The 57,671-nt window shown below is 44.3% G+C and carries 57 protein-coding genes; 39 read left to right on the forward strand and 18 right to left on the reverse strand.

The genetic code is table 11. The features are described from left to right. Positions 1-72: 72 nt before the first annotated feature. The 3 genes from MD588_RS26170 to MD588_RS23190 all read left to right on the forward strand — a co-directional run bounded on the left by MD588_RS26170 (position 73) and on the right by MD588_RS23190 (position 1,875). Entirely contained in the window at positions 73-165 is a 93-nt protein-coding gene (locus MD588_RS26170; RefSeq protein WP_407676608.1) for a hypothetical protein, read from the forward strand. A 371-nt stretch (positions 166-536) separates the two neighbouring features. Continuing rightward, the gene (locus tag MD588_RS23185; protein WP_265700198.1) at positions 537-1,376 is read left to right on the forward strand and encodes a 2OG-Fe(II) oxygenase family protein; all 840 of its coding nucleotides are present in this window, start codon (positions 537-539) and stop codon (positions 1,374-1,376) included. Positions 1,377-1,593: 217 nt separating this feature from the next. Then, on the forward strand, positions 1,594-1,875 hold the full coding sequence (locus MD588_RS23190) for a hypothetical protein (protein WP_265700199.1): 282 nt from the start codon (positions 1,594-1,596) through the stop codon (positions 1,873-1,875). A gap of 145 nt (positions 1,876-2,020) precedes the next feature. Here the strand turns inward: MD588_RS23190 and MD588_RS23195 are convergent, their stop codons facing one another. The 7 genes from MD588_RS23195 to msrP all read right to left on the reverse strand — a co-directional run bounded on the left by MD588_RS23195 (position 2,021) and on the right by msrP (position 10,029). Next, the gene (locus MD588_RS23195; RefSeq protein ID WP_265700200.1) at positions 2,021-2,581 is read right to left on the reverse strand and encodes an ankyrin repeat domain-containing protein; all 561 of its coding nucleotides are present in this window, start codon (positions 2,579-2,581) and stop codon (positions 2,021-2,023) included. A 74-nt stretch (positions 2,582-2,655) separates the two neighbouring features. Next, positions 2,656-4,170 carry a catalase gene (locus MD588_RS23200; RefSeq protein WP_265700201.1) on the reverse strand — a complete coding sequence of 505 codons (1,515 nt, stop codon included), beginning with the start codon at positions 4,168-4,170 and terminating at the stop codon, positions 2,656-2,658. 309 nt (positions 4,171-4,479) lie between these two features. Further along, on the reverse strand, positions 4,480-5,886 hold the full coding sequence (locus MD588_RS23205; RefSeq protein ID WP_265700202.1) for an amidohydrolase: 1,407 nt from the start codon (positions 5,884-5,886) through the stop codon (positions 4,480-4,482). Between the two features lie 206 nt (positions 5,887-6,092). Then, the gene (locus MD588_RS23210; RefSeq protein ID WP_265700204.1) at positions 6,093-7,424 is read right to left on the reverse strand and encodes an MATE family efflux transporter; all 1,332 of its coding nucleotides are present in this window, start codon (positions 7,422-7,424) and stop codon (positions 6,093-6,095) included. 103 nt (positions 7,425-7,527) lie between these two features. Then, on the reverse strand, positions 7,528-8,202 hold the full coding sequence (locus MD588_RS23215) for a hypothetical protein (RefSeq protein ID WP_265700205.1): 675 nt from the start codon (positions 8,200-8,202) through the stop codon (positions 7,528-7,530). 152 nt (positions 8,203-8,354) lie between these two features. Next, positions 8,355-8,990 carry a protein-methionine-sulfoxide reductase heme-binding subunit MsrQ gene (gene msrQ / locus MD588_RS23220; RefSeq protein WP_265700206.1) on the reverse strand — a complete coding sequence of 212 codons (636 nt, stop codon included), beginning with the start codon at positions 8,988-8,990 and terminating at the stop codon, positions 8,355-8,357. A gap of 22 nt (positions 8,991-9,012) precedes the next feature. Next, positions 9,013-10,029: a protein-methionine-sulfoxide reductase catalytic subunit MsrP gene (gene msrP, locus MD588_RS23225; RefSeq protein WP_265700207.1), complete on the reverse strand. Its 1,017-nt coding sequence runs from the start codon at positions 10,027-10,029 to the stop codon at positions 9,013-9,015. A 158-nt stretch (positions 10,030-10,187) separates the two neighbouring features. Here msrP and MD588_RS23230 point away from each other — a divergent pair, with 158 nt between their 5' ends. Next, positions 10,188-10,604, forward strand: coding sequence for a hypothetical protein (locus MD588_RS23230; protein WP_265700208.1), 417 nt, complete (start codon positions 10,188-10,190; stop codon positions 10,602-10,604). Between the two features lie 52 nt (positions 10,605-10,656). Continuing rightward, positions 10,657-11,139 (forward strand): hypothetical protein, encoded by a 483-nt coding sequence (locus tag MD588_RS23235; RefSeq protein WP_265700209.1) that lies wholly within the window; start codon positions 10,657-10,659, stop codon positions 11,137-11,139. 14 nt (positions 11,140-11,153) lie between these two features. Here MD588_RS23235 and MD588_RS23240 read toward each other — a convergent pair whose 3' ends face one another. Beyond that, positions 11,154-11,822: a cupin domain-containing protein gene (locus tag MD588_RS23240; RefSeq protein ID WP_265700210.1), complete on the reverse strand. Its 669-nt coding sequence runs from the start codon at positions 11,820-11,822 to the stop codon at positions 11,154-11,156. Positions 11,823-12,039: 217 nt separating this feature from the next. On the opposite strand from MD588_RS23240, the gene MD588_RS23245 reads away from it, so the two are divergent. Then, positions 12,040-13,164: an acyl-CoA desaturase gene (locus MD588_RS23245; RefSeq protein ID WP_265700212.1), complete on the forward strand. Its 1,125-nt coding sequence runs from the start codon at positions 12,040-12,042 to the stop codon at positions 13,162-13,164. 301 nt (positions 13,165-13,465) lie between these two features. Continuing rightward, a complete protein-coding gene (locus MD588_RS23250; protein ID WP_322784272.1) occupies positions 13,466-14,377 on the forward strand; it encodes a L,D-transpeptidase family protein in 912 nt (303 codons plus the stop codon). Positions 14,378-14,437: 60 nt separating this feature from the next. Here the strand turns inward: MD588_RS23250 and MD588_RS23255 are convergent, their stop codons facing one another. Next, positions 14,438-15,061 carry a hypothetical protein gene (locus MD588_RS23255; RefSeq protein WP_265700214.1) on the reverse strand — a complete coding sequence of 208 codons (624 nt, stop codon included), beginning with the start codon at positions 15,059-15,061 and terminating at the stop codon, positions 14,438-14,440. Positions 15,062-15,339: 278 nt separating this feature from the next. Here MD588_RS23255 and MD588_RS23260 point away from each other — a divergent pair, with 278 nt between their 5' ends. Then, entirely contained in the window at positions 15,340-16,719 is a 1,380-nt protein-coding gene (locus MD588_RS23260; RefSeq protein WP_265700215.1) for a histidine kinase sensor domain-containing protein, read from the forward strand. A gap of 107 nt (positions 16,720-16,826) precedes the next feature. On the opposite strand, the gene MD588_RS23265 is transcribed toward MD588_RS23260, so the two are convergent. Next, complete coding sequence (locus tag MD588_RS23265) at positions 16,827-17,267, reverse strand: hypothetical protein (RefSeq protein ID WP_265700216.1); 441 nt, start codon at positions 17,265-17,267, stop codon at positions 16,827-16,829. A 306-nt stretch (positions 17,268-17,573) separates the two neighbouring features. Between MD588_RS23265 and MD588_RS23270 the strand changes: the two genes are divergently transcribed. The 11 genes from MD588_RS23270 (at position 17,574) to MD588_RS23320 (ending at position 28,334) form a co-directional block, all read left to right on the forward strand. Next, complete coding sequence (locus tag MD588_RS23270; protein WP_265700217.1) at positions 17,574-19,667, forward strand: TonB-dependent siderophore receptor; 2,094 nt, start codon at positions 17,574-17,576, stop codon at positions 19,665-19,667. Positions 19,668-19,834: 167 nt separating this feature from the next. Beyond that, on the forward strand, positions 19,835-20,599 hold the full coding sequence (locus MD588_RS23275; RefSeq protein WP_265700218.1) for a DUF3450 domain-containing protein: 765 nt from the start codon (positions 19,835-19,837) through the stop codon (positions 20,597-20,599). A 1-nt stretch (position 20,600) separates the two neighbouring features. Beyond that, a complete protein-coding gene (locus MD588_RS23280; RefSeq protein ID WP_265700219.1) occupies positions 20,601-21,935 on the forward strand; it encodes a MotA/TolQ/ExbB proton channel family protein in 1,335 nt (444 codons plus the stop codon). Further along, positions 21,935-22,495, forward strand: coding sequence for a MotA/TolQ/ExbB proton channel family protein (locus MD588_RS23285; protein ID WP_407676605.1), 561 nt, complete (start codon positions 21,935-21,937; stop codon positions 22,493-22,495). The genes MD588_RS23280 and MD588_RS23285 overlap by 1 nt, the downstream gene beginning before the upstream one ends. Continuing rightward, positions 22,495-22,899: an ExbD/TolR family protein gene (locus tag MD588_RS23290; protein WP_265700220.1), complete on the forward strand. Its 405-nt coding sequence runs from the start codon at positions 22,495-22,497 to the stop codon at positions 22,897-22,899. Before MD588_RS23285 ends, MD588_RS23290 begins: the two co-directional genes overlap by 1 nt. Continuing rightward, on the forward strand, positions 22,899-23,516 hold the full coding sequence (locus tag MD588_RS23295; protein ID WP_265700221.1) for an energy transducer TonB: 618 nt from the start codon (positions 22,899-22,901) through the stop codon (positions 23,514-23,516). Before MD588_RS23290 ends, MD588_RS23295 begins: the two co-directional genes overlap by 1 nt. Beyond that, positions 23,513-24,676: a tetratricopeptide repeat protein gene (locus tag MD588_RS23300; protein ID WP_265700222.1), complete on the forward strand. Its 1,164-nt coding sequence runs from the start codon at positions 23,513-23,515 to the stop codon at positions 24,674-24,676. Before MD588_RS23295 ends, MD588_RS23300 begins: the two co-directional genes overlap by 4 nt. 263 nt (positions 24,677-24,939) lie before the next feature. Next, positions 24,940-26,964 carry an elongation factor G gene (fusA, locus tag MD588_RS23305; RefSeq protein WP_265700223.1) on the forward strand — a complete coding sequence of 675 codons (2,025 nt, stop codon included), beginning with the start codon at positions 24,940-24,942 and terminating at the stop codon, positions 26,962-26,964. Positions 26,965-27,040: 76 nt separating this feature from the next. Next, complete coding sequence (locus tag MD588_RS23310) at positions 27,041-27,751, forward strand: hypothetical protein (protein ID WP_265700224.1); 711 nt, start codon at positions 27,041-27,043, stop codon at positions 27,749-27,751. 2 nt (positions 27,752-27,753) lie between these two features. Continuing rightward, on the forward strand, positions 27,754-28,173 hold the full coding sequence (locus MD588_RS23315) for a hypothetical protein (protein WP_265700226.1): 420 nt from the start codon (positions 27,754-27,756) through the stop codon (positions 28,171-28,173). Continuing rightward, positions 28,170-28,334, forward strand: a complete 165-nt coding sequence (locus MD588_RS23320; protein WP_265700227.1) for a hypothetical protein — start codon at positions 28,170-28,172, stop codon at positions 28,332-28,334. The genes MD588_RS23315 and MD588_RS23320 overlap by 4 nt, the downstream gene beginning before the upstream one ends. A gap of 92 nt (positions 28,335-28,426) precedes the next feature. Here MD588_RS23320 and hflC read toward each other — a convergent pair whose 3' ends face one another. Together hflC and hflK are read right to left on the reverse strand one after the other, a co-directional pair. Then, a complete protein-coding gene (gene hflC, locus MD588_RS23325) occupies positions 28,427-29,392 on the reverse strand; it encodes a protease modulator HflC (RefSeq protein WP_265700228.1) in 966 nt (321 codons plus the stop codon). Continuing rightward, the gene (gene hflK, locus MD588_RS23330; RefSeq protein ID WP_265700230.1) at positions 29,389-30,453 is read right to left on the reverse strand and encodes an FtsH protease activity modulator HflK; all 1,065 of its coding nucleotides are present in this window, start codon (positions 30,451-30,453) and stop codon (positions 29,389-29,391) included. The genes hflC and hflK overlap by 4 nt, the downstream gene beginning before the upstream one ends. A gap of 201 nt (positions 30,454-30,654) precedes the next feature. Here hflK and MD588_RS23335 point away from each other — a divergent pair, with 201 nt between their 5' ends. Continuing rightward, entirely contained in the window at positions 30,655-31,125 is a 471-nt protein-coding gene (locus MD588_RS23335) for an aminoacyl-tRNA deacylase (protein WP_265700231.1), read from the forward strand. A gap of 367 nt (positions 31,126-31,492) precedes the next feature. Next, entirely contained in the window at positions 31,493-33,358 is a 1,866-nt protein-coding gene (locus MD588_RS23340; protein WP_265700232.1) for a diguanylate cyclase domain-containing protein, read from the forward strand. A gap of 103 nt (positions 33,359-33,461) precedes the next feature. Here the strand turns inward: MD588_RS23340 and MD588_RS23345 are convergent, their stop codons facing one another. Beyond that, positions 33,462-34,610, reverse strand: a complete 1,149-nt coding sequence (locus MD588_RS23345) for a M28 family metallopeptidase (protein ID WP_265700233.1) — start codon at positions 34,608-34,610, stop codon at positions 33,462-33,464. Between the two features lie 614 nt (positions 34,611-35,224). Between MD588_RS23345 and MD588_RS23350 the strand changes: the two genes are divergently transcribed. Beyond that, positions 35,225-36,562 carry a hypothetical protein gene (locus MD588_RS23350; protein WP_265700234.1) on the forward strand — a complete coding sequence of 446 codons (1,338 nt, stop codon included), beginning with the start codon at positions 35,225-35,227 and terminating at the stop codon, positions 36,560-36,562. 46 nt (positions 36,563-36,608) lie between these two features. On the opposite strand, the gene MD588_RS23355 is transcribed toward MD588_RS23350, so the two are convergent. From MD588_RS23355 to MD588_RS23370, 4 genes are read right to left on the reverse strand one after another with little or no spacing between them, the layout of a single operon-like run. Then, positions 36,609-37,319, reverse strand: coding sequence for a phosphate ABC transporter ATP-binding protein (locus MD588_RS23355; RefSeq protein WP_265700236.1), 711 nt, complete (start codon positions 37,317-37,319; stop codon positions 36,609-36,611). 1 nt (position 37,320) lies between these two features. Further along, complete coding sequence (locus MD588_RS23360; protein ID WP_265700237.1) at positions 37,321-38,181, reverse strand: PstA family ABC transporter permease; 861 nt, start codon at positions 38,179-38,181, stop codon at positions 37,321-37,323. Then, positions 38,178-39,044: a PstC family ABC transporter permease gene (locus tag MD588_RS23365; protein ID WP_265700238.1), complete on the reverse strand. Its 867-nt coding sequence runs from the start codon at positions 39,042-39,044 to the stop codon at positions 38,178-38,180. Before MD588_RS23365 ends, MD588_RS23360 begins: the two co-directional genes overlap by 4 nt. 3 nt (positions 39,045-39,047) lie before the next feature. Then, a complete protein-coding gene (locus MD588_RS23370) occupies positions 39,048-39,881 on the reverse strand; it encodes a phosphate ABC transporter substrate-binding protein (protein ID WP_265700240.1) in 834 nt (277 codons plus the stop codon). A 676-nt stretch (positions 39,882-40,557) separates the two neighbouring features. Between MD588_RS23370 and MD588_RS23375 the strand changes: the two genes are divergently transcribed. The 9 genes from MD588_RS23375 (at position 40,558) to MD588_RS23415 (ending at position 47,113) form a co-directional block, all read left to right on the forward strand. Continuing rightward, positions 40,558-41,187 (forward strand): PepSY-associated TM helix domain-containing protein, encoded by a 630-nt coding sequence (locus MD588_RS23375; RefSeq protein WP_265700241.1) that lies wholly within the window; start codon positions 40,558-40,560, stop codon positions 41,185-41,187. A gap of 34 nt (positions 41,188-41,221) precedes the next feature. Then, positions 41,222-41,743, forward strand: a complete 522-nt coding sequence (locus MD588_RS23380) for a DUF2271 domain-containing protein (protein ID WP_407676606.1) — start codon at positions 41,222-41,224, stop codon at positions 41,741-41,743. Between the two features lie 60 nt (positions 41,744-41,803). Continuing rightward, positions 41,804-42,640: a DUF4198 domain-containing protein gene (locus tag MD588_RS23385; RefSeq protein ID WP_265700242.1), complete on the forward strand. Its 837-nt coding sequence runs from the start codon at positions 41,804-41,806 to the stop codon at positions 42,638-42,640. Between the two features lie 61 nt (positions 42,641-42,701). Continuing rightward, complete coding sequence (locus MD588_RS23390; protein WP_265700243.1) at positions 42,702-43,019, forward strand: hypothetical protein; 318 nt, start codon at positions 42,702-42,704, stop codon at positions 43,017-43,019. Continuing rightward, positions 43,016-43,588 carry a DUF6162 family protein gene (locus tag MD588_RS23395; RefSeq protein WP_265700244.1) on the forward strand — a complete coding sequence of 191 codons (573 nt, stop codon included), beginning with the start codon at positions 43,016-43,018 and terminating at the stop codon, positions 43,586-43,588. The genes MD588_RS23390 and MD588_RS23395 overlap by 4 nt, the downstream gene beginning before the upstream one ends. 128 nt (positions 43,589-43,716) lie before the next feature. Continuing rightward, positions 43,717-44,586, forward strand: a complete 870-nt coding sequence (locus tag MD588_RS23400; RefSeq protein WP_407676609.1) for a metal ABC transporter solute-binding protein, Zn/Mn family — start codon at positions 43,717-43,719, stop codon at positions 44,584-44,586. Next, complete coding sequence (locus MD588_RS23405; protein ID WP_265700266.1) at positions 44,586-45,332, forward strand: metal ABC transporter ATP-binding protein; 747 nt, start codon at positions 44,586-44,588, stop codon at positions 45,330-45,332. The genes MD588_RS23400 and MD588_RS23405 overlap by 1 nt, the downstream gene beginning before the upstream one ends. Further along, positions 45,332-46,207, forward strand: coding sequence for a metal ABC transporter permease (locus MD588_RS23410; protein WP_265700267.1), 876 nt, complete (start codon positions 45,332-45,334; stop codon positions 46,205-46,207). The genes MD588_RS23405 and MD588_RS23410 overlap by 1 nt, the downstream gene beginning before the upstream one ends. Before the next feature lie 6 nt (positions 46,208-46,213). Further along, positions 46,214-47,113, forward strand: coding sequence for a metal ABC transporter solute-binding protein, Zn/Mn family (locus MD588_RS23415; protein WP_407676607.1), 900 nt, complete (start codon positions 46,214-46,216; stop codon positions 47,111-47,113). 177 nt (positions 47,114-47,290) lie between these two features. On the opposite strand, the gene MD588_RS23420 is transcribed toward MD588_RS23415, so the two are convergent. After that, positions 47,291-48,274: an integron integrase gene (locus MD588_RS23420; RefSeq protein ID WP_265700247.1), complete on the reverse strand. Its 984-nt coding sequence runs from the start codon at positions 48,272-48,274 to the stop codon at positions 47,291-47,293. A gap of 914 nt (positions 48,275-49,188) precedes the next feature. On the opposite strand from MD588_RS23420, the gene MD588_RS23425 reads away from it, so the two are divergent. From MD588_RS23425 to MD588_RS23455, 8 genes are all read left to right on the forward strand, one after another. Next, entirely contained in the window at positions 49,189-49,677 is a 489-nt protein-coding gene (locus MD588_RS23425; protein WP_265700249.1) for a GIY-YIG nuclease family protein, read from the forward strand. 1,160 nt (positions 49,678-50,837) lie between these two features. Next, positions 50,838-51,218 (forward strand): GFA family protein, encoded by a 381-nt coding sequence (locus tag MD588_RS23430; RefSeq protein ID WP_265700250.1) that lies wholly within the window; start codon positions 50,838-50,840, stop codon positions 51,216-51,218. Between the two features lie 136 nt (positions 51,219-51,354). Then, positions 51,355-51,777 (forward strand): hypothetical protein, encoded by a 423-nt coding sequence (locus tag MD588_RS23435; protein WP_265700252.1) that lies wholly within the window; start codon positions 51,355-51,357, stop codon positions 51,775-51,777. A gap of 136 nt (positions 51,778-51,913) precedes the next feature. Next, complete coding sequence (locus MD588_RS23440) at positions 51,914-52,501, forward strand: hypothetical protein (RefSeq protein WP_265700253.1); 588 nt, start codon at positions 51,914-51,916, stop codon at positions 52,499-52,501. 204 nt (positions 52,502-52,705) lie between these two features. Then, positions 52,706-52,864, forward strand: a complete 159-nt coding sequence (locus MD588_RS26175; protein WP_407676610.1) for a zinc ribbon-containing protein — start codon at positions 52,706-52,708, stop codon at positions 52,862-52,864. A gap of 8 nt (positions 52,865-52,872) precedes the next feature. Next, positions 52,873-53,097, forward strand: coding sequence for a DUF2188 domain-containing protein (locus MD588_RS23445; protein ID WP_265700254.1), 225 nt, complete (start codon positions 52,873-52,875; stop codon positions 53,095-53,097). 1,237 nt (positions 53,098-54,334) lie between these two features. Then, positions 54,335-55,108 carry a DUF2971 domain-containing protein gene (locus tag MD588_RS23450; protein WP_265700256.1) on the forward strand — a complete coding sequence of 258 codons (774 nt, stop codon included), beginning with the start codon at positions 54,335-54,337 and terminating at the stop codon, positions 55,106-55,108. 593 nt (positions 55,109-55,701) lie between these two features. Beyond that, the gene (locus MD588_RS23455) at positions 55,702-57,543 is read left to right on the forward strand and encodes an ATP-dependent nuclease (RefSeq protein WP_265700257.1); all 1,842 of its coding nucleotides are present in this window, start codon (positions 55,702-55,704) and stop codon (positions 57,541-57,543) included. The last annotated feature ends 128 nt before the right edge of the window (positions 57,544-57,671 follow it).

The raw sequence follows: 57,671 nt of genomic DNA on the forward strand, positions 1-57,671 counted from the left end.
GGGGGCAAGATGGCTATTGTTACTGTAAAAAAACTGGAAAACGATGATTTGTTTTTTGAAATTCCGCAGGAGATGCTCGATGAACTAGGTTGGTCTGATGGTACGGAGGTTGAGTGGGTGGAAAATCAGGATGGTTCGTGGACTCTAAAAAAGAGCGATAAGTAAAAAGACCTATGTTTATCCAATCCTGATCTTAAGAAGCTGTCGTTTTTAAGTTTGTGGTCAGTATTAGTACTGTATGAATTAGGTATTAATACTGGGTAAGTTCACTAAGTTTCAACCTACTGGAGAAAGTTTCAGTGAAACTCAAAACTACAAGTTTCTATTGAGGCGCGCAAACGGTTAGGCAAACGTTTGATTGTTTCTGTGTGTAAATAGACTGTTTCCATTCCGTGTGTGTTTCGAACTTGTTACAAACTGGTTTAATCAATAAAATCTCACCCATAATAACGATTTCATTGTTCGCAAAGTGTTCGTGAAATCCATTGCAAAAGAAAATTTGCTCAATAATAACAGTCAGTCAAAGAAGAAAACCTATGAAATTGGAAGCAGTTGATTATACCGCAGAGAACGCTGAACAATTATTTGTCGAGTCACTGCGCAATACCGGCTTTGGGGTACTGAAAAATCACCCCATACAACAGAAGTTGGTGAGCTCAATTTATGAACACTGGAACGAGTTTTTCAATAGCGCAGAGAAAAACGCATTTCGTTTTAATGTTGAAACTCAAGATGGCTTTTTCCCTTCAGAAGTCTCTGAAGTTGCTAAGGGCCACACCAAGAAAGATATTAAAGAGTACTTCCACTACTATCCTTGGGGACAGTGTCCGGAAGCGTTGAAAGCTGAGCTTCAGAATTACTATGATGAAGCGAACAAGCTGGCGGCTGAATTGCTTTCATGGGTCGAGAAACATTCTCCGGCAGATGTTTCTAAGCTATATTCCCAGCCACTATCAAGCATGATTGATGGTAGCTCACAAACTTTGCTACGTGTGCTGCACTATCCACCGCTGAAAGGTGATGAGGAGTTAGGGGCTATCCGCGCTGGTGCTCACGAAGACATTAACTTACTGACTGTTTTGCCTGCTGCAAACGAGCCGGGCCTTCAAGTGAAAACAAAAGAAGATGAGTGGTTGGATGTACCGTGTGACTTCGGGAATTTGATCATCAATATCGGCGATATGCTGCAAGAAGCATCGGATGGTTACTTTCCGTCAACGACTCACCGTGTTGTTAATCCTGAAGGGACAGATAAGTCCAAAGCACGAATCTCGCTACCGTTATTCTTGCATCCCAAGCCAGAAGTTGTCCTGTCAGAACGTCACACAGCAAACAGTTATCTGATGGAGCGTTTGCGTGAGCTGGGCGTTATCTAACTTCCATTTATTTTGAGTTTGAAGAAACACCAGTCCCACGTTTAGGTAAGTTGTGGGCTGGTGTTTTTGTTTGCGCTTCGTACATGAGGTGTACTTAACGAAAAAGAACCTAGGGGCGATCTATCTGTCGCTAATTTAGCCATATTACTCTTACAGAATTACTTCAACGTAAATTTGTCTTATAATTCTCACTTCGTATTTTTCAAAGCTTATTTTTATGACTCGAAAACCAGACAGAATTACGGCAATGCAGCAAATTATTGATGCTGTAAAACTTGAGTTTCCATTATATCAAGAAGATACATTCGTCTGCGGGCCTGACAATAGCTGTCTAGGCTGCCCGAAAAAGCTCATGGAGCTTGTAGATTCCGATCTTTCATATTGGCAGAATCAAATTGATCGAGGCATACCACCTACGTTCGATGAGCTTTATAGTTTTGGGAAGCTTTGTAAAAATGTGCGAAGAGGGCTTGTTCGTAACAATAGGATTCCGGCTTAATATCGAATGTATGCTTTACAATCAATTGTTGTGATTTTGATTGCATATTTCGGTGTGTTTTTAAATGCTGCTGATTTCTATCAATAGAGTGCCAGCTATTGTTGGCTGGCACTTGGTATTTTACTGTGAGGGTTGAGGCGGAGCATTAAAGTGTCGATTGTATACTTTGCGCTGAATTGCCGCTGTTGTCTTTAAGAGCAATGTCTGCACCCCGTGAAATGAGCAATTTTGTTAGTTCGGTACGCCCAAACAAGGTGGAATACATCAGTGCGGTTTGACCTGCTTTATTTTGCTGGTTGGCATCGCAATTGGTTTTGAGTAGTAAATGGGCAATTTTCAACTCTCCCTTAAAGATTGCTGCCATCAAGGCTGTATTTCCTTTACTGTCCTGCTCGCAAGCATTGGCACCATATTTAATTAATGTATTGGCGGCATTTAGTCGTCCGTTGTAGCTTGCGATCATTAGCGCTGTATAACCATTATGATCTTTCAAATCGATTGGTACACCGGCTTTCAAAAACTCTTCTAATACTTCTATATCACCGGTACGTGCTGCAGCATAAAAGTAAGCCACTAGCTCGTTTTCCAAACCTTGCTCTGCTGGAAGATCAATATCCATGCTGGCATTTGCTTTAGGTAGCAGTAAAGCCATTGCTAATAAGAAAAAGCTCAGTGAACCGATAATCTGCTTGAAGATTGATAACATAACGAAAACCTTCTCTAGAATTAATGCGATAGAAGCTTCTATCGCATTAGTTTCATCATAATTATTGGGTTAACTTAATAAGAAGCCGCAATACGTTTAACTTCAGTAAGATCACCGTTAACCGCTTTTGTTAGGCGAGTACCATATTCTTTATCCGCTTTGTAAGTGAAGCTAAGAATCTTATGCTTGGTTTCCTGGTCTTTCACTGCACCTAAATCACCGGCAAAGTTTGCAATCAAGTTATTTTGTTCATCCTTTGAAAAGCTACGATACAGCTCACCAGCCTGTGCAAAATTTAGCTGCTTGTTGATGCTAGCTTGCTGTACCATCCCGCTCAACGCTGCGTTACTATGGCGTGCACGGCGATCTTCTGATACATGCTCGCGACTTGGTTGGTAGTTGATATCTGAGCGAGTATTACCGATATTTGCCGCACCATCTTGATTGTAATTAACCACTGGAACTTTAGCTTGGTTAATCGGTAGCTGTTGATGGTTTGCACCTAAACGGTACATTTGGGTATCGGCATACGAAAAAACTCGTCCTTGCAACAGTCGGTCTTCTGATGGCTCAATGCCCGGAATTAAGTTGGCAGGTGCCATCGCGACTTGCTCTGTTGCCTGGAAAAAATTATCAGGAATACGATTTAGCGTCATTGTTCCGACTTTGGTTTCACTGACATCTGACCACACTTTGGTTGCATCAAGCGGGTAATAGTCGTGATTATTCAAGTTACTTGGCTTCATGACTTTGATGTATAGATCCCACTGAGGGAAGTCACCTTCGGCAATGCTGTCATATAAGTCTCTTGTCATGTGCTGGAAGTCTTTCGACTGAATCTCTGCGACTTGTTTGCTGTTAAGGTTTTCAATACCTTGACGGCTTTTCCAGTGGAACTTCACATAACTGACTTCACCTTCGTCGTTGATCATCTTATAGGAGTGAACGCCAAAACCATCCATTTTGCGATAACTAGCTGGTGTCCCATGGTCGCTATACAACCAAGTTAGCATATGAGTTGCGCCTGGCTCATATGAGAAGAAATCGAAGAAGCGATTTGGATCCTGGATATTTCTCACCGGCGAGGGCTTCAAAGAATGCACCATGTCAGGAAACTTAATTGCGTCACGGATAAAGAACACTGGCAAGTTATTACCGACTAGATCCCAGTTACCTTCATCGGTATAAAACTTAGTTGCAAAGCCTCGTGGGTCACGTAAAGTTTCAGGGCTGCCTTTGCCGTGGACAACGGATGAAAATCGGACAAAAACAGGTGTTTTTTTTCCTTCACGGGAAAAAGGGGCGGCGCTGGTGAAGTCGCTGAAATCCGTCGTCGCTACAAAGCTACCGTGAGCACCGGTCCCACGAGGGTGTACCACCCTCTCGGGAATACGCTCGCGAGCAAAGCGTTGTAACTTTTGAATAAGCTGCACATCTTCTAATAAAACGCTGCCTTGGCTACCTGCAGTAATGGAGTTTTGGTTATCGCCGACAGCTGCACCATTATCCTTGGTAAGGGTTGCTGCATTAATGTTGAAGACAGTAGCCATACCAAGTGCTACCACTAAGGCTTTTTGCTTAAATTTCATTTACTTTTCCAATTAGAGTTATTGTGTGTTGCTCAGCTTTCGGACGTAAATGTATGGGTTTGGTGCTTATTAATAAAATTGATAATACCTATTTACTTAATAGGATTACTCTATTGGAAGTTGTTGAAGGGATAGAATATTAAGCTGAAAAAGCGGTGCAGAGAAGTGCTATAGTTCAGTGTTGTAGTATGTATAAGTGAAAATATTAGATGGTGTTCTAATAAGAGTGAAGGTAGCTAATTGACGTTAATAACACCGCTCGCCATAAGCGAGCGATGTTAGCGTTAATAAAGAGTGGTCGAATAGGGGTTATTGGACAACTTCACCACTTTCTACAACCGTTTTGCGAACTTTGTCGGCAAACTTCAATGCTTCCTCGCGAATCGCATCCTCGTCGACAGTCAGCATGTTACGATCTTTCATCAATACCTTACCGTCAACAATGGTGTGCTTGACGTTGGTAGCGTATGCCGAATAAACCAATGCCGAATACGGGTTGTATACCGGTACCATGTTTGGTGCCGTGGTATCGACAACAATGATGTCGGCCAGCTTGCCGGTTTCCAGCGAGCCGATAGTGTCTTCCATATGCAGGGCACGAGCGGCTCCAATTGTGGCCATCTCAATGACTTTCATTGGCGGCATTGCGGCGCGGTCTTTGTTTACCAGCTTATGTATTTTGGCAACTTGGCCGAATTCATCGATAGTGCTGATGGTATTGCCTGACATTGGACCGTCAGTGCCTAGGCCGACACGTAAGCCGTCATCAAACATTTTCAGCGCCGGTGATACGCCCTTGGCTGATTTGATATTGGCACTCATGTTGTGAGCAATACCCACATCATGCTTTTTCAGTAGGGCAATGTCGTTATCGTCGACGTTGATCACGTGGGCTCCAACCAGGTTTGGTGTCAGGGCACCAATATCAGCCATGTAACCGACAGGAGTTTTGCCACCGCTGCGTTCGGCAATGACCTGGTTCTCTCGCTCGGATTCAGCAAGGTGGATCATCACAGGTACATCATGCTCTAACGATAGTTCAGTGATTTTTTGCAGGGTTTCCGTGGTGTTGGTGTAAGGGGCATGTGGAGCAAAAGCCGGGGTAATTCGAGGGTGATCTTTATATTCTTCAATAAAGTTAACTGCATATTTGATACCTTCGTCGGCATTAGCGGCATCGGCGACAGGGAATTTAATCACCGTTTCGCCAAGTACTGCACGCATGCCGATTTCGTCGACGGTCTTTGCAACTTCATCTTCAAAGTAATACATATCGGCATAGGTGGTTACACCGCCTTTGATCATCTCGACGTTACCGAGTTGGGCACCAATACGAACCATGTCGCGAGATACCAGTTTTTTTTCTAACGGGAAGATATAACGGTGCAGGCGGTCCGGTACATCATCTGCCATTGAGCGGAAAACCGTCATTGAGACGTGGGTATGGGTATTGATCAGGCCAGGCATTACGATATCGCCATTGGCATCGATAACTTTTGCAGCTAGGTAGTCTTTGACATCGGTACCATCAGTGACCGCAAAAATTTTGTTTTCTTTTACAGCAACTAATCCGTTTTCAAATACCGTTTTTTCCTGATCCATTGTCAGGACTGTTGCATTTTTAATTAAAAGATCGACTTTTTCCAGGGCAAAAGCAGAGGTACTTGCGATTGAAGTTGCTGCCAGAGAAACTGCGAGAAGGGTTTTTTTAAACATCGATAACTACCACGGTACGACAAAGATGGGCTGATAATACCGTCTGCTAATGCCTTGAAAATTAGTATTGTGTAATTAGCAATGTAAATGTGACTAACGTCAAATTTCGCTATTATTTGAATTTACCGTTGTATAATAAAACAGCGCCGAAAAGGCGCTGTTAATCGTTTGCGGTGTAGTTAAACACGCTAATTATGTTGTTCTCGTTACGAACGGCGCAATGTGACAATCATCCACGCAGTGAGGACAGAGCTGCAAAGTGGTAAGGCAATCCAGACACCATTTACACCCGCAATCTTTGCAAGGGTAAAGATAAAGAAGGTGATTAATATGAGCTTGCCGCCAGTCAGTATGGAAGCTTCTTTTGCTCGGTTGATTGACTGGAAATACGTTGCGCCAACCAGCAGCAAGCCTTCCATGGGTAATCCCCAGAAATAGCGTTGCATCCCGTTGATAGTCTCTGGTTGCAGGGTCGGGTTATCACCGGCAAAGAGATATACCACATACTCCGGGAAGCCATACAGGAAAGCAACACCCGCCAGGGCGAATAATAGAGTGACAGCAAATGCTAAATTGCGAGCCTTGACTACCCGCTCGATTTGTCCGGCACCGGTGTTATAGCTGGTGATCGGTTGGATACCTAAGGCGATCCCTTCAAAGATTAGGTAGAAGAAAGCTTCGGTATAGCTAACAATTCCGTATGCGGCGACATGCAGCGCATCCCCGACCCACAGAAAGGCTTTGTTGTGGAGTGTCAGTACAACTGAGAGGTATAGATACATCAAGAGGCTGGAAAAGCCCAGGCGGAAGATTTGTTCGACACTGTCCCATTGCAGTTTAAGTGTATCCCAATGGATGCGGAGATTGGTTTTACGGCCAAAGAAGTGCTGTAGGCAGAGTAGGGTCGTGGCGGCCTGGGATAACATGGTTGCGATAGCTGCACCTGTTAGCTCGTAGGGGAATACCACAATAAACAACCAGTCGAGCACGACATTCAGTATCCCGCCGAAAATCATGATCAGCGTTACCCGATTTGGTTGGCCGTCATTACGCAGTAACGAAGAAAATGCCATCGAGATCACCGGGAAGGCTCCCAATGCGAAATACCAAAACAGATAGTCTGATGCCATCTGCAGGATTTCCCCTTCGGCTCCCAACCATATTAGGATGGCTTCGCTATAGGCTATACCGAGTACGCATATGATCAACGAAGTGACAAGGCTAAGGGAGAGCGCATTACCGACAATCATTCGCGCCTGTTCGGTTCGGCCTTCACCTAACCGAATTGAAACAAGAGCCGATGCCCCCATACCGATTAAGGCGCCGACAGCATATAAGATTGAGCCGATAGGGTAGCCAAGCATTATACCCGCTAACCCTTTTTCACCGATAAAGTGACCTACGAACATGCCATCAATAGCAACGTAGATCCCGGTGACTAACATGGCAGCGATGGTCGGCATGGTATAGCGGAAGAACAAGCGGAAGATAGAATCATTCCGCAATGATAGGTGTGAAGCCGTACTGGTAGCTGACATGTGAATTCTTAATAAATAACGAGCGAATGAGCGTGCCGCTATAGTAAAGGATGACGCATCGAAATGGGTATCGACGCGATCACTTTATTGCCTTTCTTGCTCGCTATTGCATTCGGTAGTAGGCGGTCAGCAGAATATATTTATGCACGATTTTGTCGCTTCCGTGCCGTTTCAGAGGGTGGTGTACTTGATGGATCCCTTCAGGTAAACGATATGTTTGCTGCAGGCATTCTGGCAACACCTGAGTAGGTTCCTGCAAACGGATGCCATCAGCCAAATAATCATCGATATTTTCAGGCACCTGGCCAAGCCACCAAGCCGGAACTTCTTTGCTGGCTCGGCTACGGTCAAACCAGTGATCGGAAACGATAAGCAAGTGGTGTTGTTTATCCTGACAGGTCTGCCGGTAGGCAGTATTGACGGACTGGATCAACGCATCACGACATGCCAGGTTGGCACTCACAAGTCGGTGGGCAATAACCCAGATGATAAAACCTGTGGTTTCGATTTTGAAGATTGGCTGTGCAAGATTGTCATCGTCATGGTATTGCTGTAACGCTGCCTCAAAGTCAGCTTGTTGGAGTGTAGACAAAACCCTGCGGCATAGGGCTTTGCCCAAATGGTTTTCACGCATTCCCCGGTTGTGTACCGTTGGATAATGTTGCTCACACAACTGCAAGCAGTCAGCCTGAAACTGATGAATACTGACTGAAAGAAGATCACTGACCAAAAACGACAAGCCCCATAACACAATACAACCAATTTGGCCTGAACTCACAGTATCTGTTGAGTTCAGGCTAATAGCATCTTATTACTATTGATAGGTAATCGTATCAGAAAATGGCGTTATGTCTTACGAATATTCAGTGATTTAGTGATCACTGAAAGTAGTTTATCGCGATTTATCCGAATAAGTTTATGTAATTCATACTAAGATCGCACTGAGTTTGAGCGTCGGGAAAGAGGCAATGCCGGTAACCAACGTCTAAATGTCTTGTGGCGGCATGCCAATAATGCTACCGCCGCTAAGAGATACAGTGCGGGTTCGGTCACCCCGGATTTTACTGACCAGTAGTAGTGGATAGGGATTAATAGCAGTGCTAAGTACACCCAATTATGGAGTTTCTGCCATTTAGCTCCCATCCGCCGCTGTATACCCTGAGCCGAGGTGATGGCTAGAGCCAATAGAATTAGCCAGCTGATTGCCCCTAGCGTTAAATATGGACGAGAGGTGATCTCGCTTGCCAGTAATGTCCAGTCGAAGTTGAGATCCAGGGCTAGATATCCAAGTAGGTGGATTGCAGCCCAGAAAAAACTATAAAGGCCAACGAGGCGACGTACCTTAACGAGTGATCCTTGCTTTAAGTAGCGGGCAATAGGTGAGATCATTAAGGTGATCATCAACGTATTGAGCGCCGCTTTGCCTGTAAAATGGCTGAGGCCTTGAACTGGGTCGGCACCCAGCCCGCCGGTAAGCGTCTGGTAAACTAACAGTGTCAGAAAACTCAGAGAAGTCAGATGGATGATGACTTTAAGCCCTGTGATATGCCGTGGTAGTAGTTTCATCAAATCATTTCCTCAGTCTGGCTTAATAGTTTTTGCTTAGGTTCATGCCTTTGTACAGGCCGGCGACTTCGGTGGCATACCCATTGAACATTTTGGTTGGCTGGCGTCGACTGCTGAACAGGTTGCCCTCACCGATGAAGCGTTCACTTGCCTGGCTCCAGCGAGGGTGATCGACTGTTGGGTTTACATTGGCATAAAAGCCGTACTCATTGGGAGCAAGCAGATTCCAGGTTGTTGGCGGCTCTTTGTCGGTAAGTGTAATTCTCACAATTGACTTGATGCTCTTGAAGCCATATTTCCATGGCACAACCAATCGTAAGGGGGCGCCATTTTGGGGAGCAAGTGTTTTGCCATACAGGCCGACAGAGATCAGTGTCAACGGGTGCATGGCTTCATCTAACCGCAGCCCTTCGACATAGGGATAATCAATGCCGCCACCAATCCGTCGGGATGCTTGTCCCGGCATACGTTTCGGATCATAGAGGGTTTCAAATGCGACATACTTGGCTTTGCTGTTGGGATCGGCTTTTTTTAGCAGCTCCGCCAGGGGAAAACCAATCCAAGGAATGTTCATTGACCACGCCTCTACACAACGTAAGCGGTAGATCCGTTCTTCCAGAGTAAATTTGCTGAAAATATCTTCGTAGCCCAGGGTGATAGGCCGATTAACCAGACCATCAATTTTCACTGTCCATGGGTTGGTCTGGAAGTTTGCGGCACGGACGGCAGGATCGGATTTGTCCGTGCCAAATTCATAAAAATTATTGTATGTAAGTATCTTGCTTTCAGGGGTGAGAGAAAGCTGAGTGTTAGAGTAACGCGAAGCTTTGGTTGACAGCAGGCGGCGGCTATCTTTGGCCGACGGCTTGTCATTACCGGTGAATGCATCAAATAGCCCTGCATTGGCTTGGGAAGCAAGGGGCATTCCAACCAAGGTGATCCCAAGTTTTTTCAGAATGTCTCGACGTTGATGGTAGATAGATTCAGGCGTTGCATCGTTTTCCTTTAATGTCCAACGCTGGGAGTTCTTGATAAGCATAATCTTCCTTAAATCGGGTATTCGTTATAATTATTTACTGATGCATGATTAGACCTGAGATACGAATAATAAATTTCATCAGATTACTCTTTGTTTTTGTAATAAAAGAGGGTATGTTGCGCGCGTCCTAAAAAAATAGCGTAATTCAGGGATTTTGAATGTTTAAGAAAGTGCTGTTATTTTGTGCAACTTTAACGTTGCCTATGCAAGCTGCGGCGGTAAACACCCCATTAACAGCAGGCGTATTTCTTGGTAGCCCAACATCAGGGTTAACAGTCCAATACCGGGATGACTTTCAGTTTGCGGTTGGTCTAGATACCTTTAGCCTATCGGCTGATGCTATATGGAATGTCAGTGATTATACCCAGCGGATGCAATATTCGCCTTTTTATACGTTTACCGGGATTCAGTGGGTAGATGATGAAAAGCATACATGGGGACCAAGAGCCGGGGTTGGTGTTGTGATCCCTTATCATACTGTTCATTTTTATGCTGAAGGTGGTATGACATTGTACCTGCAAGATGAGACTAGCACGGAATTTGAAGGCAGCGTTGGGGTAAGGTTTAATCTTTAGCACAGGATAGGATTGAACAGGGTGGCTGGTTTAGAAGCCACCTATATCGACTATGAACAACTTAAATGATTTTAATGCCAGTCTTGAACTTCAGCATATCTATCTGGAAGTGTATGCAGAACGGTTTCATTTTCTACGCCAATATTTTGAAGGCTACTATTGCTATCGACATGGCTTAGTCACCCGACAGGGGAATGCCGACTGGGAGCAGATCTTTGAGCACGGTATTCATTCAACATCGGCCAGCAACATCCAAAACCGTAAACAATTGGTCAGGGAGCTTCGCCTGCCTCTTTCTGTATTGACTGGTATGCTTAAAGTGTTGGTTAGGGATGATGCTCTGAGCCTGGATGCAATTGAACAGCTTCTGGATACCCACCTTGACTACGTTATCTTGACCCGAGATGAGTTTTATAAGCTAAAATCGGCTGGCTTGAATGAGCGAATGCCGGCCGATTATTACCGGCAGGGAACTTCGGCCTATCAAAATACAGACTCGAGATTTACAGCGGTAGGGATATCACTTTCCTGCTGAACCAGTACCAGAAGTCATTTGGACATATGGCCGCTTTTTACCAGCATCAAACAGCCTTCGGTCGATTCTGGCTGGTGGGAACTACCCGCAGGGTTACGCAGCCAGACCCCTTCCTTGTATTTGCCTAGTTCATCATGAAATTCACCTGATAAGACAAGCACCTCTTCACCACCATCATGTTGATGCGATGGGAAGGATGTGCCAGGTTGCCATCTTAGCATTATCGTTTGCTCTCTTCCGCAGCCGTGCAATGGCAGGGTTGATAATCCGTTTTGAATACCGGGTTGCCAGTTGGCATTATGGGTATCAATTCGGATCATATCGTCGTCGTGTGGTGGAAACATGTTGAGTTTTACATATAGCAAACAACCACTGTCGCTGCCCGGCGAATGAAATGATCCCGGTGGATTACGGATGTATGTCCCCGCCGGGTAATGGCCGTGCTCATCTTGAAAAATGCCATCGAGAACGAATATCTCTTCGCCGTTAGGGTGAAAGTGCGCCGTGAAATGGGTGTTGGCATCATAGCGGACAAGACTGGTGACTTGGCCACTTTCTGCTGCTTCTCGTTCTAGCGGAATACGCCAAACTCCAGGCGAGGGCGAAGCAATCCACAGCTGATTATTTGTATCGATCACTACGCGCTGCTGTCGATCCATATTCAAAGAAGTGAGTGATTCCATCGCCTTAATCTCATAGTGCCTTGCTTGTATTAGTGTATACCCAAACCACTAGACAAGGGGCTGATTGAGGCTGCAGAGGGGGTTTACTCCAGGTTGAATCGGAGTGTCGCATTTGTAACATTTTGTTGCGGTGCATGTAACTTGTGATTGACCTTGTCGGTTTGGAAGATTATTCTGGCTTACATCTGTACGCTGAAATGATTTTAAGGTTATAGGGATGTCGACCAACAGACCACCAATTATCTGGCTCAATGTTGCTATTTTTACGGTGACATTTGCCATCGCCGTGTTTGGAACGCCAATTTATGCCTACTACGTAGGGTTCGATTGGATTCAAATTATTATGCTGGTGCTAGCATTCAGCTATTGCGGCATGTCGATCACCGCGGGCTATCACCGGTTGTGGTCACACAAAGCTTATGAAGCGAATGCCGGCATGCGTCTCATTTTTGCAATCGGCGGCGCTTTTGCCCTGCAGAATAGTATATTGCACTGGTCGTCCGATCACCGTGTTCATCATCGTCATGTCGATAACAATGATAAAGATCCGTATTCAGCCAAACGTGGGTTTTTCTACAGCCATATCGGATGGATGCTGAGGGAGTATCACGCGAGCCGCTATAGTGATTACTCTAACTGCCGCGATCTTCAGAAAGATAAAATCGTTATGTGGCAGCATAAATACTACGTGCCTTTGACGATTGCGACCAACTTGGGTTTTCCTCTGTTATTTGGTTTGATCCATGGCGATATCTGGGGGGCTTTGTTGTTGGTTGGTGTCGTTCGTCTGGTACTTAGCCACCATACTACTTTCTTTATTAACTCACTGGCCCATATATGGGGAAGTCAGCCTTACACCGACAAAAATACCGCCCGGGATAATGGATTCCTTGCGTTTCTTACTTTTGGTGAGGGTTACCATAATTACCATCATATCTTCGAGAATGATTATAGAAACGGTATTCGCTGGTGGCAGTTTGATCCGACAAAGTGGCTGATAAAGAGCTGTTCGTGGCTGGGCTTTGCAAAGAACCTGCGTACAAGCCCAGAGGACAGAATTGAAAAAGCCCGAGCGACCATGGTGCTAAAACGTTTGCAGGCGAAGTTAGCCACTACACCCAACGGCAAGGTTCGTCTCGCGCTGTTAGAGGAAGAATATGAAGCGCTGATGCTGAAGATCTCAGATTATTACTCAGCGCAGAAGCGAATGATTGAACTGAAGAAGAAGCGTCTCGTTAAGCATTATGAGAGCTTTGAGTTTGTTCAGCAGTATGCTGAGATGAAACGTTTATTAGATGAGCAACGTAAATCTTGGAAAATGGTGACAGCACAGTATGTGTAAACAATGGGGTTAACCCCTGAAGCTACCGGTTGAAAATGACTGCAGGCGAGGTAATCACTACCTCGCCTTTTTTATATCCAAGCGATTTCAAGATGCTGGATATCTCCCTTGACGTTGCTTGGCTATATTTGACTCAACGATGACGAAATCTTGTATCAGGGCGGGTACAATCAGCATAATTTATTTGGTTATGACTGCAACCGAACTGATTATGTGTCTTATCAGTGAGAATAATTCAGTTGTGAGACGATGTAATTCCAAACTTTGCCATAATAGTAATACTTCAAGTGGAGGCGTTTTTGTGTATCGCTCATTACTCTTATCATTAATTTGTATGCTGTCTTTTGCCGTTAATGCAATTGAATATCAGCGCCCAGCGGCTGATAGCAAGCTGGTAGGGATCATGGAGTATTATCAGGTCAATAAAGGCGAAAGCCTGGCTGATATTGCAAATAAGTACGATGTTGGCTTTTTGGCTCTGATGGAAGCAAACAAAGGGGTTGACCCATTTCTGCCCACTCCCGGTACGTTACTGACAATACCGACTCAGTTGATACTGCCTGATGTCAAACACGAAGGGATTGTGATTAATTTGGCGGAACTACGTCTGTACTACTTCCCTGAGGATGATACTGAACGCATGTATGTGTTTCCAATCGGTATTGGCCGGGTGGGACGTGCGACCCCGAAAATGACCACCAAGATCAGCCAAAAGATCGTTGATCCGACATGGACACCAACGGCTAATATCCGCAAGGAATATCGTGAAAAACATGATATTGAACTGCCAGCGGTAGTACCTGCGGGCCCTGAGAATCCTCTCGGTGAATATGCTATGCGTCTTAGCCACGGTAAAGGGCAGTACCTGATACATGGAACTAACAAGGATTTCGGTATTGGAATGCGGGTTAGTTCGGGCTGTATTCGGATGAATCCGTGGGACATTGAATGGTTGTTTCCGCAGGTTCCCGAAGGGACTGCTGTGCGGATCATTAACCAGCCATTGAAGCATACTGTGGAGCCGAATGGGGCGCTCTACGTTGAAGTCCATCAGCCTCTATCTCGAACTGAAAAGCAGGTAGGGACCCATAAAACAGTGAAGGCGACTAAGTCTTTGATGGCTGCTGTTGAAAGCGATCATGTCGCAGAATCTCGCTTGAGTTCTGCGTTATCGCTTCAGACGGGTATCCCTATGGCGTTAATTGGCGGCTAGAGTTTTAGAGCCTAGAACCTGAACTGAAAATAGCGAGAGCATGGCTCTCGCTTTTTTTGTCTAGTGGCTTGTTGAGATCAGGCGGTTGTTTATCTCTCCCAGTTTTTCCGGCATGAAGGTAAGGTCGGAGAGGGCCGGATGTCGTTCATCGAATAGCGCTTTATCACGTTGGTTTGCATAGTTGTGAGTGATATAGCCGTAGCCGCTTGGGTATTCCGTATTCCAAAGTTTGCTTTTTGCCACAAGGCTGGAAGCGATAAATTGTCCGATATAAGTCACTTTTCCTGACTCAACAGTAAACGTTAGACCAAGATCTTCTTTGGATTTCGAGCGGATAGTACGATTGCCATTGCTGCCTTTGAAACCGATGCAGAAAAGCTCATATTCACCGGGAGGTAATGCCAGAGAAAAAAGTTGGCCTTTGACTGAATCAGTAATGAAGTCAGCATGAGAGTTATCGTTAATTATCGTAATGGCATCTTCATCACCTGATTGACGAATGTACAGGGTGGTGACAAGCCCTTCACCAGAAGAAGGCCAGACTGTCGTGGTGCTAAGGCTACCAGCCAGGTAACCGCTATCCTGTTTGACCGCACTTTCGAACTTCTCTGGTACGTTAACTGAAATACCAGAACTACAACCAAGCAGTAATAGATTGGTTAAAAAGAAAAAAATGATTCTCATTTGCTACTTATCCTTGCTATCCCTGTAAGGTGATGAGCATTTGGTCATTCTTCGAGCTGCCATACTCAGTAATGACGATTTTACTGTTATATATGACATAGTTCACTATGACTATCACTGAATACTTGCATTACTATGCTTCTAATCACTATTTTTATGAACCGCCCCACGATTTTTACGGGTAGGTTGAGTATCAGGGGCAGGGGATTCACGGCATATTGGTCATAATTTTCAAAGGTATGGTAAAGTAGGTGACTTTTTTCTGATTGATAAACCGAATGATAGCTATTCGCCTTTCAAGAGTTCGCTCGTTGTTTTTCCTTGGTGATCGTGATGGACTGGCTTTTCGCCTGTTTTCCTACTTTGCCGTGATCTTATCTTTAATCATGATCTTGCAAAATATTGCCGAGGTTGCGTTGGTTAAAACGCTGCTTCATGTACCGAAGAAGATCCAAGCTGAAATGCTTGAACTGGCTGATCAGGCCGAGGTGATGATCAGAGAGGGGGATATGGATGAGCTGGCGGACTGGGAGCGGGGGCAACATTACTATCTGTTTGTGCTTGATAAAGAGCGGCATACCATCAGCGGTCGTCAGATGCATCCTCACTTTGAATTCAAGCTCAATTTCATTCGCGATCTTGATACTACGTTTGAGAACCAGGTTAACCAACCCGTTATTGCCATCCCGTTGAGTACGGGACATGATTTGGTGATCCAGTTTCCGCATGAATACCACCCAGCACGCTATTTTCCTTATTATTTCATGCTGATTCAGGTTGTTATAGCGATTTTGATCTTAAGTGTTTTTTCGTTATTGCTTGCCCGCTACCTGCAACGTCCGTTAAATAAACTACAAGATGCCAGCTATCGACTGGCTGAAGGAGATTTCAGTGTCCGTGTAAGTCATGAGGTTGGTGACAGTGTCACAGAGCTTGGCCGGTTGGCAAACTCCTTTGACCATATGACGCAGCGTATCCATGGATTGGCCGAGAAGCAAAAACGGTTGATCCGCGATGTTTCTCATGAACTGAGAACGCCGCTTGCCCGGCATAATTTGGCATTGCACTTGCTACGACGGCGTCTACCGGAAGAGAGCCAGCCATTGCTGGATCGTTTAGAGCGTGAATCTGATGAAATGAATGAGCTAGTGACTGAAATTTTGGAATATAGCCAACTCGAAAATGCCAGCTATTCAGTAAATCTCGTACCAATACAGCTGGAGACTGTTTGTCATCACCTTATCCTTGAAATGCAGGGTAACTTGATACATGAGCAGGTATTTGAGTGTGATTTAAATAACTCGGCGTTAATGGCGATGGCCGATAACCGGTTGCTGCTTAGGGTGATTAAAAACTTACTGGGTAATGCGGTTAAATATGCAGGGCGGCAAGCCGTCATATCGCTATCTGTATGTAATGCCAATGGCTGGGTTCAGTTGGTTATCGAAGACAATGGAGCTGGGATCCCTGAACAGCATCTTAACCAAATCTTTGATCCGTTTACCCGTTTGGAGATGGCAAGAGATAAACAGTCCGGTGGCTATGGGCTCGGTTTGGCCATCGTGAAGGAGTCGATGTCAATCATGAAAGGTCATGTTGTCGCTTCGAATCGTGCAGAAGGCGGTTTACGGATCTGCTTGCTATTTCCGATGGCTTAGCTGGCAAACTGTTAAATACGCTGCTAACAATAGAACAAAGCCGCTTATCGGTTCTCGATAAGCGGCTTTGTTGAATCTGGCTAAGAGTCTATGACAGTGAGATAAAACTATTTACGCATTTTCTCGACATCAATGACATTCTTGAACTTGTTTGCTTTGCTAAGAATATAATCAACATCAGGCGGGAAGTCTTTGTTGGTTTTAGCATGCTTCATCATATCGAATACAGTGAACTCAGTGAGAATTGCGTACTGATATGAGGTGAAGTTACCTTCTGCCTGAAGGGTCGGATCATAGTAATTATCGCCTTTGCGGATAATCGCGTGATCAACGATAGGATCTTCGCAGCGGTAACCGAGAACATAGCGTTCGCCCTTACCGTATATGACATTCATATAGCTATTGTAGAAACACTCATTTTCAGTTGTTGTGCAGCTTTCCAGTAGATCATCATCCATCGCCGACACAGTTACAATGCGCATTTTGTCAGCTTTATAATTTAGTTCAGTCAATTGGCGACGGATTTCGTCTAGGTTTACTTGTGTCACTTCATATACCGCGTATGTCAATAAAATCGGCGGCATTATACCTTTCAAATTAGCAAATATCACGATTGGTGTGATATTTGGTCCCAGAATGGCGAATTTGGTTACTCAATAACCGGACGTTACTTTACAAAACTTTACGAATGCAAAGAATGTAAATTAAGTGCAAATGGTAATGGTTATCACTTATATTCGCTGCAGATTTTTGCAGTGGTCGCCGTAAAGGCGCATGTGAGTACTTGTTAGGCCTCTTGATAATTAAAGCAAATGAAGAGGCTGAGTAACTCATTTTTTTGGAGATAACGGAATATGTTTTCTAAAAGTCACCTGACTTTATTGATTGGTGCCATTCTAGCCACACCTGTAGCACAAGCTCAAACACATACACAGGCAACTGATGTTGATGAGCATATGGTCGTGACTGGCCGCGACTATGGCTATAAGGCTGACACAAACACCAGTGCGATGCGCATTGAAGCAACGCAACTTGAAACCCCAGGGCAGGTAACGATTATCGACGAGCAATTGATCGATGAACAACGTGCCAGCACACTAGGTGAAGTCCTGAAAAATGACGCCAGTGTTTCGGAAGGTGGTAAAGGTCGTAACCGTGAAACATTCAAATTACGCGGTTTTGATTTAGGCAGTGGCGATAGCTTCCTACGCGATGGCAAGCAGCATTGGTCTCACTATCGCCAGCCGATTGAACTGCTTGAGCGTGTGGAAGTGCTAAAAGGCCCTGCAGGCTTGTTATACGGTAAGTCTGCACCAGGCGGTCTGATCAATATGGTCTCCAAAAAGCCGACTTATGAAACCCAGGTTAATGTTAGTCAGGATATCGGTTCAAACAACGAATCACGTACTGTGGCTGATGTCAGTGGTTCATTAAATGATGACCAAACACTGCGTGCCCGCGCTATTGTTGCTAAGCACAGCTATGACTCATGGCGTGAATACAATGATGGCAGCACGCCGTCTACAGAACGCTTTGTCGGTGGCCTGTTCGTCGACTACGACGTAAATGACGATATTACAGTGTCATTCCACTACGATAAAACCAACGATCATGGCAGTGTTGATACTGGCGCATATATTGTTGACGGCAAGCCCGTGCTTGGCGATAAACATATCTGGGATGCACAGTGGTCAAACATCGAGAATGACGTTGAAAACATCGGTATTGATGTTAACGCCCAGCTTACAGACACATGGCGTCTAGCAACGGGTTATAACCATCAAGACTTTGAGCGTCGTGATATAGAAAGTTTCTCGAAGCCTGATACCTACAACCCTGCTGACGGTACGTTTACTTACAACGGATACGACCGCTGGGATAACTGGCAGTTCGATACGGCCTATGTGGATTTGGTCGGTGAATTCGATGCGCTAGGTGTTAGCCATCAGATGCTGGTTGGTGCTAACTGGCTTGGTTACTACTACAAAACCCAGAGTGAGTACTTGAAAGGCTATACGGCAACTGTTGGTCAGCCAATGGATAAGCCGGCGGAACTGCACTATACCAATGGCGAAGTGGGTGACCCAACAGAGCGCGACTCTTACGGTGTCTATCTTCAGGATATGATCACGTTTAACGATCAGTGGCAAGTACTGGCGGGTGTTCGTTTCGATAGAACAGAAACCAGTGAAGATACATATAATAATGTGCTGCCGAAGGCTGGTGTCATTTATCACCCAGTGCCAAACGGTTCTATTTACCTGACATACTCTGAGAGTTTCGAGCCGGAAGATCCTGTTGATGACGAAACGGATGTAAATGACGGGAAGGAGCTTGATCCGGTAAAAGGTAAGCTTTACGAGCTAGGTACCAAGTGGGAACTGTTCGATAATCAGCTATTTGTATCCGGTGCCATTTTTGATATTACTCAGGAAAATAAAGTCCTGAATGAGAAAGTAACGGGTATTGACGGTAAAGAGAGCATTACCACTCAGGTTGGTGAGCAGGTTCACCGTGGTGCCGAGCTAAGCGCTTCAGGTTTCGTAACGGAAAAACTGGCTCTGAATGGCAGCATGACCTATCTGGATGCGGAGATTGTTGATCCGACAGATGCCGCGAAAGACGGTAACCGTCCTGCAGATGTCCCTGAGCTATCTGCAAGTGTTTGGTCACGTTATTCTGTGACAAACAACACGGATGCTAACCTAGGCGTGATTTATGTTGGTGACCGATACGGCGATAGTGCAAATACATACAAGAAAGATGCATATACTCGTGTAGATGCTGGTGTCGCGCATACAATCAAGTATGATCAAGACTTAGATGTCATTATGCGTCTAAATATTGAAAACGTATTTGATACTGACTACTTAGCCGGTGGTAGCGAGACGAAGACTATTCTGGGTGAAGGCCGTAACTACATGGCAACCCTACAGTTCCGTTACTAATTGAGTAAGTATACCTAAGCACCTTGAGGTAACTTGGGTATAAATAGAGGGAGAGGTGCTAACTTCTCCCTTTGCTGTTTTTGATATTTTTTGTTTTTAATACTCGTAAAATTCACAGGATGAATTTTTATTTTTTTAATGCATTCCCCTAAGACAACTATTGCAAGATGAACATAAAAAAAACTAGCTTGGCACTGATGATGGTTGGCCTTGCCGCAGGCGCAAATGCCGATAGCCTCAACAGCGCCCGAACAATAGAGAGCAGTATCAATGCTGCGTCAGCCAAGAGCCAAAAAAAAATCGATACCAGCGCTGAAGCGACTTTGTCGATGGCCGCTGAAATTGAACAGCTTCAGGAAGAAGTGAAAAATCTTACGGTTTATCGTGATCACCTCGCTCGCTTGGTCGATAGCCAAAATACCGAGGCGGAAAGTCTCAATCAGCAAATTCAGGGGATAAAAGAGACACGTCAGGGTGTCGTACCTTTGATGTACAAGATGATTGATGGCCTTAAATCGATTATCGCCAATGATAAACCGATCCGTCACGAGCTACGTTTGGCTCGAATTGCCAAACTTGAACTAATGATGGCTCAGGCTGATATCAGTGATGCAGAAAAGTACCGTCGTATTCTTGAGGCCTACCAGATTGAGATGGATTACGGAACCAAGCTAGGGATCTTCCAGGGTAAGGTAACGCTTTCAGAACAGGATAGCATTGAAGCTGATCTGCTTTATCTTGGCCGAATCTCACTCGTGGCTCGTAGCCTGGATGGCAAGCGTTATTGGGCGTGGAACGATAGCCAGTCAAACTGGCAGAATCTTGATTCTCAGTTTTCTAACGATATAGATAAAGCATTTGCCATTGCATCCAAACAAGCGGCACCCAGCCTAATTACATTGCCAGTATCTGTTAACGTGGAGACTAAGTAACATGAAAATCAAAGCGTTAGCTATATCACTATGTTTATTTACTCTTCCGTTTGCAGCCTCGGCGACCTCGACGCTGGTTGAAAAAACCCAGCAAGAGCAACAGCTTCAAAAAGCCCATAATGCCAAGCGAGAAGCCGGTTTTAAGCTGACTGAGAAAGAAATCAAGCAGCAACGAGATGCGTTGATTGCCCAGCGTGATCAATTGCAACGTGAGACTCAGCAGTTAAGTAATACCTTCAGCGGCAATGAAAACAAGCTGGCTAAGCTGGAAGAGCAGCTACGACTCGAAACGGGTAGTCTAGGTGAGCTGTTTGGTGTCGTGCGCCAAACAGCCAAAGAGATGCAGGCTGAAATCAATTTTTCTGTAACCGGCGCCGATCGGACTACTTATCATGGTGTGGTTGAAGACATCGTTGATGCCAAAGCGCTACCATCGATGAAACAGCTGACAGGCTTGTGGCAAGGGATGACCGATCAGATCGTTGCCAGCTCGGAACTACGAGAAGTCTCGGTACCGTTTATCAATGGTGAGGGCTATCAGTCTGATGTAAATGCCTATCGCCTGGGTAGTATTGGTTTGATTGGCGAGCAGGGTTATCTGTCATGGGATGGTAAGCGTCAGGTTGCCAAGCCATACCTTAAACAACCAGAAAATGGCCCTGCTTTTTCAACGCTAAATACATTAACCCAATCAGGTCTGCAAGCTGCTGTAGTCGATCCGTCACGTGGTGTGATGCTTGAGCAGCTGGCCAATTCGCCAGAACTGAGTGATCGCATTGAACACGGTGGGGTGGTTGGAAAGATCATTCTTGGGCTTTTAGCCGTCGGTGGCATCATTGCCTTGTTCCGCGGTGCAAAACTGGTTGTAATTCGCCAGCAGATCAAAGCGCAATTGAAGAATCCTAGCCAACCTGGCAATAACCCGCTGGGGCGTGTGCTTGGTGTTTATAGCAAAGAGCAGAATCGTACTGTGGAAGCGCTTGAATTACGTTTGCTAGAAACCATTGTTGACGAACAGCAGGGACTGGAAAAAGGCTTGTCGATGTTGAAACTACTGGCTGCATTGGCGCCTATGCTTGGTCTGCTGGGGACCGTTACCGGGATGATTGAAACCTTCCAGGTGATCACCCAGTTTGGTAATGGCGATCCGACGGTGATGGCGGGTGGTATCTCGATGGCACTGGTTACTACGGTACTTGGTTTGGTCGCTGCGATGCCGTTATTGTTAGCGCATAATATTTTGAGCACTCAGGCAGATACGATTCGTAATATCCTTGAAAAGCAGGGGATTAGTTTAGTTGCTGAGCAGGCAGAAAAAGCAGGAAGCGCAGCCTAATGGGATCGAGTCTTTTTGAAGTGCCATTGTTACAAGCTGCGGGCTTCGAGGGCTGGTGGTTTTCACTGCAACACTTTATGAACCAGGGCGGCCAGATCCTATGGTGGCTGGCTGGTGTGGTTGTCGTGTGCTGGTTGCTGGTGGTTGAGCGGGTTATCTACCTGCTCGTTACCTACCCCAAGCAAAAGCAGCATTGGCTGGCGCAGTGGGACATGAGGCAGGATCAGACATCCTGGTATGCCCATGCACTGCGAGATGGTTGGCTCTGTGAGGCGCGGATTGCCCTTAATCAAAACCTGAACCTGATTAAAGTGCTGGTTGCTATTTGCCCGATGCTGGGGTTGCTCGGTACGGTTACCGGGATGATTTCAGTCTTTGATGTCATGGCGACTCAGGGGAGTAGTCAACCGCGCTTGATGGCGTCGGGAATATCGCTGGCCACCTTGCCGACTATGGCCGGGATGGTGGCAGCCTTGGCCGGAATGTTCGTTCACGCCCGCCTGTCAAAGGCCTGTCATCTGCGTGAGCTTAAGTTAGAAAAGTTATTAAGGAGTCAGTGATGAGACTGAGTCGTCCGTCCTCTGCCCGTGAAGAAGCCCAAGTCGATCTAACCTCGATGTTGGATATTGTTTTTATCATGTTGATCTTCTTTATTGTTACCAGCTCGTTTGTCCGGGAGTCTGGCGTCGAGGTTAACCGCCCTCAGGCAAGTAACGTGATAAGCCAGAAAGATGCAGGGATCTTCATTGCGATCACCTCGGCCAACGATATCTATATCGACAAACGGGTAGTGGATGTTGAGCGTGTTCAGGCAACACTGGAGCACCTTTTGTTGGAGCAGCCTGAGGCCTCTTTGGTTATTCAGGCCGATGAGCATGCCTATAACGGTACGGTAGTGAAAGTGATGGATGCCGCTAAAGGAGCCGGTGTACAGAAAATCGCATTGGCGGCGGAGAAGCGCTGATGCTGCGGTTACTTGTTGCGCTGCCTATTGCGCTGGCAATGGCATTAGGCCTGTTCACCTTTATGGCCTGGATGGTGGATAACGGCCATCAAGATGCACCAGAGGAAAAGCAAATGTTAGCTTTTGATATGGTGATGGTTGAGCAGGAACGTGAAGCCCAACGTCGTCAGCGGACTGTTCCTGAAAAACCGGATACCCCTGAGCCTCCGCCTGAGGCCGTACCGACGGCTTCGAAAACTTCCGTTACAGCCACGGCTGCACCGGCAATGCCGAATTTGGCGTTGGATACGGCAGTGACGGGGCTCGCCATCAATGTTCCTCAGTTCTCGGATTTTGGGGCCAATCAGCAGGCGATGCCGCTATACCGGGTAGAGGCGCGTTATCCAGCCCGTGCCCAGAAGCAGGGCGCCGAAGGTTTTGTGGTGATGTCGTTTACGATTGATCCGCAGGGCCGCCCGGCAGACATTAAGGTGATAGATGCCAAGCCGCGCCGACTGTTTGAAAAAGAAGCCATTCGCGCTTTGCGTAAGTGGAAATACCAACCAAAAATGGTTGATGGCAAAGCGGTTTCACGAATTGGTCAAACGGTTAGATTGGAGTTTAAATTACAAAAATGATGAAGAAATTCGCACTTGTTGTTGCTCTCATCTTGGCTACAAGCCCTGTTTATGCCGAGCTGTCTCAGTATACTGCCAGCAAGGTACAGCGGGCTCACAACCTCCAACAAGAAGAAAAGTTGGATGAAGCTATTCGACTACTCGCAGAGTTGTCGCCGTCCAAAGCCTATGACAAAGCCTTTGTGCAGCGGATGCTGGGGATTTTCTATTGGCAACAGGGTAGCCTGAACCAAGCCATTACGAATCTGTCGAGTGCCGTCAACAGTGGTTTGCTGCAAGATGAACAGGCATGGGTAACAGAGCGAATGCTGGCTGATATTTTGTTATCAGACGAACAGTTCAAGCGTGCCTTGCCGCATTATTATCAGTTGGCAAAAAATATTCCTGAGTCACAGAAGGCCGATGAGCTTTGGCTGCGGATTGCACAGTCTCACTATCAGGTGGGTGAGTGGGAGTCTGTGCTAGAGGCGATTAAAACCTACGAATCATTAAGTCGTGTCGATGATATTCAGCCGCTTACGATCAAGTTAGGGGCCCAGCTACAGTTGAAGAAGTGGAGGCCGGCATTGCCGACACTTAACCGCCTAATAGTCCTTGAGCCAAACAAGGTGGCATGGTGGCAACAAACCGCAGGGATCCAGCTACGACTTGGTCAATCAAAAGATGCATTGGATACTTTGGCGCTGGCCAAGCGTCAAGAGGTTGAATTAAGTCAGCAAGATTTGAAAACCTTGGCTCAACTCTATGCCCAGCGTGGCATTCCAGTGCGTGCCGCTATGCAATATGCGGAATTAAACCATGCCGATACCGACCCAGAGTTGGCTTCATCGCAGGCACTATATTGGCAAATGGCCAAGGAGTGGAATAAGGCGATTTCTGTATGGAGGCTTGCAGCCAAGCTGGATAATAAACATCGTTGGTCTTTGGCGCAGCTGCTGTTGCAAGAAGGGCATTACCGTGAGGCGCTTGCTGAACTCGACCACGTTGAACTTGACGGCCGCAAGGACGATGTCGAATTGGCTAAAGTAAGGGCTCATTACAAGCTAGATAATTTTGAGCAAGCCATTATTCACGCCAAGCGAGCCAACAATATCAAATCGACGTCTGCGTCCAAAAGCTGGATAAAGTATCTAAGCCAGATCCGAAAGATGGATAGTTGATCCTAGCAACAATTATCCCCTCAGTTTTACTTCATGTCCCATAAAAGCCTCTTTTTGAAAAGAGGCTTTTTATTTGAGAATAACGAAGAATCTCACAGCAATTATCGTTAGGAAATATAAGCTATAAGTAGTTACCATTAAATGGAACGCTTATGGATATCCCCATACGGAAAATGACTTGGAAGACGATAAGGCGGTAAAACCGCCAACTAACGCAATGCAAAGTGTGCAGTAACTCGTCTTTCTTATTCTAGGGGGCACCTATGTCTGTAAATGAAATACGTAACGTTGGTTTTATCGGTCAAAGCGGAGTTGGAAAAACGACGTTAATCGAACGTCTGTTGTATGAGTCTCAGTCAACAACACATCTTGGGAGCGTTAAGCAAGGGGATACAGTCACTGACTTTGACTCCCAGTCGATTCAGTATCAGCACAGTATCGAAGCAACGCCCGTCGCCTTAACCTGGCACAACCACCGAATGAATATTATTGACACTCCGGGCCTACCCGAACTGCTCGGGCGAAGCTTGAGTGTTTTTCCCGCCATAGAAACGACAGCCTTGGTGCTAGACGCCAACACGCCATTGAATCAAGTCTCTGAACGTTTGTTTGCTTTTGCTCAAGAGCAGCAAAAGTGCCAGATGATAATTATCAACAAGCTGGATCTGAATCCTCATCAGATTGGTGCACTTGTCTCGGAAATTTCAACACATTTTGGTAGTTGTTGTTTGCCCATCAACTTACCATCAGAAGATGGTAAAAGTGTCATCGACTGCTATTTCGAACCTGATGAAGACAGGCTGACCATGATTGACAGTGTATCTAGTGCGCATGAACGGCTTATTGATCAGGTTATTGAGGTTGATGAAGCGTTAATGGAGCTGTACCTGGAACAAGGTTCCGCGCTGTCACCGCAACAACTGCATGACCCATTTGAAGAAGCATTGCGTACCGGACATGTTATTCCTATCTGTTTTGTTTCCGCAGAAACTGGGGTAGGAACCGACCTGTTACTACGAACATTGGCTGAAATCATGCCAATGCCCGAGGAAGGCAACCCGCCATTTTTGGAGAAAGACGGTAAACAAATACAGGTAAACTGCGATCAGCTCGATCACAGTGTTGCCCATGTCTATAAAGTAAGCGTTGACCCTTATTTGGGAAAACTGGCGTATATTCGTCTTTTCCAAGGGGAGATCAATGCTGGCAGCCAGTTATATATCGGCGAAAGCAACAAGGCGTTTAAAGTTGGTCATTTGTATCAGCTTCAGGGTAAAAAACGGATTGAAATCAGTAGTGCCAAGCCGGGTGATTTCTGTGTGTTGGCCAAAGTAGATGACTTGTTTTTTGATTCAGTCATTCATGATTCCCATGATGAAGATGGTATCACGATGCGTACGCTGGCATTTCCAGAGCCCATGTATAGCTTGGCAATCCGGACAATAAAACGCGGTGACGAGCAAAAGCTCTCTGAAGTATTGCAAAAAATTGCGGCTGAAGATCCGACTTTGCGTCTTGAGCACCGTACGCGCACCAATGAAACCTTACTCAGCGGCCAGGGAGAGTTCCACCTTAAGATAGCCATGGAAAAGATGGAATCGCTGTATAAATTGAAGGTCGATGTTGCGCAGCCAAGCATTGAGTACTACGAAACGATCACCCAAGCGGCGGAAGGACGCTATCGTCATAAAAAGCAGAGTGGCGGCGCCGGTCAGTTTGGCGAAGTTCAGCTTAAAGTGCGCCCCTTGGAGCCGGGCACAGGTTTTGTGTTCGTCAATAAAGTGGTTGGGGGAGCGATCCCGACGGCTTTGATCCCTGCGGTAGAGAAGGGGATAAGACAGGCCGTGGATGAAGGGGCAATATCGGGCAACCCGATTAAAGATATTGAAGTCACGGTTTATGACGGTAAGTACCACTCGGTTGACTCGAAAGAAATAGCGTTTGTTATTGCCGGTAAGAAAGCCTTCTTGGATGCGGTAAACAATGCATCGCCTATTGTGCTGGAGCCAATTGTTGAGCTGTCACTGACGGTACCAACAGTCAGTGTCGGTGACGTAACCGGCGATCTGGCAGGGAACCGTGGGGTGATCATCGGTACCAATGCCGAGCCAAATAATCTGACTTCGCTCCAGGCAAAGGCACCGTTGAACGAACTTCAAGACTACTCGCAACGCTTGCGTGCAATCACCGGTGGGGAAGGGAGCTTCAGTATGACGCTGAGTCATTACGAACAGGCACCGACCAATGTCCAAAAACGGGTTTGTAACCAAAGCGAGGCGACGTGTTAAGCCCTGAATGAAATGCTTCGACGCACTCCCAGGTCCTGGGAGTGCGAATTGAAAGAGGTCAGAATAATAATCATCTATGATTGAGAAAAAGCTACAAGAAGCCAAGAAACTCTTAGCAGAAGTCGTTGGAGAATTGCATTCTCGAGGTTGCGAGTCTCGAAAGTTGAACCGTGCGAAGCAGTTTATGGCATGGATTGACTCGAATGAACTTTCCCTGAGTTTTTGCCAACGCAATTTGGTGTCGGTCAAAAAATATGCTCTGGATTCTCAGCACAAGGCCGTTACGCTGATTGAATACCGTACGATGCGTGAAGGGATAGAGGATGCGAGCTTTTTTATTTGCCCCAAGGAACAAGTTAGCTGTGAGTTTGAGGCGTTCATTACCTTATGCAATCATCACTTGCACCATTATCAAGAGTGGTCAATCGCTAACATGACACCAACCAATGTTCCTGAATTCGTCGATCAATGGTTGCTCCCTGAATTGCAAGAGTATGATTTTACCCCTCTGAGTGAAAACCAGATACAAGACGAAGTTAGCTGGATTACCGAGGAAATTATTAAGACGATAATGAATGAACGCTTTGCCTCGGAAAGGTTGGAATATCCAAGTCAGTGGGGTATTTTTGTTAATCGTCAGCTAGTCGCGGACTCTGAAAGCTATGTCTTACCTATTTCCGAGCGTTTTTTGTCTGGGCTCGCTTTGACGTTGCAATGGAATGACAAGTTAATGTTTTACGAAACCGATAAAGAGTATGTATTGTTTTCTTGGGCTACAGGTGCGTGACGTTGTTTTACACATTTATAAAGGCCCTCTCGATTTGTTTCTTTTTTGCCTGGCTAGTCGCGTGTGCACCTTCGCATGTTATTCGTCATACGGAAGCTTTGAGTCGCGATTATACCTACATCGATTTCAGCCGAAACCCGAAGCCGTTTCAGCATCAGGATATCGTAGGGGGAGAACATGAAAGCCTGTTTAAGGTTCTTGGTTTTCAAGGCGAACGCTTTTCCGTAGTGCTCAAATCTATTGATGGCGAAATTATGTATTTTGTCGATGGCGACCAGATCCTGATTAGTAACTATTTTGATAGTGCTGAGCAGAAGGAACGAGGTGAAGAGGTTGAGATTATAGGTCAGGATAGCTGGTTTATTATTTCTGTATATGCTCACCCGTATGCTGAATATCTATTAACGGTAACGAAACTATGAACGAAACAAAACGCCCTCTAGAAAGTAAACTTGATGAACTACAAGAGCTTTTTGAAGACTTGAACGTTGAACTTAGGTTCTATGGCTGCGATACCCAACACCGGCTTGTTCAGCATGCCGACGAGATGATTAAGTGGCTACGACAAAATAAGGCAAAATAAACTGATTCTGAAATGGATTATTATTAGGCTTGTATTTCGGCGCTTTGTCGTTGAACCTGTTAAGGTCAATTGCTGTTTGTTGGCTCCAGCTGTTACTCTTTTGTTGGTTTTATTCCCTTCAGAAACTTGAATAAATCACTTTCAGTGGATAATACCAGTGTTGTATTTTCAGTAATTATCGTACGGTAGGATTGCATGGTACGCGTAAACTCATACAAGTTTACAGCTTGTGGACTCTGGTTGTACGCCATTGCGTATATTTCGGCTGCTTTTGCGTCGGCTAAGCCTCGGATCTCTTCCACCTGCCGGTAGGCCTCCGATTGGATTTTGTTTAAATCACGAAGTCGATTACCACGGATCCGAGCGGCCTCACCATTTCCCTCGGAAAGGAAACGCTCAGCAATTTGGCGACGTTCACTAATCATGCGGTCATAAATCTTCGGCCTGACGCTTGCGTTGTAATTAATGCGTTTGAATCGAATATCCAATAACTCAATGCCAAAAACTTGAATTTTTTCTGCCGCGGCGGTAAAGATTTCTTCCTCAACTAACTTGCGACCTTTTTGAATCGGCACCAAGTTACTCAGCTTGCGCTCTGCCTCCGTCAGCATCTCTTCATGTAAAGGCTGTCGGTTTTTGGTGGTGCGAATAATTTCGATTAATTTATGTTTAGCGACCGCATTACGGGTTTCGCTGCCGAGAATATCGTTCAGGCGTGATTGGGCACTGTGCTCATCACGCAGACGGAGGAAGTACTGCAAGGGTTCCGTTATCCGCCAACGTGCGAACAAATCTACCGAAATATACAGTTTATCTTTTGTCGGCATGTCGGATGCGGCGCCATCCCATTCAAGTACCCGTTTGTCGATAGTGTTAACGTCTTGAATAAAAGGTGTTTTTACGTGCAGACCCGCCGTAGTCACAGGATCGCCAACCGGTTTGCCAAACTGGGTGATAATCACTTGTTCAACTTCACCCACAGTATAAAGTGCTCCTTTTATTGAAAGAGCAACAATAGCCAATATAACAAGGGCAACAAAAGGCTTCGCGTTTTTCATGGTTGCTCTCCCTGTATTGCATTGAGATCAAGGAATGGCAAAATACTATGCGTTTGTTCATCAATGATAATTTTTGAATGAATTACGGGCAAAATCTCCTGCATGGTTTCAAGATATATTCTTCGACGTGTGACTTCTGGCGCTTTGGTGTACTCGACTAACAAGGCATTGAACCTGGCGACATCACCCTGTGCTTCATTAATTCTTTTAAGCCGGTAACCATCCGCTTCACGGATACGCTGATCTTTCTCACCTTCCGCCAGTGGGATCACTTTGTTGTAATCTCTGCGCGCCTCATTAATGAGTCTTTCTTTCTCCTGCTGTGCTTGATTGACTTCATTAAATGATGCCTGGACGGGTTTGGGGGGATTAATATTTTTTAGCTGCACCTGGTCAATACTGATCCCCATTGCATACTTGGTCGTCAGTATTTGCATTTTAGCAAGCGCTTCCGATTCAATTTCTTGTCGGCCAATTGTAATAACCTCATCGACGGTACGATCACCAACCACTTCACGCATCACAGATTCAGATACATCACGTAGCGTTGCGTTGGGCGCTCGCACCTCAAACAAGAATTTAACGGGATCAGCGATGCGATATTGAACGACCCATTCGACTAACGCGGCATTTAAATCGCCGGTGACCATTTGGGTTTCTAAAGCGACGTTTTGAGTGCGAGGGATTAGATTAAGAGAGCTGGAACTTGGTGTAGTAAAGCCAAATTCTTGTTTTAACTGACGCTTGATAGGCACAATAATGGCGGTGTCGATGCCGAGCGGTAATTTGAAATGTAAACCCGGCGGTATCTTTTTAATGTATTTACCAAAGCGCTGTACCACGGCTACGGAATCGCTGGGAACAGTGTAGAAAGCACTCCAAAAACTCACTGCTCCAAAGAGCAGCACGACAAAAATGATAGCGCCACCAAGACTTACCTCGGGTAAAAATTTCTTAGTTTTGGCATAGCCTTTGTGAATAAGCTGACCTTTTACGGGAGGGGGCTTAGTCCAACGCTCCCAAGGATCGCCGGGAGCGTCGTTATCGTTAGGAGATGGCATAATATTGGCGCTTAATCGTGGTAAAAATTGTTTTCTCTCAATAAAGACTGGTCGGCTTTGGATGATTTTTCAAGATGGTATGGCAAACAACCCTACAGTTAGGCAGGGTTTTACTTTTCCCAATTCTAAACTAGCTTTATTAGGGTACTTATCAGCTCTATTCCCAATTTTTAGCCACAAATATCAACCAAAGGTGATGTAATGGCGATTGCAAAAGCGGTATCAGAATTCTTAACCAAAAAAAATGTTTCATTTGGAACTGTTGCTCACCCTAAATCATCTTCTAGCTGCGAGACTGCACACGCCGCGCATATTCCTGAAGACCATCTTGCCAAGAGTGTGCTATTGAAAGATGAAAAGGGGTACCTGTTGGCCGTGGTTCCGGCCAGCGAGTGGATCAGCCTTGATCGGTTGAACGACGAGCTAAACAGAGATCTCCAGTTAGTCCCTGAAGAAGAGATGGATCAATTATTTTCAGACTGCCAACCCGGAGCTATCCCTCCTTTAGGAGAGGCTTACGGCATTGAGACCATCGTGGACGATGCCTTACATGCATTATCAAAGGTGTATTTTGAGGCGGGTGATCATAAGCAGCTTATTCAAGTTAACAGCGAACAGTTTCATACTTTAATGAAAGGCCTGCGTCACGGCTATTATTGTAAGTCAAACTAGATAGCCAATTGACTTCAAGATCCGCAGTATAGAAGCCCCTTTTTAAAATCAAACAGGGGCTCGCCCGCTGGACTTACTCTACATCCGCATCTCGAGTTAGCTTAGGTATATGCCATAAAGTGATTTGTTTGATGTCTAGACATATCAAGCAAAAGTGAGGGTGACGACCGCACGAGTAATTGCCAACCTTTATTTGTGATAAATTATGTTTAGTTGTGACCAATTGTTACTGTGAATTTAGAGGGAAAGTTAAAAAGTAAGGTAAATAGCTATAGTCAACGCTTGCATTTAATTGCTACTATTCAGCCCCTGCGCTTAACACAACGATTACATTATAAAAACAAATGAATAAGAGGCAACAATAGGCATGTATCATTCCGGCCTCCTCGCATTGATTCATAATGCTGCGTTATTACTGGCAATGCTTTTTATCTACGATATGGCTACCAGCAGCCATCGTACCGAGCTTACCTCACTGAAGAGCGTACCAACTGGTCTGGCTCTGGGGGTGATTGGCATTATTATTATGCTCTCTCCATGGGAATATGCTCCGGGTATTATCATTGATACTCGCTCGGTACTACTTGGGATCTCTGGACTATTCTTTGGAACAGTTCCCACTTTAATTGCCATGGTAATGACTGCAATATTGCGTCTATTTCAAGGGGGGGAAGCCGCGATCGTCGGAGTGGGTGTGATCATATCTTCAGGTTCCATAGGAATTGCCTGGCATTATTATCGCCAGCGTCCGTTAACGGAGTTATCAGGCCGCGAGATTTATCTGTTTGGCATTGTAATCCATCTCGTAATGTTGGCGATGATATTTATTTTGCCCTGGGATAGAGCGCTGAAGGTGCTTTCTAGTATCACCTTGCCGGTTTTATTTATTTTTCCTCTTATCACTGTCTTATTGGGAATGCTGTTTACTCGCAGGCTTCAGCGTAAACAAACTGCAGATGCCTTAAAAGAAAGTGAGTTTTTATTTCGCTCCCAGTTTGATTTAGGCAACATAGGGATAGCTATCACCAATCCTGAGAAAAGCTGGCAGCGAGTAAACCCACAGGTGTGTGAGATGCTTGGCTACAGTCAGGAAGAACTACTTCAACTAACTTGGCCTGACTTAACTCACCCCGAAGATATGCCGGCTAGTTTGTACCAGTTTAACCGCATGCTAGCAGGTGAAAGCGATGGATATTCACTTGATAAACGCTTTATCCGTAAGGATGGAGAAACTGTTTATACCCACATGACTGTTGCCTGCTACCGAGTCAAAGGAAAAGTCCAGTTTGTGATTGCAGGAATACTTGATATCACCGATCGCAAATTGAGCGAAGAGTCGATGCAATTGGCTTCCTTGGTTCATCAAAATAGCAGTGAAGCTATGATTGTTACCGACAGTAATGGAAATATTATTACTACCAACCCTGCGTTTACTGTTATCACGGGTTACTCGCTTGATGAAGTCAAAGGGAAAAAAACAAAATTTCTACTCTGTCGACATCAAGATGAAAGTGTTTATCAAAATGTGCTTCACGCCTTACATACCACTGGTCACTGGCAGGGGGAACTCAAAAGCCACCACAAAAACGGCAAAACCTATATTGCCTTGCTGGCAATCAATTCAATTTATAATACAGATGGCTCGCTCCACCGTCAGGTTGCGCAATTTTCTGATATAACTGACAAGAAAAAATCCGAAGAGCTTATCTGGCGTCGGGCTAACTTCGACTCGCTTACCGGGTTAGCTAACCGACAGATGTTCCTTGAAAAACTGGAGCAGGAAAAGAAACGAGCACAACGTTCTGATACATTGATGGCCTTGCTATTTCTTGATCTTGATCGCTTTAAGGAGGTGAATGATACTCTTGGTCATAATATGGGAGATCAGCTGCTCAAAGATGTTGCTGAACGGCTTTGCGACTGTGTACGGGAAACCGATACGGTAGCGCGGCTGGGAGGGGATGAGTTTACTATTATTCTCGGTGAGCAGGAAAATCCACAGGGTGTCGAACGCGTTGCTCAAGAGATTTTGCGTAAGTTTTCTGTACCTTTCACACTAGGTGCCGAAACTGTCAATATTTCACCCAGTATAGGCATTTCTCTTTATCCGCAAGACGGAACCGAGGCCGGAACCCTGCTTATGAACGCAGATCAAGCTATGTATACGGCCAAGGCTGAAGGGCGTAACTGTTATTGCTATTTCACTGGACTAATGAAGCAAGAAAGACAGTAACTGCAAGAAATGACACCAGCGAATTAAGAACAATGATTAACAGCGTTGTTTAAATAAAAGCGCCACTCTGACGTAATAAACAGAATGGCGCTGCTTAAAATATCTACCCTTGCGCTTGGATAAAGTATTTTTCGTTGGTTAATAACTCGATGACGATATTAACATTGTTTTTTACTTGCTCAGACACTCGACCAGGGAATGCTTCCTCTAGCTTATCCAACTTGTCATATTCGGTATGCCAAATTTTGCCCCATTTTGTTTCGGTATCACGGTCACAAGCAGTCTTAGTCTCTGCATCATAACAATCCCACATTTGTGGGTTAGTCGTTTGTGAGTAGCCATCATATCCATACTCACCGTTAATATTAAAATTTGTGGCTTCTACATAAGCAATCGGTATTCCGGCACATGCAAAACCAGCATGATCAGACCATGAACCCGTCTCTCCCTCTGGATAACCTGCAAGGGCGGGGTGGATGATATATTTATTATCCTCACCAATGACATCGATAGAAGCTTGTAACATGGCGTCACGAATTGTCGTTTCTTTATTGTAATTCGACTCATCAAGCCCTAAAGATTCGCACTTGGATTTATACTCATTATAATCCGAATGGGCTGCATGAACGTAAACGATATCCCCTCCACCAACGGTGTCATAGTTAATCATGCTTATAACGTTATCTAGCTCGCCGTTCGCAAGGGCATTTTTTACGTAGTGCAACGAACCGTTCAGGCCGTTCTCTTCAGCGCCAGGGAGTAATATACGGACATTGTACGGCAGGTCGGTGGTTTGGAGCTTTTCAGCGATTGCGATTGCGGCGGCTAGACCGGCCCCGTTGTCGGTTGCACCTAATGAGCCATGATCTGAACCGGTGGAATCATAGTGGGCGGATAGCAAAATTGTTTTATCCTGAGCACCTTTTTTTTCAACAATATAATTGTTAGAAATAAATGTGGTGTCGACACCTTCAACTTTTTTAACGTAAGTAAAAGGTTGAACCAGTACATCATAGCCAAATCCAGTTAGCTTATCGTATATCCAATTACCGGTTTGAATTTCTTGTTGTGAACTTGCTTCTCTGGCTCCGATGCCTGTTGTTTCGTCAGCTATTTCGGTCAAGTACTCCATAGCTTTGACGCCATAGTCAATTTCTACTGTTTTTTCATCATCGGTGCTGTTATCACTATTACAACCTGCAAGAGTAATAGCTATTGCCAATGCCGAGTAGCAGAATATACCTCTTCTCATGATCGTACCTCTTGTTTGTATTGGTTATCAATATAGGTGCTGGTTTATTATCTTGAATAACTGGCAATCAACTGTGATATCCATCTAGGTTTTATCTTAGATTTGAAATTTATTACTAGACTGCGTCAGTCGTCACTATTTTGAGTGGTTGCACTTTTTATAAGTAATTATTATTAAGTGAAAATGTATTCAGTAAATATTCACGTCACTTTAAATTTATAGGGTGATTTAAGGTTGCCTGAAGAACTAATATAATAGTAAACGGTGTGTATGGATGAGTAAAAAAGATACTTGGTTTGAAGTTATTCAGGTACTCATCAAAATTATTTTCATTAGCTAGAAAGCCACATTTTTTTGCTGCTTCCTTCAGCGAAAGAAAGCTATTCAATTGATATCTATAAGGCTTGTTTACGAGGCTTCCTCATTATTGATTGTTCCATCATTAGGGCGGTTTATTCAGATGTTCTTAAAAGTCACCTGTCAATCACGTTACGCAAGCGGTTTCCCATATTTAATTAAGGGAAAGTTGATGTTCACCTCACTTTAGAGAAAAGTACCTTACTAATATAAGGGTAGTAATTTTCTCTAAAACGCGAAAGGGAGAGCGGTTTAAGATGAAAAAGTTATTTCTATTAATTCTTTTATTCTTAATTACGTCGCAATCCGCGCAGGCGGCTTACTGTACCGACAGAAACTGGGACAAAGCATTAGAACTCTTAAGCAAGTACAGAGGCAGGTATGACGATAATGTAGATAGGTATAATGAACGTATTAAACCTTATAATGAATTTGAGTTTGTGTCAGGCCGGATTTATACAACAGTAATTAATGACCTCGATTTTTATGATCTATTAAAGGATAACGGCCAAAAAGCGGCCATTGAAGCAGAAAAATTCAATAGTCTTAAAAAACAGGTGAAAGTTACAATAAAGGGCCTCAAGAATGCCCGAGATGTCTGGAAGAAACTCGCGGACTATTGTTACGACGAGGACTTTTACGAAGATTATAAGTTGGGTCGGAGTAATATGCGCCTTTCGGCTGACGCACTAAAAGATGCGGAAGATCTGAGAAAGGATATTGATCGTTTGCGAGAAAAGTACGTTAAAGAAGTTGAATTTATCAGCCATCTCAAATTGTCGGACGAAGCACGGGTGTTAAAAGGGCAGGCGCTTACGTGCGATGAAGCGAGAGATAAGACAAAGCGTGTGGAGATCAAAAGCAATGGGTCTACCATTGTCTACGAGAACTTTCTTGTAGCTAAGCATCATTCCAAAATTGATCACTCTTTGAATATAAAAAAAGAACCTATCGCTCGAACTTTGTTTTTTGATACACGCAAAGGCGATGCAGATGATGTGAAGAATATAAACGCGAAAATTAGTACTTTTACTGTACTTATTAAGACGATGGAAGAGGTCATTAAAGGCAGTCGAAATAGGCTTTTTGCCGAAGGACGCGATGGTGAGATTCTTGCTTCTTGGTCTAAATCTAATAGAACGGCTTTACCGATAGAATTAACCAAAGAGAAAATGGCTGTAGGCTTAGCTATTACACCATCTGAAGCCCAAATAATCCAAAAACAAGCAATTCAGGCTAGGTTACAGGTAACCGAGCTTCGAAAGTTATTTGCCGTACAAGTTAACTCAGACAAAAAGCAAGGCAAGTCGATTTCTATTGCCTTCAATGACATCTGTGATGAAGTTGACAAAGCTGGCAAGATCGTAGCTCCCGTCAATGGAAAAGAGGTGGCATTTACCCTTACGTGTTGGGAACCAGAATTAACGGGGGATAGTTACCGTATAGCAACACCGAGTAATAAAAAAGGAATGAATTACCTTGTTTCAGAATTTAAGAAAAAAACTTGGGTAACCGTAGTGTTGGAAAGCCAGAACAAACAGCATGAAGTGCAGTTTTGGGCCAATGGTTTTACCCGCTCATGGAATGCACTTTGATCTATACCATTTTAGTTTCTTCGCTTACCGGGAGTGTTTATATTGATCATACAATCCTTCCATGTTCAAAACAGCTGATGTGATCAGCCAGCTTTTTTGTTTGCTGTGCTGAATGGGAAACCATAACTATGGTATACCGTGTAGCCAATTGGATAATGAGTTCCTCGATTTGAGCGGTCGTTTCAGGATCCAATGAGGCAGTAGGTTCATCAAGCAGCAAAATTTCGGGTTCAAGCGCCAGAGTGCGGGCCAGACAAAGACGCTGTTGCTGTCCGCCGGAAAGAGAATTAGCCGGCATGTTAAGGCGGTCTTTGACTTCATCCCAGAGTGCGGCCTGGTTGAGGGCGGTATAAAGCTTTTGTTGTGCACCCTGACCCTTCAGGCCACGCACAACTTTAAGTGGTAGTAGCAAGTTCTCCTTTATCGTGCCGGGTAACAACTGCGGGTGCTGGAATACCATGCCTACCTTCCGGCGTAATTCTGGTAGTTGCTGGGCTTTAATAGCGTGAACAGACTGCATTGTTCCATCAAGTAACAGTTCTATTTTCCCGCGTGTTTGGCAGTTTTCGAAACAATCATTGAGGCGGTTGAGGGCTCGCAGAAAAGTCGTCTTGCCTGAGCCTGATAGACCGGTAAACACGTGGATTTGATTTTTATAAAAGTCGACACTCACGTCTGAGATAACCGGTTGGGAGCCAAAAGAAATGGTGAGATTGGAAACCTTACCGGCAAATTCTGGCGGTCGTTTTAATGTCATACTAGGTTCTCCATGACGGTGTTCGTGGCAATAGTCCGGCCACAGAAAAAATTGCGGCAGTGAGGCACAGAAGGGTTAGCGCAGCACCAAAGGCCATTTGGAGCTCTGAATCACTTTGGTATTGGGCACTGTAATAGAAAATAGTAAATGGCAGTGCCTCATAGCGCTCAAATACACCGCTGGGCATGCCTGCGTTGGCAACAGCGCCCGTCATCATAATAACGGCGGTATCTTCGGCTGCTCTGCCCATCGCCAACATGACGCCCCCAATAATTCCTTTAGTCGCTTGTGGTAGCAGTACCGTACGCAAAGTCTGCCAGCGTGTCATACCGAGCGATAGCGCCGTTATCTCAAGCGAAGGGGGCAAGGCTTGCAGGGCCGTTCGGGTTGCGACAGCTAAATAGGGAATGATCAACATTGCGAGGCTTAACGCAGATAAAAGTAAGCAGGTATTGGCTGATGGGAGTAACCAGTTGCGCAGAAATAGGATTAAGGTAAACCCGAACAGCCCCATCAGGATCGAAGGGATACCAGCAAGGATATCAATGCCTAGCGCAAGGATGGTTTTGAACCGTGAACTCGAGCTGGTTGCCAGCCATATCCCTGTTGCGAGCCCAGGCAAGAGGGCTAGTGATAAGGCGCTGGCCACAACCGTAATAGTACCAATGCAGGCTGGCCATATCCCGTCCCATATGGGTTCGAGCCCAAGTAGTCCTTTGATGGGGTCGGTATCACCGAAAAATAGCGAAAGACTGAGAGTGGGCGCGCCTCGGTTTATAATAAAACCAATGAAAAAGGTCAGGCATACCAACAGTCCGATTGTGGAGCCTAAGCACCAGAGGTGAAATAATCGTGCCTTCATTCTGCGTCACCTTTGCGTGCATTACACTGCGCGTGTTCCATTCTTCTGATCAGCAATGTAACAGTGACACTTATCGCAAGTAACAACAGGCCGGCAGCAAACAGAGAGTTATAAGCTGCGCTGCCGTTTTCAGTTGCGAGAACCAAGCCTATATGGGCTGTTAAGCTCCGGACTGAGTCAAATACGCTGCCAGCCGGCTGCGGGGCATTTCCGGCCAACATTAGTGGGAGTAGGGTATCACCAATAGCCCGGCTAAAGCCCAATAACGCAGCAGTGGTCATCGCTTTGGTCGCGTTAGGTAGGACTAAGTATAAAACTGTCTGTGTATCGGTAAATCCCATGGACGCAGATGCTAGGCGGATCTGGTTTGCCAGCGGTCGGCAGTGAGTGTCTAACATCATCACCATAACAGGCAAAATCAATAGTACGACCATTACTGCAGCGGCGAGCAGGCAAAAGCCTGAACCACTCCGAAAGGTTTCACGTAGTAACGGAACAAGTAAAAAAACAGCTGCAATACCATAAACAACCGTCGGGACCCCGGCCATCAGTCGGATCACTCGCCGGATCCAAACTGCCATTTTTTGATAGCGATTCAACAGGCAAAAACCTGTGATGCCAACGGCAACAGGAAAAGCCAGTGTCAGAGCGATTAAACCGATCAGCCCGGAACCGATGATCATAGATAAAATGCCATATTGTCCTTGCTCTGGCATCCAGATCAGCGATAAAACTGGTGTCTCAGTATTAATGAAAACGGGCAAGGCAAACCAGAACAAAAAGCCGAACAATAACAGCATTAGAACAAATACTGTGGTAACAAGTGCCAGCAGTATTCGCTCTGTCGTGATAGGGGATGTCATGGGTTATTTATTGCTAACTGGAATATATCCAGACGCGCGTATATATTCAGCACCCTGCGGACTGTAGATAAAATCAATAAATTCTCGCACCAGTCCTTGAGGCTCGCCTTTGGTATTCATGTATAGCTTGCGCACAATAGGGTATTCGCCAGATGCACAGGCTTCATTGGTAGGTTGGACATTATCTAGAACTGGCGCTTTAACCATGCTGTCTATATAGCCGACGCTACTGTAGCCAATGGCACCAGGATCGCGTGCGATGGCTGTCTTCATTGCGCCATTAGACGGCACAACATTGGCGTGATTGACCATCGGTGAGTTGTGAAGCAATTTTTTTACAAAAACGGCACGGGTACCACTGGCCTCATCTCGGGTGAAAATGTTGATAGCGCGATCATTTCCGCCTAGAGACTGCCAGTTGGTGATTTTGCCTGCAAAGATATCGGCCACTTCTTGCTGGGTTAATGCTTGAATTGGATTTGACGGATTGATGATGACCGCAACGCCATCAATAGCGAATGGGAACGAGATCAGCCCGTGTTTTGCTTCACTCGGCTTCAATGGTCGGCCGGTGTTTCCAATCTCAACCAGGCCTTTGGCCACTTGTTGGGCGCCTACACCAGATCCTCCTCCCGCGATTGTGATACGGATTTCGCTATTGGCCTTCATAACAGCCTTGGCGGCTTGTTTCATAACCGGGATATGCGCTGTTCCCCCTGCGATATTGATCGTTCCAGAACGTCCTTTGAAACTGTCTAGATCAGAAGCCTGACTGATAGCCGGAATAAAACACAGGCCACAAACAAGCAACCGGATAAAACCAGATTTGAGTCGCATAAAATCACCTTTTTGTTGGAACTGAAGCACAGGGAAAGCATCACGGATGTATCCGGTGCCGATTTTGAACGTAAAAGATTACGCCTACCGAGCGGACAAAACAATATGTACTACAAATGAAGTGTGATATTACTAATTGATTTAAATCACAATTTTAAAAGGTGTGGGAGTGAGAGCGGTGCTTTAGTCCACTATTGCGAAAGCTAATCCAAATGTGAAGAGGCAGTTATCCTGGAACCTTAGGTTAACACCATTTGTTATATCGGGGATGAGTTAGAAGATGCCATAAGGCTCTCGAAATAAACAGATTGCAAGGAGAGCTGATATAGGCTTTCTTTCGCTCTGCGCTTTCGGAAAATCAGTGTTCCTAAACGAGTCAGCGTGCCTCTGCTGACTCGGGGTTGTCCAGAAACTACTTAGGGTGATAGCTCTAAAGCTGGCTTACACAAAGATAAGCTAGCAACTCATGCTAGCTTTTATCCTCTTCTTACAACTTTGGCTGGTGGCTATCTGATTGGTCATAACCCAGACTTTCCGCCTTTATGCCTTCCTAGCCACACCACCAGTTGCTACCTGTGCTTTACATAAGTAAACAATGTAAATGTGATGCCAATGCAAACGATTATCAATTAAATTGCTTGGCATTACATTACCATCGATTTTGCTGTGTTCACTCATGCTGTTAAAGAATAAGGCTGTTCAAATTTGGGCTCGTCGCCTGCATATCTACATTTCAATGGCGCTGTTGTTAGTGGTGCTGTTCTTTTCAGTGACGGGTATTACATTGAATCGCCCCGAGTTTTTCGTAACCAGTGAGCCGACAGTTGATGAGGTTGCTATTCAGTTACCTAATGCGCTAATAGCGTCAGGTTCTCGTGAATTCGTGCCAGATGAAGAGCAATTAGTAGCATTTCTTACCGAGCAAGCCGAGATTTCCGGTAAACCATCTGATGTTGAGATATTTACTGAAGTTGAAAATGGCGAGCTGCTAGAAGGCGAGATATCGCTGAATTATAAGGGGCCAGGTTTCAATGCTTCGGTGTTTATCGATCTGACAACTCAAGAAGCGGTTGTTGAGAAATCGCACTACGGCGTAATCGCTGTTCTTAATGATCTGCACAAAGGCCGTAATAGTGGCGAGGTGTGGAAATGGTTCATCGATATTACCGCGCTATTGATGGTCTTTTTTGTTTTGACCGGTGTATGCCTGTTATTTCCCAAGAAAAAAACATTTAGCACATCCCTAAAGTGGACGGCGGTGGGCTCGCTGGCAACCTTACTTATATTTATTTTTGCTGTTCCTTAACGCTCAGCTGTATTTGTTTTTAAAAGGATTTCTCATGACCTTTATTTCAAAATCGCTTCTGGCTATGTCAGTGGCATTACCGCTGGCGTTTAGCGTGAATGCGAAGCCCATTCCTGAAACTGCCTCCATGGATGTTGAGTTCGAGTTACCTAAGATTCAAACCTCAATGTACGCACGGCCATATGTCGCGGTATGGATCGAAGATGCAAACCGAAAACCAGTGCGTACGGTTCAACTTTGGGTAGGCAAGGATGAGTGGCTGAAAGATCTTCGTAGCTGGTGGCGGAAAGTCGGTCGCTATGACCGCGGTTTGGTTGATGCGGTGACATCGGCTACGCGTCCTGCTGGCGAATACCGCTTTGTTTGGGATGGTCTTGACGACGGCGGCAAGCGGGTAGAGCAGGGGGAGTATACCTTCTACGCTGAGGTTGTTCGTGAACATGGTGGCCGAAATTATATTCGCCAAAAAATGACGCTAGGCGAATCGACATTTACTCACCAGATCCCACCGACCAAAGAGACTGGCTCTATCACGTTAAGTTATAACGTTCGTTAGAGCTGATAAACCGTGCTGTCGAATCCTGTAATCAATATAAACCCTTAAAGAGCTTCAATAATGATTAAGAGCAAAAAGATTAAAGCATTATCCATAGCATGTGCTGTTGTTGCGGGTATGGCCGTAACTGCAACGGCAAATGCCCACCCGCGTTGGATTGTTCCTTCACACTTTACTGTTTCAAAAGAAGGTGGTGATTGGCTGACCTTTGATGTGACAGCGTCACATGGCACGTTTGTTTTCGATAAACCTGCTGGCAGTGAAACCGGTGAAATTATCATGCCCGATGGCCGTACTCAGTGGCCTTCATATGTCACTAAGGGTAAGCGCCGCTCAATTTTTGACTTCTATTTTGAAGAGGAAGGTACGCACAAGGTACGAGTGAACAATGTTCCTTCTTATTACACGCAGTACAAAGCTGGTCGTCGTGACACGGTGAAGTGGGCCAAAGCGCATAAAGCTGAACGCGATCAGGTATTGCCAAAGAAGGTTCGTGATGTTGTTACTCAACTTAGCTATACCCGTGCTGAAACATACGTCACCGTCGGTAAACCAACGACCAAAGCTTTTGAGCTGGAAGGTAAGTACCTAGAGCTAGTTCCTGTGACGCACCCATCGGATATCGTTGAAGGTGAGGACGTGACCTTCCAATTCTTCTTTAACGGTGAGCCTCAGCAGGGCGTGACAGCTGAGATCACGCGTGAAGGGACATTATATCGTAACCATCAGGAGCAAATTGATGTTGTCAGTGACGAGCAGGGCATGGTGACGTTCACACCTGATACCGCAGGTCGTTGGTTGATGAAAGCAAATTATAAGGGGGATCTGCCAAATAATCCTCTGGCTGATAGAGCGAGCGTCAATGTTCATCTGACGTTTGAAGCGGTACTTCAGTAATTATTAATAGCCTGCAGATGCAGGCTGTATATCTCCCAATATTTAAGCTGTAGAGGTTTTTATGAAAAAGCGTACAGGCCTGCTAATTCTCACTTTTTCTTCTATATTTTCGGCATCGGCAAACGCGCATTTCCCATTAATGAGCTGCTGGTTGGAATCTGGCAAGGTACTGTGTGAAGCTGGCTACAGTGACGGTAGTTCAGCGGTTGACTATAACGTAGATATGTTTGATTACGACGACAGCCTGATAGGTAAAGCAACAACGGACAAGCGTTCAATTGCCGAGTTTGATATGCCTGACACTGACTTTTATTTGGTTTTTGATGCAGGCCATGAAAGCCCGGTTGAAGTCGACGTTGTTGAGATTTCAGAAAAATGAACAGTCAGACAGTACTCCCTGATGACGGCGGTAGAGAGGGCAAATGGGTTGCCTTGTCTATTGCGGTGATATTGCTGGTGGCCACTGCCTTGATTCCCTACCACCAGACTGCCAGTCAACAAGATGAACTCGCCTTACATCAGATATCAATTCAGGATTTGCCCTCGCTAGAGTTGGCGATGATTGCAGATCTTCGTTTGGCTCATGAGGAAATTCGTAATCTTCGCCAAGACAACCTTGAGTTCAAGGGAACTGATTATTGGCCTCAGGTCAATGAGCTAGAGGAACTATGGTTAGCCCCTTTTGTCCAGGACAAGAGTTGGGAGCATAAAGGTAAACACCAATGGAAAAAGATAGCGGACGGTTTTTATCTTGGTAAGCGCCAGCTTGAAGAAGGTTCAGCCTCTGTTATTTTGCATTCTCAGTATCAACAACCTGATATCTGGCTGGACTTGAATGGTAAAGCAGGAACGTGGGTTGCTTCTACTCCGCTTTCAGTTTCTGCGTTGATTGATGCCGGTTGGATTCAAGTCGTTTTCTCTGCTCAAGAAGACGTTCATCTCCATTAATTATCTGCTTTGTCGAATTCCTCGGCAGAGCTAATGGTATTCACATGAAATTAGAATTAAAAAATCTGCTTTTAAAAAAACAGGCAAAATTAAGTCGTCTTTTCAAAATTGCTTCTGCTGCCATCTTGATGCTAAGTGCGACGGGCGCGCAGGCTAAAGATAAAATGACCATTGGCATTACGCTGCAACCTTATTACAGCTATGTGAAAGCCGTTGTTGGTGATAAAGCAGAGGTATTGCCTTTGGTTGATGCTGGGTTTAATCCGCATAACTATTTGCCACAGCCAAATGACCTACGTCGATTGGAAAAAATGGATGTGATAGTGGTTAATGGTATTGGTCATGATGATTTTGCGCTTAAAGTCATTCAGGCCGCCAACCGTGATGATCTCGTTGTAATTGAAGCGAACAAAGATGTTCCGTTGCTACCGGCAATGGGTCAGTCTGTTGGTGATGGGGCCGTGAACCCGCATACGTTTGTTGGTTTATCGACCACTGTTCAGAAGGTTTATACCATCGCCAACGAGCTGGCCAAGCTAGATCCTGATAATGCGCGTTATTACCGTAAAAATGCACGAAAATACGCCACAAATTTCCGCAAGTTGAAGCACGAGGCGATGCTGACTCTGGGCGATTTGGATACGAGTGGCATGATCGTCGCAACAACACATAATGCTTATGGCTACCTTCTTCAGGAGTTTGGCGTTGACGTTGCAGCTGTTATTGAGCCTGCGCACGGCGTCGAACCAAGTGCCAGCCAGCTTCAGGAAACGATTAAAAAGATCCGCCAATCCGGTATTGATGTGCTGTTTTATGAGCTCAATATGCCGAACCGTTATGTCGATACCATCGAGAAAGCTACGGGTGTTCAACTGTATCGTTTCTCCCATATGACGCATGGCCCTTATGAGGCTAGTAAAGTCGAAGTAGAGATGAAAGCAAACCTTGATACTTTGGTTCAATCCATGCAGTTTGCTGCGCAAAAGAAAGGTAGCTGATTGTGGGTCCGAATATTTGTTTGAAAAATGTCGGCCTGCAATATGGTGACAATACGATCTTGCATGATATCTGCCACGGATTTTCACCAGGTCAATGTCATGTCGTGATGGGGCCTAACGGTGGCGGTAAAACATCACTGTTGCGCTCAATCCTTGGGCTGACACCGTTTTCCGGCGATATACAGATCCAGTGGCCGGAAAACAAAGGCAACGTCGGCTACGTGCCGCAAAAAGCCGCTTTTGAATCTAGCCTGCCACTAACCGTGATGGACTTTATTCTGCTTAATCAGAGCCGGACTCCGTTGTTTTGGCCTAAGTGGCGAAATCGTAGCAAAGAGCAGTCCCACGCACTTGCACAACTCGAGCGTGTCGGCATGTCAGCTCGTGCGGATCGCCGTATGGGCCAACTATCTGGCGGAGAGCAGCAGCGCGTGCTGTTTGCCCAAGCATTGTTGGATAATCCTGACCTAGTGGTACTAGATGAGCCGACGACGGGGATGGATGAGCAGGGGGTACGTTACCTTGAATCGCTCATTCATGAGTTAGTCGCCGAGAATAAAACGGTGTTGGCGGTTCATCATGATGTAACGGCAGTGCGCCGCCTTGATGCCCGAGTGCATGTGGTGAATCGTCAGCTTATTGATAGCGGCTCTGTCGCAGACGTTTTGGTTCCGGAAAAAATAGAGCGTCTGTTTAATCATTACAGTGCGGCTCCTCAAACTGCTGATTTGGAGGATGCGGCATGATGGATGTTATCCGTGCCTGGGCACAGTCCGGCGTTGATGTAGGTTGGCTTAGTGAAAGTTTCTCCTACGCATTTATGATCAATGCAGTCGTTGCTGCGCTATTACTTGGTCCATTGCTGGGCGGCTTGGGTACCTTGGTGATTGCAAAACGACTGGCATTCTTTTCTGAAGCGGTAGGCCACGCGGCGTTGACGGGGATTGCACTCGGTGTATTACTGGGTGAACCGCCTGAGAACCCAATCATCGGCTTGTTTAGCTTCTGCATGATTTTTGCTCTGCTGCTTCACTTTGTCCGAAACCGTACAAACGTGCCGTACGACACTTTAGTTGGAGTATTCCTTGCCTTGGCGCTTGCGGTCGGAGCTGCATTGTTGATGTACGTTGCCCGTAAGATCAACATTCATATGCTGGAAAATGTGCTGTTTGGTTCCATCTTGACGGTAACTGACCAAGATTTGTTGATACTAGCGTTGAGTTGCTTGCTGATCATATTGGTGTTGATCCCGACCTTTAACAGGATCTTGCTGACCTGTATTAGCCCTGATATTGCACGGGTGCGTGGTTACGCGACCAATTTTTATGATTATCTGTTTGTGATGATGATTACGCTCGTAACCATCGCCTCGGTCAAAATTGTCGGGGCTGTGCTTGTTGGGGCACTATTGCTGATCCCCGGAGCGACGGCCAGGCTGTTGACGAAAAACATGGGTGACTTTGTGCTGATGTCGGCCCTCCTTGCGACTATTAGCTGCCTGATTGGAACGATTCTACCGATGGAGCTACAGTTACCAGTTCCTTCAGGTGCTGCCATCATCATTGTCTCTGCCTTGTTCTTCTTAACTGCGACTTGTTACCGCATTGTACGTAAAGGGTGATTAAACGTGTTGACTACAAAACTAAAAAATACGGCTATTCAGTTGAGTTTAGCGATAACGGTCGCAAGCTGTGCACTAAGTTCTGTGTCAGCTCAGGCGGAAGATATTCTGACAGCAACCCCTGTGACTTATATGTTGGCATCTGAGCTTACTAAAGGAACTGCTATTACGACAGGCTATTTGCCCCCGAAACGTTATGGTGTCCAGCGATTACCGAATTGGTTTAACGGCAAAGGGGCAGAGCAGGTTGCATCGGCGGGTAAAGATGCCAAGGTTGCGATCACCTTAGGTGCTATTTGGCCTCAGGACCCTGTATATATTCATGCCCGTCAGGGAAATATACAGATCGTTGAAGTTGACGCGTCACAATCCATTTCGCCAAGAGCGCAAGGTGTTGCTGCGTTACGTTTAGAAGATGGTACAACATCACCATTTGCTTGGCTTAATCCGACGAACTTAACCCGCATGGCCGCGATTGTGAGTGAAGACCTGCAGAAAGTATGGCCTGAGCAAGCAAAGGCTATTGAAGCCAACCAGCAGCAGTTGATGCTAGAGGTACGTAACCTTATCAATCAACAGCAAAAGGACTTAATGGAAGCGGATATCGATTCAGTTGTATTGTTGTCCAAAGAGCTGGAAGATTTTGCCTCGGGTAATCAACTCTTTGTAGTTGATCGATTTACAAAACCTGAACTGGAATGGACAGAGCAAGATAAGAAGGCTTTGACGACATTGCTTCAAGACGATGATTCACTATGGCTGCTTACTTCGAAGAAAGTGAGCGAGCAATTGAAGGCAATCGTACCGAAACCCGAGCGCATCCTCATTGTTGATAGCATTGATAGGTGGGGACGAGAAGGTATCCAGAAAGGCAGACCACTACAACGTTGGCAGCTGGCGTTATAAGCGAATAAGTTAACAGTAGAAGTCCGGTAGGACTCTGTTTTATCGGGCTTTGTTGTTTTTAATCACAAAACAGTACCTTGAAAATTTGTACTATCAATATATTGCTGTGTTTGTATAAAATAGCGTACAACTGACTTGGTGGGATTTAATTATCTTGGGCGGTAGCGTGCTTTTTTCTTAGCTATCTAAAGGGCTCTTAACGCCACTATGATGTAACCCTGCAACATGGGTATAGATCTGAGTTGTCTTGATATTTGAATGGCCAAGTAATTCCTGAATGCTTCTCAAGTCGGTACCGTTTTCAAGCAGCCTGGTTGCAAAGGAATGGCGAAAAGTATGGCATCCTGCCTTTTTTATAATCTTGGCTTGTTTAATTGCGAGTGATACGTTTTTTTGAACGGTTCTATCTACGATATGATGTCTCATCGTTTTACCTGAACGAGGGTCAACAGTCAGCCTGGATGCAGGAAACAGATATTGCCATCCATATCCTTTCGCCTGTGTGGGATATTTCTTTGCCAATGCATAAGGCATATACACTTCACCAAAGCCATTGTCTAAATCCCGATCATGCAGAACACTAACCATCTCTAGCTGCTTTTGTACTTGCGTGTGGAGAGAGTAGGGGAGAAGTGTTTTCCGGTCACGGTTACCTTTCCCGTTTCTGACAGTTACAGAGCTTTTATCAAGATCTATATCAGTCACTCTTAACCGACAAGCTTCATTGACTCTTAGGCCACTGCCATACATAAGTTGAGCGACAAGTTTTGAAGGCATTAGAAGGTGATTGATAATGGAAACTGCCTCTTGGTGTGTAAATACCACAGGAATTTTTGGACCTTTATGAGCCCTTTTAAACTTTAGCAGTTCAGTATTTTGCTTTAACAGTTCTCTGCACAGAAAGACTAATGCATTCAGTGCTGTTTTTTGTGTATTGGGTGCAACATTTTGCTCGTTGACTAAGTGCTCTAAAAAGCGGCTGATGTCTGCTGAAGAGATATCTTGACGTGACTGGTAGCCACAAAATCTGATGTAGCGTTTTATCCAGTGGATATAGGTTTTCTCCGTTGAATAAGAAAGACCGCGTATTCGTATAAACGAAGTTAACTCTGTTATGAATTTGCTGTTAATCTCAGTTATTGGGTGTGGTATATCTTTCATTGCCTACTGGTTTTTTATACAGGGTTTATGGTTAGGCTAGGTTACAAATTGAACCGGTACAATAATATATTTCAGTTGTTCGCTGATTTTCACTATGGCTCACATTCAGGTGAAAAGTAGTTCTATATTAATTACATAAGTGCTGGAGGCTAAGTTGTGATATACGAACTCAGTTCGTATATTTCTGTCTCAGTAATGAGAAGCAGCGCTCTAATCTGGTTGATTTATACAGTTTCTATGCACGTTAGATTGTTAGAAAAAGCAGACTGGATATACGAACGAGATATACGAATTCAGATCGTAGAATATAATGTTACACGAACTAAAGATTGCAGTTTTTTGGATCAGTTCAGCGATTGAGCAGTTAGTTTTTTAGGCGTGAAAGTAGGGTGGATTTCCTTTTTCTTTGTTGCCTTTCAATATTCGTTTCATCAGGTTCGGCAATTGACCATTATTGCCAAAAGTTCATGGATTTCAGAAACCAATTCACGCTTCAATTGTTCTTTGGTTATGCCTCATTTCAGTTTGCATTAGTGTTTTGCTCGCAGCATTTTCAATCCCAATTGTGGCAAGGGTATTTGGTTTATCAGCTCCAAACTTGCTGAAACCAAATCGTACAAATGGTGTAAGAAAAAGGGATTGTTTCGTTTCACAATTATTGCCGTTGAAATGATATTTTGCTCGCTTAATTGAGCCAGTCTAATTAAACTCAGTTTACAGTAAATCTTGGTAAATCAATTCTTTACCAAGTTAATAGAAGCGTTGACAAAGATCGTGTAACAAATGCATCAACACGATTTGCTACATTCGGCATTGTAGGTTTGTCTTTAGTTTCAGTGATTAAGGCAGTAAAATTCAGGTAAGTCTGTATCGTAGCAAACGTGTTATGCAGGCGTTATAAATTTAGGAAAGTTATGCAAATACATGTTGATTGGAATGGTAGCTATACGCTAGAAGATGTTAAGAAGTTGACAGATGGAGATGATTACGGGCTTTACCAAATATATGGTGCTCATCCAGTTTATGGTACGGATGTTTTACTTTATATTGGCAAAGCCAGTTCTCAGACTTTAGGTGTGAGAATATCCCAACATGAAAAGTGGCTCTACAATCAAGACTCAGAAAATATTCGAGTATATACAGGTCATCTTGGTGGGAATGTAGATATTTCAAATGAGGAATGGGCAAACCAAATAGATATAGCAGAGAAATTGCTCATATTTACACACAAGCCAGCATATAACTCATCAAATATAAACTCAATTCCAGATATTCCAGTTGAGACCCATGTCTTTAACTGGTGTGATTATCGTAGTTTAATGCCTGAAGTTTCTGCATTTAGATATTTGGCTACTGATGATGAACATTTCTCTACTTACAGAAATTTCAGTACAGACCATTAAATTTATAACAAAGCAATCAAGGTGATGCGTTACACTCGGCGGTTTTGGTATGAAGTTCGGTGCGCTTTGCTAGTTCAGCGGGGCACACCTTATTGCAGGCGTTAGGCATGGGAAAAGCCTGCTTTTGGATCTGGTCGTAACCGCGTCTCCCAAGAACGGGAAATCTTAGGCCATTCGTTCATCGTAGGGCTGTCCTTAATGTTCGGAGAAATGTAGGTTGTTCCTTCTTTGCTGCCTCAAACGTTGGCAATAAGCATTCCTAGCTTCCTCGATACATCGCTGTGAAAGGTTTGTCGTTAACTTTACCCATTAGCCTGGTGATGCAGCCTTAATTAACTCTCATAAGGCTGTCATGCAAATGTAGTTGGCTTTAAGGTGCTGATAGTATTGATCTTACTTGATATTCAGAGGATGCTGTATCCATGGTTGGCGCTGGAGTACGCTGAGGGTTCGGCGGCCAAGTAGGAATTTCACATGTGGAAATGCCTAACAAAGCAATCAAGGTGACCCGTTACACTCGGCGGTTTTGGTATGAAGTGCGGTGTGTTTTGTTAGTTCAGTGTTGGGCACCTTATTGCAGGCGTTATGGCTCTTTCTTGCCTGTAGTCATCATGGTTTAAGCCATCGAAAGTGGATGTTGCATCAATATCTTGTCAGTGCAATGCAGTGAGAATCGTTAAGTGATTATTGCGGTTTGCAGCCTGGCGCAAACAAAGTTCATGGCCAATTTTGTAGCGAAATCCCCTAAGTTCTCTAGCCGCAATTGGTCATCACGCGACGATGGCTTTTACGCCGGTTGCGGTTATCTGCTTGGTGGTTACAAGTTTCTCTCTCCTCAGTGGCTTTGGGTTGCCAAAGTCCGAGTGCCGCAACAAAGAATTGGCATTTGGATGGTGGTTGGTTTCGTTTCTACAAAGTCGCTTTCAGATTCATTGCCAATGAGGTTTCATTTTTGTTGCCATTTCCTTGCATGATGAAGAGCAAGGCATCAGAATGCTGAGAGTTAAGCGAAAAATGCAAATAAAACAGTAGCTTTGAGCCATAACAAAACAATCAAGGTGATGCATTTTACTCGGCATTTTTGGTATGAAGTTCGGTGTGCTTGGTAAGTTCAGAGTTGGCACACCTTATTGTGGGCGTTATGTGCTAAGGGGAAAGGGGTGTTCAAAACACATCGAGGTTCATGTCATTGTGGTTTTATTCAGTTTGAAATTGATGCTGATATTGACCATATTCGAGAATGTAATTGCTCCATTTGTTATAAGCGAGGAGCGCTCAATTTTTGTGTTGAAAAAGGAAACTTTCGTTTAATTACCCCGATATCTAAGCTTAAACTCTATCAATGGTATACGAAAACAGCAGAGGACTACTTTTGCCCACATTGCGGAATATTGCCTTTTCGTAAACCAAGTTCTTTAACTAAAGCTGAGATAGCCGAGGGTAAAAAGTCGTTTTCAGGTTGGGCTGTAAATGTTCGTTGTTTGGAGGGGCTCAATATCGACGAGTTACCTTTGGTAAAGATAAACGGAGCACATCTTTAGCCACGCACATAACAAAAGTATCAAGGTGACGCATTACACTCGGCATTTTTGGTATGGAGTTCAGTGGGTTTGGAGAGTTCTTCGTGGCGCACCTTATCCTAGGCGTTATGCTCCTTTTGGAAATAAGGAAGTTAAGATGAAAAAATTAGTACCAGCTCTATTGATGTTTCTTCTTACGGCACCAGTGCATAGTAAGGAGTTACCAGACATAATAAGTAATGGGTTTAAGTTTTTAAAGAAAAATGATGTGGTGAAGGCTGTTGATACTTGGCTAGCAAATAGCACTATTTACGGGGCAAAGGCTGTTAGTGCACAAGTAACTGGTTTTGATAAGTTGAAAATATATTGCGGTAAATATGTTGAACATGAGCTTTACAAGCACAATAACCTTGGCTCTCGTTCTGATATATACCTTGTTACTTTACATTTTGACGAATGTGAAGTTTTCTCAGAATTTATTACGTATAAAAAGCCTAGTGGAGACATGACAATTCAAAGGTTTATGTTTCAAACAGAACCTGCAAAAGTTTGGCCATCAAATGTTCTCTATGGTGAGTAAGCAGAGCATAACAAAACAATCAAGGTGATGCATTACACTCGGCATTTTTGGTATGAAGCTCGGTGTGCTTGGTAAGTTCAGTGTTGGCACACCTTATTGTAGGCGTTATACCTTTATCGGAAGGAGTTTGAGTTTGGTGGAATTTCTAAATTTGATTGAGGGGAATGCAATCTTAATGGGGTTGAGTGCATTCTTGGGAGGAATTTGGGCTAAAAGGATTCAAACAAAAGAGAGTATTAACCTTAAAGCTGATATTGACCAAAAGGTAGTAGAATTAGCATCAAAAAACGAACCTAAGGTTCATGTTAATCGGGTACAAGCAGAGTTTGAATATACTCGTTATCAAGAAATATGGTGGCAAGCTAGTGAGTTATCTACAATCGCTTCTTCTATTGATAAAAGGTTATCAAACACTGATAAGCTAAAAGAAAGCGTCAAATTTTATCACGAAACTCGTACTGCATTAGGAGCTCTAGTGAATAGTGGCTACCCATTCATTGATAATGATGTGTATGAAAAAGCGCATAAATGCCAATCAATATCATGTGAATTAATAAGTTTGCTGCATGTAGAAGAAGAACTAATAAATCAAGATGGTCGGTCAAAAATTAACAGAAAAGAGATTCATCAAATAAGCTTAGCGTATCATAATTCTGTCAAGGAATTAGCCTTGGCGATCCGTAATAGAACCCAACAAATGACAGTTCTGGAAACAAAGGTATAACAATGCAATCAAGGTGATGCATTACACTCGGCAGTTTTGGTTTGAAGTGTAATTGGTTTGGAAAATTCAGCGTACGCACACCTTATTGCGGGCGTTAAGTGCTAAATCGAGCGTATATCACTGTTTGTAGTGAACCTCTTATTCATAATACAAATATTGTTCATACATTTCGTATGATCATGCTGTGTGAGCCATCAGCATATTATGGCTAATGATCGGAGTATAACTATGTCATCTACAGGTGAGAAACCAGGCAAAGGTACGTATTACTGCAAGAAATGCGGTCAACAGGTAGTTCTTGATGATTATGATGATACATTGCCACCATGTCCTAAATGTTCCCATACTGAATATGGTAAATAGGTACTGCTATGACTAAATCAACGCATGTTGTACCAAATCCAGTTGGTGGCTGGGACATCAAGCAAAGTGGTGGCCAACGTTCATCAGGACATTTTGATACAAAACAAGAAGCTATCGATCGTGCTCGTAACATAAGCCAGAATCAGCAGACTGAATTAGTTATTCATAATAAAGATGGAAAGATATCTGGCAAAGATAGTCATGGTAACGATCCATACCCACCGAGAGGATAATTGCACTTAACAAGGCAATCAAGGTGATGCTTTACACTCGGCATTTTTGGTATGAAATTCGGTGTGCTTTGCTGGTTCAGTGGGGCACACCTTATTGCTGGCGTTATGACTCTACTTGCCTATAGTCATCATGGTTTAAACCATCGAAAGTGGCCAGTGCATCAATATCTTGTCAGTGCAATGCCGTGAGAATCGTTCAGTGATTATTGCGGTTTGCTGCTTGGTGCAATCAAAGTTCATTGCTCATTTGGCATTGGTTATCCCAAGTTATCTGGCCGCAATTTGTCATCACGCGATGATGATTTTTACGCAGGTTGCGGTTATTCGTTTAGTGGTCACAAGGTTCTTATTCCTCAGTGGCTTTGGGTTGCCAAAGTCCGAGTGCCGCAACAAATAATTGGCATTTGGTTAGTGGTTGTTTTCTCGTTTACTAAGTCGCTTTCAGATTTATTGCCAATGAAATTTCGTTTTTGTTGCCGCCACCTTGCATGATGAAGAGCAAGGCATCAGAATGCTGAGAGTCAAGTGAAAAACGCAAGTAAAACAGTGGCTTTGAGTCATAACAAAACAATCAAGGTGATGCATTACACTCGGCAGTTTTGGTTTGGAGTTCCGGTGTGCTTGGTAAGTTCAGAGTTGGCACACCTTATTGTAGGCGTTATGGCATTAGTTCGCACAGGCAACGTGGTGGTTGCTTTCCGTTTTCTGGGTCTAGCTTAGCTGCTATCAAGTCGTCTTTCTCAGGCGATATACCTGAACGCTTCTCGGTATAACGAACTGTGAGTTTGGCGGGTTTTGTTCGCAGCACACTTGATTTTATAGCAGTATCCGTTGCTGGAAATACCAGAGGCATCACCAAAAAGAAAACTATCAAAATTGAGCTTCGGATTATCGAGCTTAAATTATTAGTAAATTTTCCGGAAGGTTCCGATTATAACCGGATGGTAAAGAGCAATTCTCTGTCCACTGGCCATTGATTTTGTTAATTAGTTCATGAAGTTATGCATTCCTTACTGTTCAAGTATTGATGGTAGAGTAGACTGTTCGGTGTTGGAGAAGATCATTCTGTAGCGGTAGCGTGTCTGTTAAGTTCATGTATTCCCTTGAGTTTGCCATAACAAGGCCATCAAGTGTGACGCTTTACACTCGGCAGTTTTGGTTTGAAGTTCAGTTGGCTTGGTGAGTTCGGTGGGGCGCACCTTATGGCTGGCGTTATATTGTTTAAAGTTGGTTTGGTATGAAATTCAAAGAAATCAAAGCATTATATAAATATCGTCCATTTAACGAGTTTACCCTTGATATAATCGTTAATAATGAAATTTATTTTCCTAAACCAGAAGTTTTCAATGATCCTTACGATTGCAATATAAAGATGATAAATTCAATTAGTAATAAGGATTATGAAAAGATTTTAAAATGGCAAGGTAATAAGCTTGGTAAATCAAAGGCTGAAATCGAATCTCAAATTTCACTTTTTAAGTCGCAAAAAGTCATACCAAGCGATTATATAGATAAAATTAATGCTGGAATTGATGCAATACAATTAGAAAATAAAAATGTTGGCGTTTTGTCATTAAGTTCTGACTGTAGAAATATTTTAATGTGGGCTCACTATGCTGATGATCATAAAGGCATGTGTATAGAGTTTGAGCGAGATGACAATAATATACTTGGTGATATTGGTCAAACAAAGCCTATTAATTACACAAGATCATATCCAAGCATCTCACCATTGGATTTTACGAGAGAGTTAAATGGCTCAATTGTTCAAAAAATGCTTTGGAGCAAGTCTAAAGATTGGGCTTATGAAAAGGAGTGGAGAGTAATATCAGAAAAAGGAAATTTATCTTTACCTGTGCCTGGAAAAATCTCGGCCATAATTTTTGGTATTCGTGCATCAAAACGTAGTATTGATATTGTTAGAAAGATCACTGATGGAACTGGCATAAAGCTAAAACAAGCAGAGAAACTAGCAAGCGACTTTGGTGTGAAAGTAGTAAAAACAATATAACAAAGCCATCAAGGTGATGCGTTACACTCGGCGGTTTTGGTATGGAGTTCGGTGCGCTTTGATAGTTCAGTGTGGCACACCTTATGGCAGGCGTTATGGCATAAAAAGCACAGGCAACGTGGTGTTTGCTTCAATGTCTGCGGGTCAAGCTTAGCGGCTATTTAGCCGAACTTCTCGGGCGATATACCTGAACGCTTTCAGTGTATAACGAACTGTGAATTTAGCGGGCTTTGTCCGCAGTACGCTTGGTTTGCCTGTTGTGTTTGTTGTCAGAAACCCCATAAACATCATCGAAAGAAAATTATCAAAATTGGGCTTCAGATTATCAAGTTTCAGTTCTTACAAATTTTTCCCGAAGCTTCTGGTTTATATCTGTTGGTAAAGAGCAATTCTTTCTCCAGTTGCTACTGATTTTTCGAGTTGGTTCAGGAAGTTATGTATTAGTTTCTGTTCGGGTTTTATCGGTAGGGTAAACTGTTTCGCGTTCGAGCAGATTTTTCTGTAGCGGTAGCGTGCTTGGTAAGTGATTCAAATCCTTTGAGTTTGCCATAACAAAGGCATCAAGGTGACACGTTACACTCGGCAGTTTTGGTATGGAGTTTTGTGCGCTTGGTAGGCTTGGTGTTGGTGCACCTTATGCCCGGCGTTATATTTTTAATTGGAATTTGGGACGAATAATGAAAATAAGTACAATAGAAATCCAAAGCTGGCGTTCAATTAAGAGCTTAAAAGTGTCGTTTCAAGAGTTGATGATACTTATTGGTCAAAACAATCATGGTAAGTCAAATGTACTAAATGCAATTTTATTCTTTTTTGGTGAGATAAAACCCCAAGCCCTAGATTTTAATGAGGATCAGGATGAACTTTTTGTTGAGATAACATTTGACGAGTTAGGTGAGCATGAAAAGTTAACATTCTCCAAATATGTTACTGTTGATAATCAAATTAGGGTTAGAAAAACAGCTACCAAATCAGGTTCAATGGTTTATCAAGGATATACTCAAACGCCAATTGAAGATTGCTTAAAAGAATCTAACGCTTCCTCTTATACAAACAGAAGCATTGCAGAAGCAACTCCCTTTTCATACCTATTACCGGAATCAGGGCGTATAACACAAGCAATTATTAAACAAGCGCAATCTAAATATATAGAGCAAAACTTAGGCATCATTGATTTTAGCTACGAATTAGAAAGTACAAATTTCCTTGGGGCTAAAAATGTAGCAAAAGGGATTTTTGGTGATGTTTTTCATATACCAGCAATTAAGGTAGCTTCTGACGACTATTCCAATAAAGAAACTAGTCTATTTGGTAAGTTATACGGGCGAATAATTTCTGAACTATCCGAAAGTAATGTTGAATGGGAAGAAGCAAAAAATAGAATGTCTGCATTGTTCAAATTACTGAACAAAGAGGATGACGATGGCAACCTTAATCCTTCTCGACCTGAACAACTTAATAATTTTGAAAATAGTTTAAATGGTCACCTTTCAGATTGGGGAGCGGATATTGAGCTTGAGGTGATTGCTCCAAATGTTGATGAGGTATTTCGTTCAAATACTCAAGTTTGGATCAATGATGGTTTCAAAACGGATATCTCACGTAAAGGTAATGGATTACAAAGAGCGTTGAGTTTTGCTCTGATTAAAACGCTCGCTGATAAACTTCGTGAGCAGCAAAGTTCTCATGAGGAAACAGCTCGTTCTTCATCTCGTTCGATGTTTTTTCTTTTGGAGGAGCCGGAACTATATTTACATCCACAAGCTCAGAGAGCTTTATTGGAGTCGTTGGTTGCTCTATCCGAAGCCGGTGCACAAGTTATACTTTGTACTCACTCAAGCTCATTAATCGACCTCAGCAAATATAAATCAATTTGTATTGTACGAAAAGAATCAACCCAGCAAGGAACAAAGGCATGTCAGTGTACTGACGAGCTCTTTGTGGGTGATGGCAAGAAAGATTTCAACTTGAGTTACTGGATTAATCCAGACCGCAGTGAATTGTTTTTCGCTAAAAAGGTAGTGTTAGTAGAGGGAGCAACTGAAAAAACAGTTATTCCATTTCTTGCTCAGTCTTTAAGTGTGTTCAAACATGACTATTCAGTGATTGATTGTGGCTCAAAAAACAATATTCCAATGTATTGTAACTTACTGAATAAGTTTGGTATTCCATATGTGGCAGTTTATGACATTGATCATCAAGCGCATAAAAACGATCAAGCGAGACAAGTTGCAGATGCAAGGTCGCAAGCAATTGAAGATGCAATTGTTCGCACTCTTGGGTCATCAGTTACATTAGTTAGCGATATTGAAGAAGAATTAGGCATGCCTAGAGGCGTTGGAGGTAAACCTTATGCAGCTCTAGAGCATGTATCACAAGCTGGCTTTGCTATGCCTGAGTCAGTTAAGGAAAAGATCCTCAGCATCTACGAATAAAAATATAACAAAGCAATCAAGGTGATGCGTTACACTCGGCGGTTTTGGTATAGAGTTCAGTGCGCTTTGCTGGTTCAGTGGGGCACACCTTATTGCAGGCGTTATGTGCAATACCAGAAGTATCTTCA

Origin of the sequence: Photobacterium obscurum (genome assembly GCF_026191635.1) — a bacterium.
Classification (GTDB): Bacteria; Pseudomonadota; Gammaproteobacteria; order Enterobacterales; family Vibrionaceae; genus Photobacterium; species Photobacterium obscurum.

What these genes read in the sequence shown, in the direction of transcription:
- MD588_RS26170 (WP_407676608.1), top strand. Translation starts at nt 73, where the DNA reads ATGCTCGATGAACTAGGTTGGTCTGATGGTACGGAGGTTGAGTGGGTG.
- MD588_RS23185 (WP_265700198.1), top strand. Translation starts at nt 537, where the DNA reads ATGAAATTGGAAGCAGTTGATTATACCGCAGAGAACGCTGAACAATTA.
- MD588_RS23190 (WP_265700199.1), top strand. Translation starts at nt 1,594, where the DNA reads ATGACTCGAAAACCAGACAGAATTACGGCAATGCAGCAAATTATTGAT.
- MD588_RS23195 (WP_265700200.1), bottom strand. Translation starts at nt 2,581, where the DNA reads ATGTTATCAATCTTCAAGCAGATTATCGGTTCACTGAGCTTTTTCTTA.
- MD588_RS23200 (WP_265700201.1), bottom strand. Translation starts at nt 4,170, where the DNA reads ATGAAATTTAAGCAAAAAGCCTTAGTGGTAGCACTTGGTATGGCTACT.
- MD588_RS23205 (WP_265700202.1), bottom strand. Translation starts at nt 5,886, where the DNA reads ATGTTTAAAAAAACCCTTCTCGCAGTTTCTCTGGCAGCAACTTCAATC.
- MD588_RS23210 (WP_265700204.1), bottom strand. Translation starts at nt 7,424, where the DNA reads ATGTCAGCTACCAGTACGGCTTCACACCTATCATTGCGGAATGATTCT.
- msrQ (WP_265700206.1), bottom strand. Translation starts at nt 8,990, where the DNA reads ATGAAACTACTACCACGGCATATCACAGGGCTTAAAGTCATCATCCAT.
- msrP (WP_265700207.1), bottom strand. Translation starts at nt 10,029, where the DNA reads ATGCTTATCAAGAACTCCCAGCGTTGGACATTAAAGGAAAACGATGCA.
- MD588_RS23230 (WP_265700208.1), top strand. Translation starts at nt 10,188, where the DNA reads ATGTTTAAGAAAGTGCTGTTATTTTGTGCAACTTTAACGTTGCCTATG.
- MD588_RS23235 (WP_265700209.1), top strand. Translation starts at nt 10,657, where the DNA reads ATGAACAACTTAAATGATTTTAATGCCAGTCTTGAACTTCAGCATATC.
- MD588_RS23240 (WP_265700210.1), bottom strand. Translation starts at nt 11,822, where the DNA reads ATGGAATCACTCACTTCTTTGAATATGGATCGACAGCAGCGCGTAGTG.
- MD588_RS23245 (WP_265700212.1), top strand. Translation starts at nt 12,040, where the DNA reads ATGTCGACCAACAGACCACCAATTATCTGGCTCAATGTTGCTATTTTT.
- MD588_RS23255 (WP_265700214.1), bottom strand. Translation starts at nt 15,061, where the DNA reads ATGAGAATCATTTTTTTCTTTTTAACCAATCTATTACTGCTTGGTTGT.
- MD588_RS23260 (WP_265700215.1), top strand. Translation starts at nt 15,340, where the DNA reads ATGATAGCTATTCGCCTTTCAAGAGTTCGCTCGTTGTTTTTCCTTGGT.
- MD588_RS23270 (WP_265700217.1), top strand. Translation starts at nt 17,574, where the DNA reads ATGTTTTCTAAAAGTCACCTGACTTTATTGATTGGTGCCATTCTAGCC.
- MD588_RS23275 (WP_265700218.1), top strand. Translation starts at nt 19,835, where the DNA reads ATGAACATAAAAAAAACTAGCTTGGCACTGATGATGGTTGGCCTTGCC.
- MD588_RS23280 (WP_265700219.1), top strand. Translation starts at nt 20,601, where the DNA reads ATGAAAATCAAAGCGTTAGCTATATCACTATGTTTATTTACTCTTCCG.
- MD588_RS23285 (WP_407676605.1), top strand. Translation starts at nt 21,935, where the DNA reads ATGGGATCGAGTCTTTTTGAAGTGCCATTGTTACAAGCTGCGGGCTTC.
- MD588_RS23290 (WP_265700220.1), top strand. Translation starts at nt 22,495, where the DNA reads ATGAGACTGAGTCGTCCGTCCTCTGCCCGTGAAGAAGCCCAAGTCGAT.
- MD588_RS23295 (WP_265700221.1), top strand. Translation starts at nt 22,899, where the DNA reads ATGCTGCGGTTACTTGTTGCGCTGCCTATTGCGCTGGCAATGGCATTA.
- MD588_RS23300 (WP_265700222.1), top strand. Translation starts at nt 23,513, where the DNA reads ATGATGAAGAAATTCGCACTTGTTGTTGCTCTCATCTTGGCTACAAGC.
- fusA (WP_265700223.1), top strand. Translation starts at nt 24,940, where the DNA reads ATGTCTGTAAATGAAATACGTAACGTTGGTTTTATCGGTCAAAGCGGA.
- MD588_RS23310 (WP_265700224.1), top strand. Translation starts at nt 27,041, where the DNA reads ATGATTGAGAAAAAGCTACAAGAAGCCAAGAAACTCTTAGCAGAAGTC.
- MD588_RS23320 (WP_265700227.1), top strand. Translation starts at nt 28,170, where the DNA reads ATGAACGAAACAAAACGCCCTCTAGAAAGTAAACTTGATGAACTACAA.
- hflC (WP_265700228.1), bottom strand. Translation starts at nt 29,392, where the DNA reads ATGAAAAACGCGAAGCCTTTTGTTGCCCTTGTTATATTGGCTATTGTT.
- hflK (WP_265700230.1), bottom strand. Translation starts at nt 30,453, where the DNA reads ATGCCATCTCCTAACGATAACGACGCTCCCGGCGATCCTTGGGAGCGT.
- MD588_RS23335 (WP_265700231.1), top strand. Translation starts at nt 30,655, where the DNA reads ATGGCGATTGCAAAAGCGGTATCAGAATTCTTAACCAAAAAAAATGTT.
- MD588_RS23340 (WP_265700232.1), top strand. Translation starts at nt 31,493, where the DNA reads ATGTATCATTCCGGCCTCCTCGCATTGATTCATAATGCTGCGTTATTA.
- MD588_RS23345 (WP_265700233.1), bottom strand. Translation starts at nt 34,610, where the DNA reads ATGAGAAGAGGTATATTCTGCTACTCGGCATTGGCAATAGCTATTACT.
- MD588_RS23350 (WP_265700234.1), top strand. Translation starts at nt 35,225, where the DNA reads ATGAAAAAGTTATTTCTATTAATTCTTTTATTCTTAATTACGTCGCAA.
- MD588_RS23355 (WP_265700236.1), bottom strand. Translation starts at nt 37,319, where the DNA reads ATGACATTAAAACGACCGCCAGAATTTGCCGGTAAGGTTTCCAATCTC.
- MD588_RS23360 (WP_265700237.1), bottom strand. Translation starts at nt 38,181, where the DNA reads ATGAAGGCACGATTATTTCACCTCTGGTGCTTAGGCTCCACAATCGGA.
- MD588_RS23365 (WP_265700238.1), bottom strand. Translation starts at nt 39,044, where the DNA reads ATGACATCCCCTATCACGACAGAGCGAATACTGCTGGCACTTGTTACC.
- MD588_RS23370 (WP_265700240.1), bottom strand. Translation starts at nt 39,881, where the DNA reads ATGCGACTCAAATCTGGTTTTATCCGGTTGCTTGTTTGTGGCCTGTGT.
- MD588_RS23375 (WP_265700241.1), top strand. Translation starts at nt 40,558, where the DNA reads ATGCTGTTAAAGAATAAGGCTGTTCAAATTTGGGCTCGTCGCCTGCAT.
- MD588_RS23380 (WP_407676606.1), top strand. Translation starts at nt 41,222, where the DNA reads ATGACCTTTATTTCAAAATCGCTTCTGGCTATGTCAGTGGCATTACCG.
- MD588_RS23385 (WP_265700242.1), top strand. Translation starts at nt 41,804, where the DNA reads ATGATTAAGAGCAAAAAGATTAAAGCATTATCCATAGCATGTGCTGTT.
- MD588_RS23390 (WP_265700243.1), top strand. Translation starts at nt 42,702, where the DNA reads ATGAAAAAGCGTACAGGCCTGCTAATTCTCACTTTTTCTTCTATATTT.
- MD588_RS23395 (WP_265700244.1), top strand. Translation starts at nt 43,016, where the DNA reads ATGAACAGTCAGACAGTACTCCCTGATGACGGCGGTAGAGAGGGCAAA.
- MD588_RS23400 (WP_407676609.1), top strand. Translation starts at nt 43,717, where the DNA reads ATGCTAAGTGCGACGGGCGCGCAGGCTAAAGATAAAATGACCATTGGC.
- MD588_RS23410 (WP_265700267.1), top strand. Translation starts at nt 45,332, where the DNA reads ATGGATGTTATCCGTGCCTGGGCACAGTCCGGCGTTGATGTAGGTTGG.
- MD588_RS23420 (WP_265700247.1), bottom strand. Translation starts at nt 48,274, where the DNA reads ATGAAAGATATACCACACCCAATAACTGAGATTAACAGCAAATTCATA.
- MD588_RS23425 (WP_265700249.1), top strand. Translation starts at nt 49,189, where the DNA reads ATGCAAATACATGTTGATTGGAATGGTAGCTATACGCTAGAAGATGTT.
- MD588_RS23435 (WP_265700252.1), top strand. Translation starts at nt 51,355, where the DNA reads ATGAAAAAATTAGTACCAGCTCTATTGATGTTTCTTCTTACGGCACCA.
- MD588_RS26175 (WP_407676610.1), top strand. Translation starts at nt 52,706, where the DNA reads ATGGCTAATGATCGGAGTATAACTATGTCATCTACAGGTGAGAAACCA.
- MD588_RS23445 (WP_265700254.1), top strand. Translation starts at nt 52,873, where the DNA reads ATGACTAAATCAACGCATGTTGTACCAAATCCAGTTGGTGGCTGGGAC.
- MD588_RS23450 (WP_265700256.1), top strand. Translation starts at nt 54,335, where the DNA reads ATGAAATTCAAAGAAATCAAAGCATTATATAAATATCGTCCATTTAAC.
- MD588_RS23455 (WP_265700257.1), top strand. Translation starts at nt 55,702, where the DNA reads ATGGAGTTTTGTGCGCTTGGTAGGCTTGGTGTTGGTGCACCTTATGCC.